The sequence below is a fragment of the Streptomyces sp. CBMA123 genome (genome assembly GCF_014596465.1).
Classification (GTDB): domain Bacteria; phylum Actinomycetota; class Actinomycetes; order Streptomycetales; family Streptomycetaceae; genus Kitasatospora.
This window is the reverse complement of the sequence record NZ_MECK01000223.1, coordinates 55,734-104,691: the sequence shown is the minus strand read 5'-3', so window position 1 is coordinate 104,691 and position 48,958 is coordinate 55,734. Positions and strand designations below refer to the sequence as shown.

Genomic DNA, 48,958 nt, shown 5'->3' with positions numbered 1-48,958 from the left:
GCGGCCGGCCGGGCGGGCCAGGCCGAGGTGGTCGCGCAGGGTGCGGCCGGGGTAGCCGGTGCGCAGCAGTCCGGTGCTGCGCAGGGCCGGGGCGATCCGTGCGGCGAGGGCGGCCAGGTCGCGCTCGGGGTCGGCGGGGACGAGGTGGAAGCCGTCCACGCCGGTGCCGGTGGCGGTGAGTTCGGCGAGCAGCCGCTGCTCGGCGGCCCGGTCGGGCAGGGCGGTGGCGAGCCGGGCCAGGATGCGCAGGTGTTCGCCGGAGCGCAGCCGCAGTTCGGTGGCGGCGGTCAGCCGGGTGGCCCGGTCGGGGGCGTCCAGCAGGACGACGTCGGCGTACCGGATCGCGGTGGCGACCCGGGCGCGCCCGCCGGGGGAGGCGTCCCGGGCCAGGTCGGCGGCGGCCACCGGCACCGCGACCACCGGGCGGCCCTGCGGCGGGCGCGGGGTGATGGACGGGCCGCGGACCGAGAAGTGCCGGCCCGCGAAGTCGATGTAGTGCAGCTTGTCGCGGTCGATGAACCGGCCGGTGGCGGTGTCCCGGATCTCCGCGTCGTCCTCCCAGCTGTCCCAGAGCCGGGCGGCCACCTCGGCGGCGTCGGCGGCCTCGGCCCACAGTTCGTCCTCGGGGGCGACCGGGCGGCGGCCGAACGCCCGGGCCTCGGCCTCGGTCCCGGAGACGCCGACCAGCCAGCCGGCCCGGCCCTCGCTCACCCAGTCCAGGGTGTTGAGCGAGATCGAGGTGTGGAACGGCTCGGTGTGGGTGGTGGTGACGGTGGGCACCAGCCCGATCCGCTCGGTCAGCGGGGCGATCCGGGCCAGGGTGGCGAGCGCGTCGGGGCGGCGCGGCTCGGCGGCGAAGGAGTCGTCGAGGGTGACGAAGTCCAGGCCGGCCCGCTCGGCGAGGCGGGCGAGGCCGGCGTAGTGGGCGGCGTCGAGGCGGCCGGGGCCGGCGGTGTCGGCGTCGGCGGCGGTGTCGATGGCGGCGGAGAGGTGCAACGGGCGGGGCATGGCGAGCCTGGCTTTCCTCGTGCGGACGTGCGCGGACGCGGCTCCGTACGGATGCGGGTACGGGGGTGCGGGCGCGCGCGGGTGCGCGGTGACGGCCCGTGGGCAGGCTTAGGCCCGCGACGGGCGGGGGAGGACGGCCGGCGCCGGGCGGGGACTCAGCCGGGCGGCGGCGGGGGGAGGGGTCGGCTCAGCCGCGACACGCCGCGGACCACACGCGACCGAAGTCGATGTGGCTGCGGGTCACCAGCGGGCACGAGGGGTACACGACTTCAGTTGACCAGGGCTTCCGGCGGTTCGTCAACCGCCTTCGTCGTCCGCCGTCGTCCGCCGTCGTCGTCCGCCGGACATGCCGAAGGCCCCGCCCGGCCGCCGGGTGAGCGGCGGTGGGCGGGGCCTTCGGGGCGGACGGGACCGGCGTCAGGCCTTGGTCACGTCCTCGATCTCGCTGTCGTCCTCGCGACCGGGGGTCTTGAGGTTGAACTTGGTGATCGCGAAGCGGAACGTGAAGTAGTAGATCGCCGCGAAGACCAGGCCGATCGGGATGATCAGCAGCGGGTTCTTGGCCAGGCTGAAGTTGATCGTGTAGTCGATCAGACCGGCCGAGAAACTGAAGCCGTGGTGCACGCCGAGGCCCCAGGTGACGGCCATCGAGACGGCGGTCAGCACCGCGTGGATCGCGTACAGGACCGGGGCGATGAAGAGGAAGGTGAACTCGATCGGCTCGGTCACACCGGTGACGAAGCTGGTCAGCGCGATCGAGATCATCATGCCCATGACGGCCTTGCGGCGCTCGGGGCGGGCGCAGTGGGCGATCGCGAGGGCGGCGGCCGGCAGCGCGAACATCATGATCGGGAAGAAGCCCGCCTGGAACTGACCGGCCGTCGGGTCGCCCGCGAGGAAGCGGTTGATGTCACCGTGCACGATGGTGCCGTCCGGCTTGGTGAAGTCACCGGTCTGGAACCAGGCGTAGGTGTTGACGAACTGGTGCATGCCGATCGGGATCAGCGCGCGGTTGACCAGGCCGAAGATGCCGGCGCCGAGCGCGCCCGCGCCCACCAGGCTGTTGTTGACGTGCGAGATCGCGTCGCCGACGGGCTGCCAGCCGAGGCCGAACAGGACGCCCAGGCCGGTGCCGACGAAGGCCATGATGATCGGCACCAGGCGGCGGCCGTTGAAGAAGCCCAGCCAGTCGACCAGCTTGGTGCGGTGGAACCGCTGCCACAGGATGGCCGCGAGCAGACCGACCACGATGCCGCCGAGGACGCCCGGGTCCTGCGGCTTTCCTGCGGGGAGGGCGGCGGTGACGGTGCCGTCCGCCGGGAAGGCGGTCAGCACGTTCTTGAACACGAGGTAACCGACCAGCGCGGCCAGCGCCGTGGAACCGTCCGCCTTCTTGGCGTAGCCGATCGCGATGCCGACGCAGAACAGCAGCGGCAGCGCGCCGGTGATGGCGGTACCCGCGGCGCCGAAGACCTCGACGAGCTTCGCGGGGAAGTGCCACTTCTCATGGACGTCGGGCTGGCCCAGACGCGCCAGCAGACCGGCCGCCGGGAGCACGGCGATCGGCAGCTGGAGGCTGCGGCCGACCTTCTGGAGACCAGGAAGGACGCTGTTGCCGAACTTCTTGATCGGCGTCGGAGCCTTGGCGGGCGCCGGTGCCTGCGCAGACTGACTCATGGGGGTGGGTTCCTAACGGCATGGCGGTCGGTCGGGGGGAGGCACAGGGGCCAACCGCGAACTGGTCTACACCACACGTGGTGTAGACCAGTTTTGTAGCACGGGTGGAGAAGTCGGGGAACCCCGGATAGCGCCGCCGCCGGGAAGCGCTATGAAATCGAAACCTGGATGCGGAGCGACGATCATGATTTCAGTCGGGATTGGGATTTTGGCTATTTGCGCAACAAAAAGCGCGGAGCCCTTGCGGCGCCCGGGTCGAGGCCGGTGCCGGGGGTCCGGCCGGGTCGGGCCCGGACGATCCGGCCGCTCCGGGGCGCGCACGGTGGCTGCTGAGAGTGACCGGAGGGTCGCGGACGTGCCCGAGGGGACGTCCCCCGCCCGTGGTCGGCACCCCTCCGGAGCGCCCGCTGTCCGGTCGGATCGCGACCGAATTGCCTTTTCGGCGAGTCCCGGTAGGGAATTCCGTCCTTTCCCGAAATGCCGAAGGCCCTCGGACCGGCGGGTCCGAGGGCCTTTGCGAGTGGTGTTCCGGGCGGCGGCCGAATCGGGGGTGAATCAGGCTTTGGTGACGTCCTCGACTTCGGCCTCGTCCTCCCGGCCCGGTGTTTTCAGGTCGAATTTGACGATGATGAACCGGAAGAGCGCGTAGTACACCGCGGCGAAGCACAGCCCGATGACGATGATCATCCACGGTTTGGTGGCGAGTCCCCAGTTGATCACGTAGTCGATCAGGCCGGCCGAGAAGCTGAAGCCGTCGTGCACCCCCAGCCCCCAGGTGACCGCCATCGAGGCGCCGGTCAGCAGCGCGTGCACGCCGTACAGGGCCGGGGCGATGTAGGCGAAGGAGTACTCGATCGGCTCGGTGACGCCGGTGACGAAGGAGGTCAGGCCGACCGAGAGCATCAGGCCGTAGATCTCCTTGCGGCGGTGCGGCTTGGCCGAGTGGGCGATCGCGAGTGCCGCGGCGGGCAGCGCGAACATCATGATCGGGAAGAATCCGGACTGGAACTGGCCGGCCGTCGGGTCGCCCGCCAGGAAACGCGGGATGTCGCCGTGCACGATGCTGCCGTCCGGCTTCGTGAACTCGCCGAACTGGAACCAGACGAAGGTGTTCAGCAACTGGTGCATGCCGATCAGCAGCAGTGCGCGGTTGCACAGGCCGAAGATGCCGGCGCCGCCCGCGCCCAGATCGGCCAGGGTCTGCGAGAAGTCGTTCAGGCCGCGGCCGACCGGCGGCCACACCCACAGCGCGACCACCGCGGTCAGCATGCCGACCAGGGCGGTGATCATCGGCACGAGGCGGCGGCCGTTGAAGAAGCCCAGCCAGTCGACCAGTCTGACGCGATGGAAGCGGACCCAGAGCCAGGCCGACATCAGACCGATCAGGATGCCGCCCAGCACCCCCGGGTTCTGGTACGTCGCATTGGCGGCCTTCGCCGAGGAGTAGTCCACGCACTGGTCGCTGATCAGCACCGTCGGCGGCTTGCACTTCTCCGGGAAGGCGTGCAGCACCTTGTAGAAGACGAGGAAGCCGACCACGGCCGCCAGCGCCGTCGAACCGTCCGCCTTCTTGGCCATGCCGATCGCCACTCCGACGCAGAACAGCATCGGCAGGCCGAGTGAGGAGTCGAGCAGTGCGCCGCCGGCCGCCGCGAAGACCCTGGCGACGTCGTTCCAGCCCAGGCCGTCCTTGCCGAACACGTCGGGCTGTCCGAGCCGGTTGAGGATGCCCGCCGCGGGGAGGACCGCGACCGGCAGCTGCAGCGAGCGGCCCATCTTCTGGAGGCCGCCGTAGAAGGTGTGCCACCACGTGGTCTGCGGGGCCGTGGCGCCTGCCGAGCTCATCCTTCGCCCTCCGGGAGCAGTTGCCGACCGGCGGGCCCCTGCGGGACCCTCGGGCGGGGGCCAGGAACACCCGGTGCCGTTCCCGCGTTCATCGGAGTACACATATATTGGTGTAGACCACTTTGGGACGCGGGCCGGACGCCGGGACGCGAGCCCCCGCTGATCGTCATCCTCGGGTGGCGGCCGGGAGCCTGCGCGCCGGAATGGGCCAAAAGTGGACTAACGTGGCAGACCGGCCCGGCTCGGGTCATGCTGGTCGCGCTGCCCGGCAGCGCGACCGCAGCTGAACCCGCGTCAGCCACCGGCACGGACCTCACCACCCGACGGTCGAGGACCCACCCAGCACAGCGCACGACGGCACCCGGCAGAGCCGCCGAAGAGCCGAGACAGAGGGAGAAAACCAGATGGCCAGCAAGGCTGAGAAGATCGTCGCCGGTCTGGGCGGCATCGACAACATCGAAGAGGTCGAGGGCTGCATCACCCGCCTGCGCACCGAGGTCAAGGACGCCTCCCTGGTCGACGAGGCCGCCCTCAAGGCCGCCGGCGCCCACGGCGTCGTCAAGATGGGCACCGCGATCCAGGTCGTCATCGGCACCGACGCCGACCCGATCGCCGCCGACATCGAGGACATGATGTGAGCTGAGCCACCCAGGCTCGACCACCCGCGGCCCGCCGACCCGCTCAGGGAGACGGCGGGCCGAGGCACATCCGGAACCACCCACCCGAGCGGCTACGCTCAGTGGCTATGTCACGCATCGACGGCCGCACCCCCGACCAGCTCCGCCCCATCACCATCGAACGGGGCTGGAGCAAGCACGCCGAAGGCTCCGTCCTCGTCTCCTACGGCGACACCAAGGTGCTGTGCACCGCCAGCGTCACCGAAGGCGTCCCGCGCTGGCGCAAGGGCAGCGGCGAAGGCTGGGTCACCGCCGAGTACTCCATGCTCCCGCGAGCCACCAACACCCGCGGCGACCGCGAGTCCGTCAAGGGCCGCATCGGCGGCCGCACCCACGAGATCAGCCGGCTCATCGGCCGCTCGCTGCGCGCCGTCATCGACCACCGCGCCCTCGCCGAGAACACCATCGTCCTCGACTGCGACGTCCTCCAGGCCGACGGCGGCACCCGCACCGCCGCCATCACCGGCGCCTACGTCGCCCTCGTCGACGCCGTCTCCTGGGCCCGCGAGCGCAAGCTGCTGCGCGCCAAGGGCCAGCCCATCACCGGCGGCGTCAGCGCCGTCAGCGTCGGCATCATCGACGGCGTCCCGATGCTCGACCTCCAGTACGAGGAGGACGTGCGCGCCGAGACCGACATGAACATCGTCTGCACCTCCGACGGCCGCTTCGTCGAGGTCCAGGGCACCGCCGAGGGCGCCCCGTTCGACCGCGACCTGCTCAACCGGCTGCTCGACCTCGGCACCCTCGGCTGCGCCGAGCTCGACGAGATCCAGCGCAAGGCGCTGGAAGGCTGAACCCCCGGCGGCTGAACGCCTGTACGGCCCGCTGTACACGCCCGGCCCCCAGCCCGTACGGTTCCCGCAGCACCCCCGCTGCGGGAACCGCGCCGCAGGCGGAGTGCGTCCCTCCCCATGGAACCCCCGCCCACCAGGAGGACCGGATGCCGTCGAGCATCGCCCGCCCCGCCGCCCTCGCCGTGGCCGGACTGATCGCCATCCTCCCACTCAGCATGGTGAGTTGCTCCGCCGCCCAGAAGGCCGTCGACTGCGGCAACACCGCCGTCAAGGTCACCGGCGACCTCGCCGACCTCACCAAGGCCTACGACGGCTCCAGCAACGACTCGGCGGCCGCCGGCAAGGCACTGCAGAAGCTCAAGGGCGACCTCGACCAGATCGGCAGGAACGCCAAGAACACCGACGTCGCCAAGGCCGTGACCGACCTCCAGAAGCAGGCCGACAAGGCCCAGCAGGCCGTCGACCGCAAGCAGGCCCCCGACCTCAAGCCACTCGGCGACGCGGCCGGCAACCTCACCTCCGTCTGCACCGGCTGATCGCTCCTCCCCGCTGGATAGCTGGATAGGGTGAGCGATATGTCCACCCGTCTGATCCTCGCCACCCGCAACCAGCACAAGGTCGCCGAGCTGCGCGCCATCCTCACCGAGGCCGGCCTCGACGTCGAACTCGTCGGCGCCGACGCCTACCCCGAGATCCCGGACGTCCCCGAGACCGGCGTCACCTTCGCCGAGAACGCCCTGCTCAAGGCCCACGCCCTGGCTCGCGCCACCGGCCTGCCCGCCGTCGCCGACGACTCCGGCCTCTGCGTGGACGTCCTCAACGGCGCGCCCGGCATCTTCTCCGCGCGCTGGTCCGGCAAGCACGGCGACGACCTCGCCAACCTGAACCTGCTGCTCGCCCAGCTCTCCGACATCGCCGAACCCCACCGCGGCGCCCACTTCTTCTGCGCCGCCGCCCTCGCCCTGCCCGACGGCACCGAGCGCGTCGTCGAGGGCCGGCTGCTGGGCACCCTGCGCACCGCCCCGGCCGGCGACGGCGGCTTCGGCTACGACCCGATCCTCCAGCCGCTGGGGGAGAGCCGCACCTGCGCGGAGATGACGGCGGACGAGAAGAACGCCATCAGCCACCGCGGCCAGGCCTTCCGGGCGCTGGCGCCGGTGGTCAAGGACCTCATCGGCTGACGGGCCACAGGAGCAAGGATGGCCCGCTCCCCTTCGAACCGAAGGGGAGCGGGCCATTTGACTCAGTACGCCCGGAGGGATTCGAACCCACGACAAAGCGGACCTAAACCGCTCCTCTCTACCGCTGGAGTACGGGCGCATGCCGCATCAAGCCTACCGGTAGATGGAATCGACCGAGGACAATTCCTCACCCGGCAGATGGCCGGGTGACGGTGCGGTTCTTGTTCCGCCCGCAGTAGGTGGGGGTGATGGAGTGGCAGTTGGGGCAGAGCAGTCGGAGGTTGTCCGGCCGGTTGTCCGACCAGTCCCCGTTGATGTGGTCGACCTCAAGTGTCATCGGCCGCCCGCGCCACTCCGGGCCGGTGCCGCAGTCCTGGCACTCCTCCGGGCGACCGAGCTCCGTGAGGGCTCGGCGGACGCGGAAGCCGGGCAGTCGATTGGCCTCCGCTGGGCGCTGGATGAGGACCTCCCCCGGGGGCAGGCGGCGAGGCGACGGCTTGCCGCGATTGTGCGCTTCTCCGGTGAAGTGGGAGGTGTCGATTCCAAAGTCCTTGATGCGGCGGCCGACAAGGGCCTGCGTGCCGCCGCTCTGGCGCCGATTGAGGTGGCGGAGCACTCCGGCCACGCTCTGCGAGGCCGCAACGGCCTCCTCCAGGAGCTCCTTCGTGTAGAAGGTCCCGGGCTCGGGGAAGTGCGAGGCGTCGATGCCGTACGCCTTGATCCGCTGGCGCAGGTACGAGCGGTTGTACGGGTTCGGCTCGCGGTCGAGCGCGATCAGCATCTCGTCCAGCGTGGTCGCGGCCGCCGCAGCGGCGGCGAGCAGGTCGCGCGTGCACTTGACCGGCATGGCGGTCTCCTTCGGGCAGTTGTCGTGCCCCTTCCCCGGTGTGCGAACGATCGGGAGCCCGTTTGGTCACGGGCCGGCCGGGGTTTGCCGAGTGATGACCAATTGGTACAGACCTATTGACCTGTGTGGTTCAGACCACATAGCTTCGGCGCCAATTGTGAATCCCCCACGTGCGTGCTGCCCCACAGGCACGCGCCGACACTCTCTCCTGGAGGACCGAGTGTTGATCCGAAGCACGGCGCAGCGGCGTCCCACCGCCGCTCGGCGCGGTAAGAGTCCGGCGGCCCGGGCGGGTGTCCTGTCGTTGGCGGCGGCCTCGCTGGCCGGGCTGTTGATGGCGACGCTGGGTGCGGCGCCCTCGCAGGCGTCGGCGGCCGTCGACAACGCGGCCTGTCGCCCGGACGGGCTGTACCAGACGCCCGGGGTGGACGTCCCGTACTGCTCGGTCTACGACACCGGCGGGCGCGAGAGGATGGGCGCCGACCACCAGCGCCGTATCATCGGGTACTTCACCGGATGGCGCACCGGCAAGAACGGCGACCAGCCCTATCTGGTGAGCGACATCCCCTGGGACAAGGTCACCCACCTCAACTACGCCTTCGGGCACGTCGGCGGCGACAACAAGCTGTCGGTCGGCGCGGACGGTCCGACCAATGCGGCGACCGGGACGGACTTCCCGGGGGTGCCGGGTGCGGAGCTGGATCCGACGCTGCCGTACAAGGGCCACTTCAATCTGCTGACGAAGTTCAAGAAGCAGTACCCGAACGTCAAGACCCTGATCTCGGTGGGTGGTTGGACCGAAACGGGTGGCTACTTCGACGACGGTGGCAGCCGGGTGGACTCCGGCGGGTTCTACTCGATGACGGTCAACCCGGACGGCAGCGTCAACCAGGCCGGCATCGACACCTTCGCCGCCTCGTCCGTCGACTTCGTCCGCAAGTACGGCTTCAACGGCGTCGACGTCGACTACGAGTACCCGACCTCGATGAAGGACGCCGGCAACCCGCTGGACTGGCAGCTCGCCAACGCCAAGCGCGGCTCGCTGGCCAAGGGGTACGCGGCGTTGATGAAGACCCTGCGGGAGAGCCTGGACAGGGCGGGTGCCGCCGACGGCCGGCACTACCTGCTGTCGGTCGCGGCACCGTCCTCCGGCTACCTGCTGCGCGGCATGGAGACCTTCCAGGTGGCGCAGTACCTGGACTACGTCAACATCATGTCGTACGACCTGCACGGCGCCTGGAACAAGTACGTCGGTCCGAACGCCTCGCTCTACGACGACGGCAAGGACGGCGAGTTGGCGGCGGCCAACGTGTACGGCACCGGGCAGTACGGCGGCATCGGCTACCTGAACGCCGACTGGTCGTACCACTACTTCCGCGGTGCGATGCCGGCCGGCCGGATCAACGTCGGCCTGCCGTACTACACCCGTGGTTTCAAGAACGTCCAGGGCGGCACCAACGGCCTCTGGGGCACCGCCTCGGCGACCGGCTGTCCGGCCGGTTCCGGGCTGACCTCCTGCGGTGACGGCGCGGTCGGCATCGACAACATCTGGAACGACAAGGACACCGCGGGCAAGGAGTCCCCGGCCGGGTCGAACCCGATGTGGCACGCCAAGAACCTGGAGAAGGCCATCCTGCCCGACTACCTGGCCAGGTACGGCGTGACCGACACCGCCCTGCAGGGCAGCTACACCCGCAACTACAGCTCCAGCCTGGTGGCGCCGTGGCTGTGGAACGACGCCAAGAAGGTGTTCCTGTCCACCGAGGACGAGCAGTCGGTGGGCGCCAAGGCGGACTACATCGTCAACCAGGGCGCCGGCGGTGCGATGATCTGGGAGCTCGCGGGCGACTACCGGTGGGACGCCACCGCCAACGGCGGCAAGGGCGAGTACGTCCCCGGCTCGACGCTCACCTCGCTGATGTACGACAAGTTCAAGGCGGCGAGCCCGTACGGGGCGGTCCGCTCGACGGTGGCGCTGCCGCAGCAGACCCTGCCGATCGACGTGTCGTTCACCAACTTCGCGCTGGGCGACTCCAATTACCCGATCAACCCGAAGCTGCACATCGTCAACAACTCGACGCTGACCCTGCCGGGCGGCACCGAGTTCCAGTTCGACTACTCCAACTCGGCGCCGGGCAACGCCAAGGACCAGTCCGGCTTCGGGCTGCAGGTGATCCGGCAGGACAACCCGGGGCCGGGCAACGTGGGCGGGCTGAAGGGCACCTACAACCGGGTGTCGGTCAAGCTGCCGGGCTGGCAGTCGCTGGCGCCGGGCGCCTCGGTCGACATGGACTTCGTCTACTACCTGCCGGTGTCCACGCCGTCGAACTGGACGGTCAACGTGGGCGGGACGCTGTACGGGGTCAAGGGCGACCTGACCCGGGGCGCGGTGGACGGCGGCACGCCGACTCCGACCGCGACCGCGACTCTGACTCCGACCCAGACGGCCACGCCGACCCCGACCCCGACGCCGACCGCGACTCCGACGGCCACGGCCACGGCGACGCCGACCGGCACGCCCACCCCGACCGCGACCCCGACCTCCGGCGCCTGCACGGCCGCCCCGGCATGGGACGCGGGCACCACCTACGCGTCGCCGACCAAGGTGTCCTGGAAGGGCCACTACTACCAGAACAAGTGGTGGACCAAGGGCGACGACCCCACGGCCGGCGGCGCCTGGGGCGTCTGGAACGACCTCGGGGCCTGCTGAGCCCGACGGCGGTCACCCGAGGTGGGGAACGGCGGTGGCGGCACACCCGGTCGGGGGGTGTGCCGCCACCGCTCCGTCGGTCCCGGGCCTCGTTCCTAGGCGTCGATCTTGAGGTCGCGCAGCAGCTTGGCGACGTGGCCGGTGGCCTTGACGTTGTACAGCGCGCGCTCGACCTTGCCCTGCTCGTCCACGATGATCGTGGAGCGGATCACGCCGAGGTAGGTGCGGCCGTAGTTCTGCTTCTCGCCGTAGGCGGCGTACGCCTCCAGGACCGCGTGGTCCGGGTCGGAGAGCAGGGTGACCTTGAGGTCCTCCTTCTCGCGGAACGTGCCGAGCTTCTCCGGCTGGTCCGGCGAGATGCCGATGACGTCGTAGCCGGCGCCCGCGAAGACCTCCAGGTTGTCGGTGAAGTCGCAGGCCTGCTTGGTGCAGCCGGGGGTGAGCGCGGCCGGGTAGAAGTAGACGACGACCTTGCGGCCCAGGTGGTCGGCGAGGGAGACCTGGTTGCCGTCGGCGTCGGACAGGCTGAAGGCGGGCGCGGTGTCGCCGGGCTGGAGGCGCTCAGTCACGGTCGTACTCTCCTGGGAGCTGGGACGGGCGGTCGTACCACGGCAAACTTACCTCCGTTGGTGGGTGGGGCCGCGCGTCCGTGCTCGGCAGCTGACAAACTGGGTTGGTCGCACAGGACGACAGGACGACATCGGCAAGTGAATGGGGTGGCCCGAGTGGGCGAGGCGAGCACGCAGGACAAGCCGGCGCGGACGGCTGCGCAGATCGAGGCGGACATCGAGCGCACCCGCGACCGGCTGGCGGCGAACCTGGACGAGCTGGCCGTACGGATCCACCCGAGCACCATCTCCGCGCAGGTCAAGGCCAAGGCGATGGCCACCGTCGAGGAGAAGACGGCTCGGGCCTACGTGGCCGCGAACGGCCTGGTGGAGCAGGTGAAGGCGCAGTTCGTGGACGAGAAGGGGCAGCCGCGCAAGGAGCGGATCGTCCCGGCCGCGCTGGTCGGCCTCGGCCTGGTGGCGCTGCTCGCCTCGTCCCGCAAGCGCCGCAAGGACTGAGCCGTGGTGCCGGAGGGGCCGGAGCGCCGTCGGGCGGTCCGGCCCTTCCGCATGCCGGGCCAGCGTCACGCTCCGCGCCCGGGGGCGGTACCTTCGGGACCGTGAGTACGAACGACGACCCGACCCAGTCCGACCACGGGCACGACGCGGTGCGGCACGACCGGCTGGGCGAGAAGCTGCCGATCCGGATGCTGCACGACCGGGTGCTGGTGCGCATCGAAGGCGGCGAGGGCGAGCGCCGCTCGACCGGCGGCATCCTGATCCCGGCGACGGCTGAGCTGTCCAAGCGCTGTACCTGGGCGGAGGCCGTGGCGGTGGGCCAGAGCGTGCGCTCGGTGGAGCCCGGTGACCGCGTGCTGTACGACCCGGAGGACAAGCTGGAGGTCGAGGTGCGCGGCGCCACCTATGTGCTGCTGCGCGAGCGCGACCTGCACGCGGTGGCGGCGTCCCGCTTCGGCGACACCGAGGGGTCGACCGGCCTCTATCTGTGACCCCGGCGGTCGGCTGTTCGCGGTCGGCTGTTCGCGCTCGGCTGGGTTGCTCGGCTGCGCTGCTCGGTGAGTTCGCCGGGCGGGTGGTGGAGCAGTCGGCCGGGCCTGTCGGTGTCGGCCGCTAAGGTCCGGGCATGAGTGTCCCGGTGATCGGTGGGGTGGAGCGGCGGGCCCGGTTGGGGCGCCGGCAGTTGTTGGCGCCCTCGGTGCGGGCGGCGCGGGTGGAGGACGTGGCCGACGCGGTGGTCGGGCTGCACGCGACGGACGCCGCGACGGTGTACCTGTCGGCCTGTGCGCGGCTGGCGGAGCCGGCGACGGCGGAGGTGGACCGGGCGCTGTACGAGGACGTCTCGCTGGTGAAGCTGCTGTCGATGCGGCGGACGATCTTCGCGGTGACGGAGGGCCTTGCCCCGTACGTGAGTTCGGCGGCGGCGCGGGCGATCGCGGCGAAGGAGCGGGCGACGCTGCTGAAGCACCTGCGCGACCACGCCGAGGGCTGGGACGAGGCCCGGCTGGCGGCGGCGGAGCGCGAGGTGCTGGCCGCGCTGGCCGTGCGCGGCGAGGCGACGACCAAGGAACTCGGCGATGACGTCCCGCAGTTGCGCGAGACGATGCTGATGTCGGCGGGCAAGGCGTACGAGGCGAAGCAGAGTGTGGGCAGTCGGCTGCTGCGGCTGCTGGCCTCGGACGGGCACGTGCGCCGGTGCCGGCCGCGCGGGTCGTGGCTGAGCAGCAGCTATCCGTGGGCGCTGGTGCCGCAGTGGCCTGAGGTGCCGGTGCGGGAGGCGAAGGCGGAGGTGGTGCGGCGCTGGCTGGCGGCGTACGGCCCGGCCACGGTCGAGGACGTGAAGTGGTGGACGGGCTGGACGCTGGGGGACGTCCGCCGGGCGCTGGCGGACGTGGCCGCGCGGGACGTGGCGCTGGCGGACGGTGCGGCCGCCCTGGTGCTGCCGGGGGACGAGGGGCCGGTGGCGGCGCCGGAGCCGTGGGCGGCGCTGCTGCCGGCGCTGGACCCGGCGGTGATGGGCTGGCGCGGGCGGGACTGGTACCTGCGGCCGGAGGACGTGCCGGCGCTGTTCGACCGGGCGGGCAATGCCGGGCCGACGGTGTGGTGGTGCGGCGAGGTGGTCGGCGGCTGGGCGCAGCGGGCGGACGGCGAGGTGGTGTGGCGGCTGTTCCGGGACGTCGGGGCGGAGGCGGAGCGGGCGGTCGCGGTGGAGGCCGGGCGGCTGGCGGGGTGGTTGGGGGAGGTGCGGGTGACGCCGCGGTTCCGGACGCCGCTGGAGCGGGAGCTGGCGTCCGGTTAGGCCACCGGGCCGGCCGTCGTCACCGGGCCGGCGTCGTCACCGCGTCGTCACCGGGCCGGCGCCGGCGCCGGCACCGTCGCCGGGGCGGTGGGTCCGGTGGTGGGGGTGGGCGGGTTGCTGGGCCGGGCGGGCCGGGTCTGGGTGGGCCGGGTGCTCGGGGTGGGCTGTTCCTGGCTGGGGCTGGGCTGGGGGTTCTGCGGGCTGGGGGCGTCGGGGCCGGGCTGGTCGGTGGCGGGGGGCGCGCTGGGGGCGTGGCTGGGGGTGGTGGCCGCGGGGGCGCCGGTGGTGGCGGTGCTGGGGGTGGTGCTCGCGCTCGGGCTGGTGGTGCCGGTCGTGGTGGGCCAGGTGTCGGCGCCGGGGTTGCCGTGGCCGGTTTGCAGGTCGAACTGCTGGGTGGGGGTGCCGTTCAGGGCGGCGGTCATGTAGTCGGTCCAGATCTTGGTGGGGAAGGTGCCGCCGTTGATCCGGGTGAGGCCGGCGGTGCCGGACAGCGGCTCCTTGGCGTGGCTCTTCGGGTTCTCCCGGAACAGGCCGACGGTGGTGGTGAGTTCGGGGGTGTAGCCGGCGAACCAGGCGGAGAGGTTGGCGTCGGTGGTGCCGGTCTTGCCGGCGGCGGGGCGGCCGAGGTCGAGGGCGGCGGCGCCGGTGCCGCGGGGGCTGATGACGTCGCGCAGGACGTCGGTGACGGAGTCGGCGATGGTGCGGCCGATGGCGTCGGTGGGCTTGTGGTCGGGCATCTTGGGGACGTCGACGGCACCGCCGGTGTTGACCCGTTCGAGCTTCTCGACGGACCACGGGGTGTGGGCCTGGCCGTGGTTGGCGAGGGTGGCGTAGGCACCGGCGAGGTCGAGGGCGCTGGGGGTGGCGGTGCCGAGGGTCATCGAGGTGTTGGCCGGGTCCATGCCGCGGACGCTGTCGGGGATGCCGAGCTTGATGGCGGTGTCCCGGACGCGGGCGAGTCCGGCGTCGACGCCTTCCTGGGCGTAGACGGAGTTGACGGACTTCACCATGGCGTGGCGCAGGGTGATGTTGCCGTAGTCGACGTCGTCCTCGTTGGGCGGCGCGTACGGGGTGGGGCCGCCGGTGACGGGGCGTTCGCTGGTGCCGTCGTAGCGGGTCTCGGTGGTGATCGGGCGGCCGTCGACGGTGTGCTGGGCGATCAGGCCGGCGGCGAGGTCGACCGGTTTGAAGGTGGAGCCGATCTGGTTGTCCTGGCGCAGGGCGTCGTTGTAGGGCTGTTTGGCGTAGTCGGGGCCGCCGTAGACGGCGACGACGCGGCCGGTGGCGGGCTCGACGGAGGCGCCGGCGACCCGGACGTCGGTGTCGGTGGCGGGGCGGGCCTTGGGGTCGAGTTCGCCGGTGAGTTCGTCCTGGACGGCCTTGACGAAGGCGTCCTGCCTGGGCTTGTCGAAGGTGGTGGTGATCCGCCAGCCGCCGGCCTTGAGGGTGGCGGCGTCGATGGTGCCGGAGGAGATGAGGTAGTCGTCGGCGACGCCGACGAGGTAGCCGGCCTGGCCGGAGAGGCCGGTGGCGGGCTGGGGGTCGATGGGTTCGGGGAAGGTGGTGGCGGTGCGGTCGGCGGTGGTGAGGAAGCCGAGCTGGACCATGCCGTCGAGGGCGTAGTTCCAGCGGGCGACGGCCTTCTCGCGGTTGGCGGGGGTGGCGGTCTTGACGTCGTAGAGGCTGGGGGCCTGGAGCAGGGAGGCGAGGTAGGCGCCCTGGCCGAGGGTGAGTTGGGAGACGTCGACGCCGTAGTAGGCGTGGGCGGCGCTTTGGATGCCGTAGGCGCCGCGGCCGAAGTAGCTGCTGTTGAGGTAGCCGGCGAGGATGTCCTTCTTGTCGCGCTGCTGGTCGACCTTGAGGGCGATGAAGAGTTCGCGGCCCTTGCGTTCGAAGGTCTGGTCCTGGGTCAGGTAGTAGTTCTTGACGTACTGCTGGGTGATGGTGGAGCCGCCCTGCATGCCCTTGCCGAGCAGGGTGTTCCAGCCGGCCCGGACCATGCCCTTCAGGTCGATGCCGCGGTTCTGGTAGAAGGTGCGGTCCTCGGCGGAGACGACGGCCTGCTGGGTCTGCAGCGGGATCTGGTCGATGGTGACGTCGGTGCGGTTGACGGCTCCGGTGCGGGCGATCTCGGTGGTGCCGTCGGCGTAGAGGTAGATGTTGTTCTGGGCGACGGCGCGGGCGTTGGGGTCGGGCACCGGGACGATGACGTAGAGCACGGCGAAGGCGCCGACGGCGAGCAGGAGCAGCGCGGTGAGGGTGCCGAGGGTGATCCGCCAGGTGGGCAGGAGCCGGCGCCAGAGGGGGAGGGCGCGGCGGGCTTCGCGGCGGGCGGCCCGTTTGGCCTGGCGGCGGGTGCTCAACGTCATGGCGGGATTATCTGCTATTTGACGCGGGTTCAGCGGCGGCGGGGGCTCTGAGGTGCGTGGTTGTGCGGACCGTGTCGCGTGCCCCGTGGTGCGTCGGAAAACCGGGTGCGGGCTGTGGGGGCCGGCGGTACGGTGAAAGGTGCACATCGCATAGCGCACCGATTTCTGAACATCGCACCGACTTTCGGCAGCTCCGCCCGTCCGGCCCGGCACCCCCGGGTGTGGCCGGTCGGAGCCGTTGGGGTGTGGGCGGGTGCCTGCGGGTATCCGCCTGCCCGTATTTGTCGACAAGGAGACAATATGCAGAACGCTGCACCGGCTGGGGCGAGGCCTCCTGATACCGGGGCCGAGGGCGCGGCTTCCGAGGGCATCGCCTCCGGGGCCGTGGCCCCCGGCGCCGTAGCCTCCGGGACCGTCCTCGGGCTGTACGCCGCCGTCGCCCGCGGCGCCTTCCGCCGCTACTCCACCTACCGGGCCGCCACCCTGGCCGGCACCTTCACCAACACCGTCTTCGGCATCATCCTGGCCTCCTCCTTCCTCGCCCTCTGGCAGGCCCGCCCCAACCTCGGCGGCTACGACCAGGGCCAGGCCGTCACCTACATCTGGGTCAGCCAGGCCATGCTGGTCACCGTCTCGGTCTGGGGCGGCGGCTTCCAGGACGAGCTCCAGGACCGCTTCCGCAGCGGGGACATCGCCGTCGACCTCTACCGCCCGGTCGACTTCCAGGCCTGGTGGCTGGCCACCGACCTCGGCCGGGCCGGCTTCCAGGTACTGGTCCGCGGCACCGTACCGCTGCTGGTCGGCGCGCTGGTGTTCCGCACCCGGATGCCCGAGCACGCGCTGACCTGGGTGTTCTTCCTGTTCTCGGTGCTGCTCGCGCTGCTGGTCAGCTTCGGGATGCGGTTCCTGGTCTCGATCACCGGCTTCTGGCTGCACGACTCGGAGGGGGTGCGCGCGGTGATGCTGGTGGTCTCGATGTTCTTCTCCGGGATGCTGCTGCCGATCGCGCTCTTCCCCGGCCCGCTCGGCGACCTCGCCGGGGTGCTGCCCTGGGCGGCGCTGATCAAGGTGCCGACGGACGTCTTCCTGGAGCGGGCGGACGGCGCCGGGCTGCTCGCGGCGCTGGGCTCCCAGCTCGGCTGGGCGGCCGTGCTGCTCGCCGCCGGGCGGGGCGCGCAGTGGCTGGCGACCCGGCGGGTGGTGGTGCAGGGTGGCTGAGTCCTCCGTCACCCGGTCCTCCGTCGCCCGGTCCTCTGCCGTCGAGCAGTTCACCGCCGAGCGCTTCACCGCCGAGCCGCTCGCCGCCGAGCCGTTCCTCGCCCGGACGTCCTGGGCGGTCCGCTCCTGGTGGCTGTGCGCCCGGATGTGGATGCGCTCGATGATGGCCTACCGGGCCTCCTTCCTGCTCAACCTGCTGGCCAGCCTGGTCACCCACTCGCTCGACTTCGTGGTGCTGGTGATCATGTTCCGGCACACCGACCAACTCGGCGGCTGGCGACTGCCGGAGATCGCCTTCCTGTACGCCACCGCGACCTTCTCGCTCGGCATGGCCAACCTGCTGGTCGGCTCGGCCGACGGCCTGGGCGCGCGGATCATGAACGGGACGCTGGACACCATGCTGATCCGCCCCGCCCCCGCGCTCTCCCAGCTGTGCGCCGAACGCTTCTCCCTGCGCCGGCTCGGCCGCCCGATCCAGGCCGTGCTCGTGCTCGCCTGGTCGCTGGCCACCCTGGACGTGCACTGGACCTGGGACCGGGTGCTGCTGGTGCCCGTCCTGCTGCTGTGCGGCAGCGTCATCTTCGGCGCGATCTACGTCGGCGGCGCCACCGTCCAGTTCTGGTGGGGCGAGTCCAAGGAGATCCAGAACTCCTTCACCTACGGCGGCGCGACCCTGCTGCACTACCCGCCGACCGTCTTCGCCAAGGAACTGGTCGCCGGGGTGGTCTTCGGCGTGCCGCTGGCCTTCGTCAACTGGCTGCCCTCCCTGCGCATCCTCGGCCGCCCCGACCCGCTCGGGCTGCCCACCGCCTTCCAGTACGCCTCCCCGGTCGCCGCTGCGCTGTGCGTCGCCGCCGCCGGGCTCGCCTGGCGGGCCGGGCTGCGCGCCTACCGCGGCACCGGCAGCTGAACTCCCCCTGCTCCGTGAGGAATCCGAATGGCACTGATCGAACTCCAGGACGTCCGGCGCACCTTCACCGTGCGGGCCCGCACCGGCCGGTTCAACCGGGTCAAGCGCGAGGTGCGCGCGGTGGACGGGCTCAGCTTCACCGTCGAGGCCGGCGAGTGCGTCGGCTACATCGGGCCCAACGGCGCCGGCAAGTCGACCACCATCAAGATGCTCACCGGCATCCTCGTCCCCAGCTCCGGCCGGCTGCGCGTCGCCGGGGTCGACCCGGCCCGCCAACGGGTCGCGCTGGCCCGCCGGATCGGCGTCGTCTTCGGCCAGCGCACCACCCTGTGGTGGGACCTCCCGCTGCGCGACTCCTTCGAACTCGCCCGCCGGATCTACCGGATCCCCGACCGGCGGTACCGCGAGAACCTCGGCCGCTGCGTCGAACTGCTCGATCTGGAAGGCCTGTTGGACACCCCCGTGCGCCAGCTCTCGCTCGGCCAGCGGATGCGCGGCGACCTCGCGGCGGCCCTGCTGCACGACCCCCAGGTGCTCTACCTGGACGAGCCGACCATCGGCCTGGACGTGGTCAGCAAGGGCAAGGTGCGCGAGTTCCTGCGCGAGGTCAACCGGGACCGCGGCACCACCGTGCTGCTCACCACCCACGACCTCACCGACATCGAGCAGCTCTGCGACCGGGTGATGGTCATCGACCACGGCCGGGTCGTCCACGACGGCGGACTGGACGGGCTGCACGCCGCCGGGCGCAGCGAGCGGACGCTGGTGGTCGACCTGGCCGAGGCCCGGCCGGCGATCGAGGTGGCCGGGGCGCGGGTGGTGAAGGTCGAGGGGCCGCGCCAGTGGCTGGCCTTCCCGGCGCAGGAGAGCGCGGCGCCGATCGTGGCGGCGGTCGCGGAGCGGTACCCGCTGGTGGACCTCTCGGTGCGCGAGCCGGCCATCGAGGACGTGATCGCGCGGATGTACGCGGAGGTCGCGATCGGCTGACGGCGTCCGGGGCCGAGGCCTCGGGCGGGGCCGAACCCGGCCGGCTCGCCCATCGGGCGGGGGCCGAACCCGGCCGGCTGACGCATCGGGCGGGGGCCGAACGCGGCCGGCCCGTCAAGCTGGTGTTCGGTTCCGGTCACCCGTCCGGGGAGGGCACGTGACTCCCCGGCGGGCGGCCGAGTTGGACGGTGCATCGCCGCCGGTCAGCCCACGCGCCGGCGCACCGTCAGCCCCGGAGGCCCGCCGCCCGATGACCGTACCCGACGTGACCGTGGTGGTCGCGGTCTACAACACCATGCCGTACCTCACCGCCTGCCTGGACTCGCTGGTCGGGCAGTCCCTGGCGCCGGGGCGGCTGGAGGTGGTGGTCGTCGACGACGGCTCCACGGACGGTGGCGAGGCGCTGCTGGACGAGTACGCGGCCCGGCACCCGGGGCTGTTCCGGGTGGTCCACCAGCCCAACTCTGGCGGCCCGGCGGCCCCGACCAACCGCGGCCTGGACCTGGCCCGCGGCCGCTACGTGCTGTTCCTCGGTGCCGACGACTGGCTGGGCGCGGAGGCGCTGGAGCGGCTGGTCGCGGCCGCCGACGCCTGGGGTTCGGACGTGGTGGTGCCCAAGCACGTCGGGGTGAACGGGCGGCTGGTGCCGCAGGGCATCTTCCATGCGGACGCCGAGTCGGTCGGTTTCGCGGACTCGGCGCTGGCCTGGGCGCTGGCGGACACCAAGCTCTTCCGGCTGGACCTCGTCCGGCGCCACGGCCTGCGCCGCAACGAGGGGTTGAAGGTCTTCTCGGACCAGCCGTTCACCCTGGAGGCCTGCCTGCGGGCGGACCGGGTGTCCGTCCTCGCCGACTACGACTGCTACTTCCTGGTGCTGCGCGAGGACCGCGGCAACGTCACCGAGCGGGCCTCGGTGCTGGACCGGCTGCGCGGGATCGCCGCCCTGCAGCAGGTGGCCGCCGAACTGGCCGATCCGGGCGAGGAGTTGGACGCCATCCGGGTTCGCAGCTTCGCCTGGGACGTACCCCGGCTGCTCCAGGACGGCTTCCTGCTGCTGGACGACGGGCTGCAGCGGCGGGTGTGCGCCGAGGTCGGCCGGATGATCGAGCGGTTCGGCGCCCGCGAGGTGTACCACCGGCTGCCGGTCGCCGAGCGGCTGCGGCTCGAACTCGCCGCCGCCGTACGGCCGGAGGCGCTGCGCGACCAGATCCGCTACGAGGCCGCGCACGGCGAGCCGCCGGTGGTGGCGGACGGGTGGCGGCACTACGCGGGCTACCCCGCGTTCCGGGACGCCCGGCTCGGCCTGCCCGACGAGCTGTTCCTGCTGCGGGAGGAGCCGCCGGCCGTCGCCGTACCGCCGCTCAACCTCGCCCAGCAGCTGTGGCGCGGCGTCGTCCCGGAGCAGTTGCGGCGCGGACTGCGGCGCCACCCGGTGTGGCGCCGGCTCGCCAACTCGGTGAACGGAGGACGGGGATGACCGCCCTGGACGTCTGCGTGGTCGGGCTCGGCAAGCTCGGCCTGCCGCTGGCGGTGCAGTTCGCGCGGAAGGGCCACCGGGTGGTCGGGGCGGACATCGCGCCCCGGGTGGTGGAGAGCGTCAACCGGGGCGTGCCGCCGTTCCCCCGGGAGGAGGGGCTGGACGAGGCGCTCAAGCGGGTGGTCGCCGAGGGCCGGCTGCGGGCCACCACCGACACCACGGCCGCGGTGGCCGGCTCGGCGGCCGTCGTCCTGGTCGTCCCGCTGGTCACCGCCGCCGACGGCACCCCGGACTTCGCGCTGCTCGACGCGGCCACCGACGCCGTCGCGGCCGGGCTGCGCCGGGGCGCGCTGGTCAGCTACGAGACCACCCTGCCGGTCGGCACCACCCGGGAGCGCTGGGCGCCCCGGCTGGCGGCCGGCTCCGGGCTGGCGCCCGGGGCGGAGTTCGCGCTGGTGTTCAGCCCGGAGCGGGTGCGCACCGGGCGGGTCTTCGCGGACCTGCGGCGCTACCCCAAGCTGGTCGGCGGCCTGGACGCCTCCTCGCTGCGGCGCGGCGCCGAGTTCTACCGGGCGGTGCTGGACTTCGACCCGCGCCCCGACCTGCCCCGGCCCAACGGGGTGTGGGAGCTGGCCTCGGTGGAGGCGGCCGAGTTCGCCAAGCTCGCCGAGACCACGTACCGGGACGTCAACATCGCGCTGGCCAACCAGTTCGCCCGGTACGCGGACCGGGTCGGGGTGGACTTCGCGGAGGTCGCCGACGCCTGCAACTCGCAGCCGTACAGCCACCTGCACCGGCCGGGCATCGCCGTCGGCGGGCACTGCATCCCGGTGTACCCGCGGCTGTACCTGTGGAACGACCCGGCTGCCACGGTGGTCCGGGCAGCCCGGGAGGCCAACCTGGAGGTGCCCGGGTACGCGGTCGGGGTGCTGGCCGGGGCCCTCGCCGGGGTGCTGCCGGGCGGGATCGCCGGGCAGGGGGTGCTGGTGCTGGGGGCCGCGTACCGGGGCGGCGTCAAGGAGACGGCGTACTCGGGGGTGTTCCCGCTGGTGGCGGCGCTGGAGGCGGCCGGGGCCAGGGCGTACGTCGCCGATCCGCTGTACCGGGCGGAGGAGCTGACGGCGCTCGGGCTGCCGGCGTACGGCGGGGAGCCGGTGGTGGCGGCGGTGCTGCAGGCGGACCACCCGGAGTACCGGGAGCTGGGGCCGGCGGACCTGCCGGGGGTGGTGGTGCTGCTGGACGGGCGGCGGTGCACGGATCCGGCGCGGTGGGCGGGGGCGGGGGTGCGGAGGATCGTGCTGGGCGGGGCGTGAGCCGGGTTCGGGCGTGAGCCGGGTTCAGGGCGTACGGCTGGTTCAGGTCGGACCGTGCTGGGCGGCTGGTTCCGGGCGGGGCGGCCGGGTTCGGGCGGGGGCAGGGGGCGCGGAGTAGGGGCGCGGCCGAGGGTTCGGGGCGGGTGATCGTGGGGCACGCCTCCGTCCGCGCCGGGCACCGGGCAGACTGGCGGGGTGAGTGACGAAGCCTTCAGCGGGACCGGCCCCGGGGTCCGGTTCACCGCGGCCGACGAGCAGAAGAGACACGGCGTCCGCCGGATGAAGACCATCGCGACCGGCCTGCTGGCCTTCGCGACCCTGGTCTTCGCCCTCGCGACCTGGGCCAAGGCGGCCGGCGCCGGCGCCTGGGCCGGGTACGTGGCGGCCGCCGCCGAGGCGGGCATGGTCGGCGCGCTGGCGGACTGGTTCGCCGTGACGGCCCTGTTCCGCCGTCCGTTCGGCCTGCCGATCCCGCACACCGCGATCATCCCGACCAAGAAGGACGCGTTCGGGCGCTCGCTCGGCGAGTTCGTCGGCGACAACTTCCTGGCCGGCCACGTGGTGCGCGGCCGGCTCGCCGCGCTCGGCGTCGGCCGTCGGCTGGGGGAGTGGCTGGCCACTCCGGGCAGCGCCGAGCGGGTCACCAAGGAGGCCTCGGCGGCGCTGCGCGGGCTGCTCGCGGTGCTGCGCGACGACGACGTGCGGGCGGTGGTCGCCGAGGCGGTGACCAGGCGGGCCGCCGCCACCTCGGTGGCCGAGCCGATGGGCCGGATGCTGGGCAAGGTGGTCGCGGACGGCGGGCACCACGGGGTGGTGGACCTGGTCACCGTCCGGGCGCACGGCTGGCTGACCGCCAACCACGAGGACGTGGTCCGCAAGGTCACCCAGAAGACCCCGGGCTGGACCCCGCGGTTCCTCGACCAGCAGGTCGGCGAGCGGGTCTACAAGGAGCTGTTGCGCTTCGTCACCGACATCCGGGACGACCCCGAGCACCCGGCCCGCGGCGCGATCGACAACTTCCTCGCCGACTTCGCCACCGAGCTGCAGACCGACCCGGAGACCATCGCCCGGGTCGAGCGGGCCAAGGGCGAGCTGCTGGCCCGCCCCGAGGTGCAGGACCTGATCAACTCCACCTGGGCGGCCGTGCGCACCCTGGTGATGGGCGCGGCCGAGGACGAGGACAGCGAACTGCGCCGGCGCATCCGCGACGGCGTGCACGGCTTCGGCGAGCGCCTGGCCACCGACACCAAGCTGCAGGCCAAGGTGGACGGCTGGCTGCAGGACGCCGCCCAGTACCTGGTCGACACCTACCGGGCCGAGATCACCTCGCTGATCTCGGAGACGGTGGCGGGCTGGGACGCCGACGACGCCTCGCGCAAGATCGAGGCCAACGTCGGCCGGGACCTCCAGTTCATCCGGATCAACGGCACCGTGGTCGGGGCGCTGGCCGGGCTGCTGATCCACACCGTGGCGGTCGCGCTCGGGGGCTGATCACCCACCGGCCGCCCGGCTTTGCGCCTATCCTGGGCCGACGTTCGCGATACGCGCGTAGAAGGCGCAGCGTCGAAGGCGCGGCCCGGAAGGTGCGGCGCAGAAGCAGAAGGAGAAGGGAACCACCGTGGTCCAGCCGGACGGAAGTCGGATCGGAAACCCCACTGGCAGCACCCCCGGCGGCACCGCCGACCGGAGCATCGAGGCGTTCATCGCCGGGATGCCCAAGGCGGAGCTGCACGTCCACCACGTCGGCTCGGCCTCGCCGCGCGTCGTCGCCGACCTGGCCGGGCGGTACGCCGGCAAGTCCGCGGTGCCGACGGACCCGACGGCGCTCGCCGAGTACTTCACCTTCACCGACTTCGCGCACTTCATCGAGGTCTACCTGAGCGTGGTGGACCTGATCCGCGACGCCGAGGACGTCCGCGCGCTCACCTACGGCGTGGCCGAGGACATGGCCCGGCAGAACATCCGCTACGCCGAGCTGACCCTCACGCCGTACTCCTCGGTCAAGCGCGGCATCCCCGACGTGGCCTTCATGGAGGCGATCGAGGACGCCCGGCTGCGCGCCGAGAAGGACCTCGGCGTGGTGCTGCGCTGGTGCTTCGACATCCCCGGCGAGGCGGGCCTGGAGGCGGCCGAGATCACCGCCCGGCTGGCCACCGACCTCGCCCCCGAGGGCCTGGTCAGCTTCGGCCTGGGCGGCCCCGAGATCGGCGTGCCGCGGCCGCAGTTCAAGCCGTACTTCGACCGGGCCCGGGCGGCCGGCCTGCGCTCCGTCCCGCACGCCGGCGAGACCACCGGGCCGGAGACGGTCTGGGACGCCATCCGCGAGCTCGGCGCCGAGCGCATCGGGCACGGCACCCAGGCGGTGAAGGACCCGGCGCTGCTCGACCACCTGGGCGAGCACCGCATCCCGCTGGAGGTCTGCCCGACCTCCAACATCGCCACCCGGGCGGTGGGCCGGATCGAGGACCACCCGATCAAGCGGATGGTCGAGGCCGGGCTGCTGGTGACGGTCAACAGCGACGACCCGCCGATGTTCGGCACCGACCTCAACACCGAGTACGCGGTGGCGGCGCGGCTGCTGGGGCTGGACGAGACCGGGGTGGCGGCGCTGGCGCGCAACGCGGTCGAGGCCTCGTTCCTGGAGCGGCCGGGCAAGGCCCGGCTGGTCGGCGAGATCGACTCCTACCTGGCGGGCTGGCAGCAGCTGCGCTGACGTTCCCGCCGGTGTCCCGCTGACGGCGTTCCCGCTGGTGAACCGCCCCGTCGACCTCCGGTCGGCGGGGCGGTTCCGTTGTGGCGCCTGACCCCTTCGGGTGATGGTGCCACAGTGGTGCCACAAATGGCTCGACATGGCACCACTGCTGTGCCATGCTCTAGCCATGGACCTCACGCCGTACGTCGACAACCTCCGGAACGAGCTCGCGGTGGCCGCCGCCACCGGTGGGGACGAAGCGCGGGCGCTGGCCGATCGGCTGACGCTCCCGCTGGAGTCGGCCGTGCGACTCACTCTGCTCAACGCCCTTTCGGCCGCCATGGGCGAAGTCACCCGTGACCTCGCGCCGGGCTCGGTGGACGTACGCCTGCGCGGCCTCGATCCCGAGTTCGTGGTGACGGCGCCGCCCGGCTCCGGCGCCTTCCACGGCGACGCGCCGGCGGTGGTGCCGTCCGTGGTGCCGGGCGTGATGCCATCGGTGGTGCCGCCGATAGTGCCACCGGTGACGCCGGGGGTGGCGCCGGAGTCGGACGAGACGGGCACCGCCCGGATCAACCTGCGCCTGCCCGCGCACCTCAAGGCCAGGGCGGAGGAGGCCGCCGGACAGGAGGGCCTCTCCCTCAACGCCTGGCTGGTCCGGGCCGTCGCCGGCGCGCTGGACGGCGGACAGCCCGCCGCCCGCCCGGCGGCCGACCTCGGCGTCCGTACCACGCGCGGCGTCGGCGGCCAGGGCTTCACCGGCTGGGTCCACTGACGCCTCCGCACCATCCGACCTTCTGCCCCTGCAACGTCACCCCCGCTCCGACCAGCGGGAACACCCACACGAGTCAAGAGGACGGGACAGCCATGCCTACGTACGAGACTGACGGACAGATCTCCGTCTCGATCGAGTTCGAGATCGGCTCGGTCTGGATCCGGGCGAGCAAGCGCACCGACACCGTGGTCGAGGTCCGGCCCACCAGCGCCAGCAGGGACGCGGACGTCAAGGCGGCCGAGCTCACCCAGGTCGACTTGTCCGGCGGCCGGCTCACCCTCAAGGGCCCCAAGCAGCGCACCGTGTTCTCCAGCAAGAAGGGCTCGATCGACGTCACGGTCGAGCTGCCCGCCGGCTCCGAGGTGCACGCCGACTCCCCGATGGCGGACTTCGTCACCGAGGGCCCGCTCGGCGACTGCCGGATCAAGACCTCCATGGGCCGGATCCAGCTCGACCGGGCCGCGAGCGCCCGGCTCAAGACCGACATGGGCGACATCCGGGTCGGCACCGTCACCGGCGGCGCCGAGGTCACCGGCTCCGGCCGGATCGAGGTCGGCTCCGTCGGCGGCCGGCTGACGGTCAAGAACAGCAACGGCGACACCGAGATCGACGAGGTCCGCGGCGAGCTGACGGCCAACTCCTCCAACGGCCGGATCCACATCGGCCTCGCCGAGGGGGACGTCGACGTCAGGACGGCGAACGGCCACATCCGGCTCGGCCAGGTCGTCCGGGGCAAGGTCGGCCTGCAGGCCGGCGTGGGGGACATCGAGATCGGCATCGCCGAGGGCACAGCGGCCTGGCTCGACGTGCACAGCAAGTTCGGCGCCGTCCGCAACGCCCTCGGCCCGGCGGACGGTCCGGGCGACGCCCGGGAGACGGTCGAGGTCCGCGGCACCACCCAGGTCGGCAGCATCCTCGTCCGGAGGGCCTGATGGCGGCGACCACGGCAGCGGCCGCGACGACGGCTGCGGCGACCTCGGCGGCGATCTCGACGGTCGGGCTGACCAAGAGCTACGGGGACAAGGCGGTGCTCCGGGGCATCGACCTGTCCATCCCGGCCGGCAGCGTGTTCGCCCTGCTCGGGCCGAACGGCGCCGGCAAGACCACCACGGTGGAGATCCTCTCCACCCTGATCCCCGCCGACGGCGGCTTGGCCCGGGTGGCGGGCCACGACGTGGCCCGCCAGGCCGAGGGGGTGCGCAAGGCGATCGGGGTGACCGGCCAGTTCTCGGCGGTGGACAACCTCCTCACCGCCGAGGAGAACCTGCTGCTGATGGCCGACCTCAACCACCTCCGCCGTCGGGAGGGGCGGAGGCGGGCCGAGGGCCTGCTGCGGCGCTTCGACCTCACCGAGGCCGCGCGCAAGCCCGTCGTCACCTTCTCCGGCGGCATGCGGCGCAAGCTCGACCTGGCGATGACCCTGGTCGGCGACCCCGAGGTGATCTTCCTGGACGAGCCCACCACCGGGCTGGACCCGCGCAGTCGGCGCACCATGTGGGAGATCATCCGGGGGCTGGTCGCCGACCACGGGGTGACGATCTTCCTCACCACCCAGTACCTGGAGGAGGCCGACCAACTCGCCGACCGGATAGCCGTCCTGGACGGCGGCCGGATCGTCGCCGAGGGCACCGCCGAGGAGCTGAAGCGGATCGTCCCCGGCGGGCGGATCCGGCTCCAGTTCGCGGACGCCGGCCAACTGGGCACCGCGGCTGCGCTGTTCGAGTACGCCACCGCCGACACCGAGGCCCTGCGGCTGGACATCCCGGCGGACAACTCCGTGCTCACCGTGAAGGCCGTGCTGGACGTCCTCGACAACGCCTCCGTACGGGCCGAGTCACTGGTCGTCGAGACGGCCGACCTGGACGACGTCTTCCTGCAACTCACCGGAGAGGGTGCACGATGAGCACGGCCACCGGAACGGCCGGCTACGCACTCAGCGACGCGCTGACGATGCTCCGCCGGAACCTCAAGCACGCACTGCGGTACCCCTCCCTGACCTTCGCGGTCGTGGTGATGCCGGTGATGATGCTGCTGCTGTTCAACTACGCCTACGGCAGCGCGCTCGGAGCCGGCATCGGCGGCGGCAGCTACATCGACTACGTGGCGCCCGGCATCGTGCTGATGGCGGCCACCTCCGGATCGCTGGTCACCGCGATCGGCATCTGCACCGACATGACCGAAGGCATCGTCAACCGCTTCCGCACGATGGCGATATCGCGCTCCGCCTTCCTGGCCGGACACGTGCTCGGCAGCGTCATCCAGACCATGATCGGACTGGTCCTGGTGGTCGGTGCGGCCCTGGCGATGGGCTTCCGGCCCACCGCCGGCCCGGTCGAATGGCTGGCGGCGAGCGGCCTGCTGCTCTTCGTCACCGTCGCCCTGACCTGGATCTCGGCCGGCATCGGCCTGGTCGCCAAGACCGTCGAGAGCGCCAGCAACATGCCGATGCCGCTGCAGTTCCTGCCCTTCATCGGCAGCGCCATCGTCCCGACCGACTCCATGCCGACCGGGCTCCGCTGGTTCGCCGAGTACCAGCCCTTCACCCCGATCATCGAGACCCTGCGCGGCCTGCTGATGGGCACCGGCATCAGCGCCACGTCCGCCTGGAGCGCCCTCGCCTGGTGCGCCGGCCTGACGCTGATCGGCTACTTCTGGTCGCGGAGCATCTTCTACCGGCGGTGACGGGGGTACGGCCGGTAGGAGCCGGTGCGGCGCGGATGGCGGGGAGACCTGCCACCCGGGCCGCACCGGCGTCGCCGTCGTAAAGTCCGCGCCAAGAGTGGGCAAAGAGCAATTGGGGGGCGGACGGTGACGACGCGTGACAACTGGATCGCGTGGGGGCTCGGGCCCACAGCACTGGCTGCGCTCCTGGCATACGCGGCGGGCTGGTACGCCTCCCGCTCGGGCGGGCCGGTGGTGGTCGAGCACCGGCTCAACCGCCCGGTGCTCCTGCTCGGTCCGGTGGTGGTGCTGCTCGTGGTCTCGGCGGTGACCGGGACGGGCTCCCGCGGACGGTTCGCGCAACTCGGCCTCGCGCTCGTCCTGGTGCCCGTCGTCGTCGCCCCGGCGATCGGCGCGATCCGGTCCTGGCTGCTCGACGACGAGACCCACTCGGGGCAGCGCAAGCTCCACTGTGACCACGGCACCACGAGGTCAGGGCCATCACCATGGCCCCGGACGGCCGCCGGGGCAGCCCCACGGTCACACCCCGCTAGCCACCGCCCCCGGCCCGGCGGGCCCCTGTAGTAAAGTCCGCGCAAAGGTCGGCAAAAGACGGCCCGGGGGGACGGATGACGGCGAGACGCCGCTGGCAGATCGCGTGGGGGCTCAGGGGTGCGGCGCTCGCGGCACTGCTGGTGTACCTGCCGGGCTGGCACGCCTCCCGCTCGGGCGGGCTGGTGGTGGTCGAGCACTGGCTCAACCGTCCGGTCCTGCTGATCGGTTCCGCGGTGGTGCTGACCGTGGTCTCGCTGGTGACCGGGCTGGAGTTCCGCACCCGGTTCTCGCAGATCGGCTACGCGGCCCTGCTGGCACCGCTGGTCTTCGCCGGGGTGCCGATCCTGGCCCTGTCCTTCCTGTTCAGCGGCCACGGAGGCCGGGAGGATCGTTTCGTCAGCCCGAACCGCCCGGACCGGGTGCTGACCGTCACCAACGTCGCCTTCTCGATCGACCCGGTCTACCAGGTGGAGTTGGAGGCCGGCAGTGGCTGGTCCGCCCGCCACTGGAGCATGGGCACCTGGAACACCAGGGGCGGCGACTTCGTCCGCATCGACTGGACCGGGCCCGACGAGATCACCGTGACCGGCCGCGAGAAGCGCACCGTCTTCGACGTCCTCCCCGACGGCAGCCTGAGCGCGCCCCGGGTGCTCCCCGCACAGGAGATCGTCGAAGACCGGCCCTAGGGTCCGGTGGTGATCAACAGCCCCTCTAGGCTGGCCCGGTGACACAGGGGATCCGTGGGGGGTGGGGAGCGCGGCCGCGCTGGGTGTGGTGGGTGGCGGCGGTGTGGGTGATCGGGTTCGTCGAGGGCGCGGGGGTGCATGCCTTCGATCTGCTGACCGGGGGGCTGCACGCGTACGGGGCTTGGCCGTTGCCGAGCCAGGTGCTGTTCCACGCCCTGCTGGTGCTCGATCCGCTGGCCGCCGTGCTGGTGACCCGAGGCCGTCCGGCGGGGCCGTCGCTCGGTGCGGCCGTCATGGTGGCCGACCTGACCGCGAACTGGTGGGAGAACTGGGACGGGTTCGTGCGCCATCCGCTGGACTACCTCCAGGGGGTGGTCGGGCTGCCGGCGATGACCCTGTTCGGGCTGTTCGTGTTCACCACCGCGGCGCCGCTCCGCCGGGCGTTCCACCAGGCGTTCAACCGTGCGGGCCGGGGCATGGACCCGCGCGAGGGTGAGGGCGCGGACCGCTCCGCCGACGGGGATCCGCGCGCCCAGGAGGTCTGAGCGCGCGGGGTCCGGGGAGTCGCGGGTCCGGGGATCGCGGGCCCCGGAAGTCGTGGGGGTCAGCCCGAGGCGGCCGGGGAGCCGCAGAGGGCTTTCTCCTCGAAGGCCCGGTAGAGCCCGGCAGACTTGTCCGGGTCGCTCTTGTCGTACTCGGTGTAGGACAGCGCGTACTGGCGGCTGCCGTCGCGCGTCCCGAACAGGCCGGTGGAGTAGCCGGGGATCTCGCCGGTGTTGCCCCAGACCTGGCCGCAGGAGAGTTCGTAGCGGACGACGCCGAGCCCGTACTGAGCGTGGTCGGGCGCCTGGGGGACGGGGACGGTGGTGGTCATCTCGTCGAGTTGGGCGGGGGCGAGCAGGTGGCCGCCGAAGAGGGCCGCGTGGAAGCGGGTGAGGTCGTCGGTGGTGGAGATGGCGGCGCCGGCCGCGTCGCCGATGGTGGGGGAGAGCCGGGTGACGTCCCCCGGCCCCTCGGGGAACGCGAAGTAGCCGTGCGCGTGCGGGCCGGGGATGGTGGTGGAGGTGGTGGGCAGGGTGGTGTGGCGCAGTCCGAGGGGTCGGAGGATGCGGTTCTGCACTTCCTCGCGCCAGCTGTGCCCGGTGGTCTGCTTGATGAGCATGCCGATGACGACGTAGTTGGTGTTGGAGTAGTGCCAGCCCTGGCCGGGGGCGAAGTACGGGGGTACGGCGGCGCCGATGGCGAGGAGCTGTTCCGGCGTGTATTCGATCCAGCGGCCGGTGGCGAGGAACTGCCGGTTGCCGGCTTCGGTGTTGTCGCGCACCTGCGGGTCGTCGAGGTAGTTCCCCAGTCCGCTGGTGTGGTTGAGGAGTTGGCGCACGGTGATGTTGCCGCCGTTGGGTACGGCGCCGGGCAGGTAGTGCTCGATCGGGTCGTCGAGCCGGATCCGACCTTCTCCGACGAGTTGGAGGGTGACGGTCGCGACGAAGGTCTTGGTGACGCTGGCGATCCGGAACCGCCCGTCGGCGGGGGCGGGCCGGCCGGTGGCCAGGTCGGCGGTACCAGCCGCGCCGCGCCAGACGGCCTGCCCGTGGTCGCGGACTTCGGCGAGGGCGGCGGTGCTGGTGCCCTGGGCGACGAGGGCGTTCAGTTCGGGCTGTAAGTCGGTGGCTGCCCGGGGCTGGTCGGCGGAGGGGGCGGCGACCGCGCTGGGTGCGAGGGTGGAGAGCGAGACGGCGGCCAGGACGGTCGCGGTGCGGAGGGTGGCGCCGATTCGGCGGCGGGCGGGGCGGGTTGTGGTCATGGCGTCACGCTCGCACCGGGTGCCGGGGGCGGTCCTCCTCCCGGCGAAGGGCCCGGCCCTCCGTCTTCCGGAGGAGAGCCGGGCCTCCGTGTGGAGGATGTGCGGGACGGGTCAGGCCGGACGGGTCGGGCCGGACGGGTCAGGCCGGAGGGGTCACCAGGTGTCGATGCCCATGGTCTTGGCCGCGCTGTGAATGGCGTTGTAGTGCGCGATCGACATGTCGGACTTCTTGTCCTTCGCCGGAAGGTTCTTGTCGGCGGCGCGGAACTCGTCGCGGGCGGCGGCGAGCAGGCTGGTGCCGTACGAGACGGGGACGTCACTGGTGCCGTGGGCCGGGTGGGACTTGGCGGCGGTCTGGCTGCCGGCCTGGGCGAGGATGCTGCGGGCCTGGTTGTAGGCGGCGGCCTTGACCGTCTTCGGGTTGCGGACCTGGGCCTGCACCCCGGCCACCGGCTGGGTCTGTTCGGCGGCCATGGCGACGGGCGCGACGGCGGCGGTGAGGGCGCCGGCGGTCACGACGGTGGCGAGGGCGTTGCGGATGATCCGGTTCATCGCGAAATCCTTCGGTAGGTGTCTCAAGGATTCGCCTCCGCATCGGACTTGGAGGTCGTGGGAGTGCGAACATCTCCGCCCTACCCGGGCTCCCGAGAGCGGAAAACCCGCTTCCGGGTGCTTCATGCGAAAGCGGTGCGATCAGGCCGTTTTCTGGATGTAACGAAGTCCTGTCGTCAGACTGGAAATATGGCTCTCGATCTCTCTCCGGACCCGGTCGCCGCAGGCGACCCCTCCATCCCGCCCGGCCTCGACGAGATCGAGTGGTGGTTCACCGCTGTGGCCGAGGGCCGGGTGGAGCGGGACGCGGCCGACCGCTGGGCGGGTCGCTGGCTGCTCGACGACGGACTGGAGTGGGACGAAGTCTCCCGCTGGGCCCTGGGCTTGCTCTACGGGATCGACCTCGCCACCGGTCCCGGAGGCCCGTACCTGCACGACGACGAGCAGGTACGGGAGTGGCTCGGGGAACTGCGGCGGCGCCGGGCGGGGTGAGGAGCGGGCCCGTCAGCCGTCCTCGCCGTCCCCGCCCGCCCCGCCCCGCCCCGCCCCGCCCCGTCCTCGGCGGTGTCGTCGTATGGCGGTGTCGTCGTACGGCGGTGTCGTCGTACGGCGGGGTGGCCGGTCAGGCCTGGGTGCCGAGGGCGTGGACGCCGTTGCGGGTGCTGCGGTAGACGGTCGGGCCGGCGGCGGCCAGCGAGACATCGGTGTACGCGGTGTCGGAGTGGAGCTCCTCCGGTGCGTCCTGCCAGCGCGGGCGGCCGGTGGCGAGGTCGAAGGCGAACAGCCGCTCGTCGTTGGTGCCGACGTACGCGACGCCGTCCGCGACGGTCATCGAGTTCTCCCCGCGGCCGAGCCCCGCGGTCACGGTGGCCGTCCAGCGCGGCTCACCGGTCCCGGTGTCCATCGCGGTCAGCCGCGTTCCGCTGAGGAAGCAGACCGTCCCGGCCGCGGCCGACAGCGGGCAGTTGGTCGAGCCCTGCTGCAGGCGCTGCCAGCGCACCCGGCCGGTGGCCGCGTCCAGGGAGCAGACCTGGGTGGTGCGGGCGCCCTCGGCGGCGTACATCAGCAGGACGGCGCCCTGCTGGACGACGGGGGCGCCGTAGGCGCCGAGGACGGAGTCCTGGGCCCAGCGCTGCTCGCCGGTGCGCGCGTCGAACGCGCGGGCGCCGAACTCCTTGCCGACGGCGTACACGGTGTCGCCGTCCAGGGCCAGGAAGCCCGAGGACCCCAACGGCTTGCTCCAGCGGGGCTCGCCGGTGGCCGTGTCGTAGGCGTGCAGCGAGCCGTCGTGGGCCGCGAACACGCTGCCGCCCCCGATGACCGGGCCCTGTCCCCAGGGCAGGCCGGGCCACTCCGACACCGGTACCTGCCAGCGGACTTCCCCGGTCGCCGCGTCGAGGGTCTGCAGGGAAGTCGAGGCGGCCACGCTCACCACGCCGTCCCCGACCGCGGACGGCCGGCCGCCGTAGCTCGCGGTCACGGGATCGGGCGCGTCGACGGCCCGGCTCCAGCGGACGGCGCCGGTGCGCGGGTCGAGCGCGTGCACGCTGCCGTCGTAGCCCGAGACGTAGAGGCCCTGCTGGGCGCCGTCGGCGAGGACGACCCGCCCGCTCGCGGCCGTCGTGCTCCAGAGCCGGGGGCCGCGGGCGTTCTCCCGGTCGGCCCACCACCGGGCCCCGCCCGCGAGGGCGAGTGCGCCCACGCCTCCGGCGGCGCTCAACAGCAGCCGCCTGCGGTTGATCCGGGGCGGGGCGGGCGGGTTCTGTGCTGCTGCTGCGTCGGAGTTCACGTCGTACATGACTTCGTACCCTGACCTCATGGTTCCCGGTGTCGGTGGCGGTGTCGGCCCGTCGCTGCTACGAGTCGGACCAGGCGCGGGTGGAGAGTACGAGCAGGTAGCCGTCCGGGTCCTGGACGGTCACGCCCCAGGTGTCCCAGTACGGGTTGTGGGCGGGCACCCGCCTGCCGCCGTGCAGTTCCAGCCGCTGGACCAGGGCGTCGTCGACGGGTTCGCCGAGGTAGACGACCAGCAGGTCCTCGGCGGTGGGGCGCGGTTCGACGGGCGCGGCGGGGTCGTTGACGAGTTCCAGGTGCCAGGCGGCGTCGGGCCAGCCGACCATGAGGAGTGAGTGTTCGCCGGGGGTGCCGTCCGTGGTGTGCCGGTAGAGGACGTCGAGGCCGAGGCCGGAGACCCAGAAGTGCTCGGCTGCTTCGAGGTTGCGGGAGGGACGGGCGAGGCGGATGTGCGCGGTGGCGTCGGCCGGCATGGTTCGGGCTCCTGGGGCGGCGGGGTGTGGGTGTGAGCCTAGGGAGCCGGTGATCGGGTGCCATCGGGCGCTGGTCCTAGTCCGCCGGTCGGGGGCGTGGGACCGGGGACGGGGGCGGAAACGCGGACGGGCCCGGCACCTGTGAAAGGTGCCGGGCCCGTCCGACTCTGGAGCGCCAGGCCCGGGTTGCACGGACTCTTCCTACTGAAAGTAGGACGTACTCTGGTAGTACCACTGACGCCTGACGAGGAATCTTCTCCCTCGCGACGAGAAGAACATTAGCAGCTCAGCGCCCGTGATCCAAAATGCGGAGCAACCGGGCCGGGTGGTACGGGACTCGGCGCGGATCTCCCAGCCGCGACGGCGGCCAGGTGCCGGGACGGCGGGCCGGGAGCTAGGAGTTGGTGACGAGGGCGTGGGGAAGACGGCTGTTGTCCGGGGAGGGCAGCCACTGGTGGGCGCGGTAGGCGAGGGCGGAGAGCGCGAGGGGGAGGAGCGGGAGAGGGTCGACGGTGTGGTGGAGGAGGGCGGCGAGGGCGGCGTCGAAGGCGGGGCGGTCGCCGGCGTCGAGGGCGTGGAGGGCTTGGAGGCCGGGGCTGGCGGCGGTGTCGGCGGGGAGTTCGATCTCGTCGTCGTCGGCGACCTGGGAGAGGAGGCCGGTGGCCAGGTCGTCGGGCTCGGGCATGCCCTCCCAGGTGAAGTAGAAGGCCTCGCCGTGGCGGTCGAAGGTGTCGGTGAGGATCGCGAGGCAGAGGGCGTCGATCCAGCGACGGGCGCTGATGGGGGCGGGGTCGGCCTCGGCTGCGAGGTCGTAGCTCATCCCGAAGTTCACGTGGTCGAGGAAGACGTGGAAGCGCTCGTGGGGGTAGTAGGCCGTGAAGGAGACCGCGGCGGCTGCGGCTTCGGCGGCGTCGGCGAGGACGGCCTCGGCTTCGGGGGTGGAGAGGGGGATGGTGCCGAGGTGGTCGAGGTAGGCGCGGGAGATGAGGGTCCACTCGTCGGCGGTCATGAGGCCGGCACGGGAGTAGGAGTGGATCTGGCGTCCGATGCTGTTGGCGAAGTCGTCGATCTCGGTAGACATTGACGTATTGAAGCACCGGCCGACAGAGCCGGCCGGTGCAGCTGGGGGTTGGGGGTTAGGCGTCGAACTCCCCGTTGCGGATGGCGGAGACGAGGTCGCGCCATTCGGTGGGGGTGAGTTGGGCGATGGCGTCGGGGAGCAGACTGCTGCGGATGTAGACGGCATCGGGAGCGATGGCTACCTCAGGGCAGTTACCTGCGTTGGAGCATGCACTGGGCCGAATCCACGTGTGGTTCTCCATCGGCTATATCTCCTTCTTGATCTTCGCGATCAGATCGCGGGAGTCCTCGACCGAGAGAGACCTGTCAGTCATCTGCTCGACGACTGAGCGGTACTCCTCCAGGTGCTCAGTCAGGTGGAGGAAGATCGGCCCTTCCATCGAGTCGTAGCTGACGGTGTCGAGCCGGGGCACGGGCCCATGCGCGTAATAGATGGCCTGGCCAGGTCCCTTGAAGCCTCCAGCGGCGAAGCTGATCACTCGAAGCGTGACATGTGGCAGCTGGGACAACTCCAGCATCCAGTCCAGCTGTTCCCGTGCCACATCACGGCCGCCGAACTGCATCCGGAGAGCAGCCTCGTGGACGATCGCTGTGTATGGGTGGGTGCCCTTTGCCATCAACATCTCAGAGCGCCGCATTCGTTGCTCGACGCGCGTTTCCACATCGCGCGGCGTGAGTCGGACCTGATTGTCCTGGAAGATCGCGCGGCTGTAGCTCTCCGACTGCATGGGCCCCGGCGGATGGCAGATCTGGTAGGAGTACATGCCCTTTGCATGGTGCTCGAACTCGCAGATGTCGAGGAAGCCTTGCGGCACGAAGCCCCGATACTCATCCCACCAGCCCTTGCGTCGATCCTCAGCCATGACTGAAAGGGCTTCTACGTACTCGGTATCGGTCTCGCCGAAGGCTTCAGCGAGCGTCCGGACCCGCTCCGCCGTGATGGGGTAGTGCCCCTTTTCGACCTGGGTGATCTTCGTTCGATCCAGGCCGAAGACGGCGGCGGCTTGCGCGGTCGTCCGGCCGGCGTTGTCTCGCATCTTCCGCAGCTCGATGCCCAACCGTTCCTGCCGGGCTGTCGGGATGGTACGTGGTGGCATGGCCCAAGCATCTACGCCGACTCGTCAACAGTCCAGCGGATACAGGTGGACCATGTTTCCGGATCTGGTGGCACATGTGAGTCATCATGCCCTACAGTCTGTGATGCACCGATCACCGAACGGATCGTCAGTAACGCCGCTCGGGCACCGAAGAACACCCAAGTCCAGTGGGCTTGTTCACGGCGACGCATCCGCCGGTCTCACTCATCCCCCTCTGGGAGACCCTGTGCGCAACCTCAACTCCCCCTCTCTCACCCTCTCCCGCGACACCCTCCGGGACGCCCTCACCCTCGCGGCCTGGCCCCCGTCCCTCATCGCCGACGCCCAGCTCGCCATGGTCGAGCTCATCGCCAACGCCTGGTGCCACGGCGACACCCCCTCCCCGGGCGTCGTCATCCTCATCCGCGACAGCACCCTCCGCGTCGGTGTCTCGGACCGTTCCTCCGCCCTCCCCTCGCGGTGCTCGCTGGACCCCCTCTCCGAGTCCGGCCGGGGCCTCCACCTGGTCGAAGGCCTCACCCACCGTTGGGGCGTCGAACCCCACGAGCTCGGCAAGACCGTCTGGTTCGAGCTGGACGGCGATGCCGAGTGAGCGCCCACCACCCCATCCGCCCCGCCGACCCGGCCCTGCTCCACCTCACTGGTCGCCAGCTCACCGAGCTGATCATCGAACTCCGCACCGAGGGTCGCGAGTTCGGCCTCCTCTGGCCGTCCGCCCACCCCGGCGAGAGCAACCTCGCCGGCCGCCGCCTCGTCAGCCTCGGCAACGTTCCCGCGAGCACCCTCATCAACCTCCTCGCGCTCCTGCGCGAGTACAAGCGCGACCGTGACCGATGCTCGGACTCCTGATCATCAACCTCCTCGCCGCGCTCGTCGGCGCGCTCTGCGAAACCCGGTCCTCCTGCTTCTGGCGGAAACCGCACGCGCCCCGACTCCTTTCCCGGGACGGCCACTTCCCGCAGTGAAGCCCTCGTCGCTCCCCGCCTGTACGTAGGAAGTCGACCGGTCCGACTTCCTGCGTACACCCCCGCTCATCGCCACCTCGCCGCCGAGATCCGTCAACGCCTCCGCAGTCAAAGTGGCGCAACACAATCTGTGTGACACGCGGGACTTGACGTTCCATCATGCCGTTGGAAGAGTCGGCGGCCATGCGAACTCCGGTGCGAACGGCACGAGTTCCAAGCGGTTCATCGACAACGGGGAGGCTCCACATGTTCGCCAAGAAGATCGCCGTAGCCGCAGTGGCGGTGGCCGCCGCAGGCGTCCTGGGCACCGCCACCACCGCGTCCGCGGCCAGCACCGTCTACAACACCGGTACCGCGACCATCAGTTCGACCATGGCGCAGACGTGCACGGCGCGGACCCTCACCCTGGCCGCCGGTTCCTACGGCTGGGGCTGGCACGACCTGGCCCCCTCGGTGAGCAGTACGGTCAAGCTCGCCGCCGGCAGCTACACCTGGACCGACTGCGTGACGGTGGGCTTCGACTACGACTACCTGGACTCCAAGCTCCAGCTCAACGGCAGCTCCGCGTCCCCGGCGACGCTGCATGCGTCGCGCTGGCTGGCGGACGGCCCCTACACCTACGGCAGCTTCCTCAAGCCGAACTTCTAGAGCCGCCACGCTCCTTGGCCCGGCGAGGCCTCGACCGCCAGCCGGTCGGGGCCTCGCCGGAGCCGTCCGCCCCACAGTAGTTGACCTAGAGGTCAAATAATCACTACGGTAGGGGCATGGGCAGGCCGAAGAGCTTCGAACCGGACGTGGTCATCGCACAGGCGATGGAGACCTTCTGGACCAAGGGCTACACCGACACCTCCCCGGCCGACCTCGCCGAGGCGACCGGGGTGGCCAAGGGCAGCCTGTACCACTCCTTCGGTTCCAAGCGGCAGTTGTTTGCCCGGGCGTTGGACCTCTACGACCGCATGGGTTCGGAGATCACCGAGGAGTTCCTCTCCCGGCCGGGCACCGCCAAGGACGGCATCCGCGCGTACTTCCTGCTGCTCGTGGACATGGACCTGGACGGACCGGTCCGGCGCGGGTGCCTGGCCCAGAACACCGTCACCGAACTCGGCGGGCGGGACGAGGAGGCCACCCGCGCGGTGCACCGCATGGAGGAGCGGATGGTCGAGCTGCTCGCCGCCCGTATCGAGCGGGGGCGATGGGACGGTGACGTCGACCGGGGCGTCGACGCGAGGGAGCAGGCCCTGTACCTCCAGACCGTCCTCGCGGGCCTGCGGGTCATGAGCAAGACCTTCGACCGGCCGGTCCTCGTCCGGATCATCGACACGGCCCTGGCGGGCCTCTGAACAACGCGGCCCCGTGCCGTGGTTCTTTGTGCCCCGATTCTGGACCTGTAGTTCAAGAAAGCGTAGTTCAAGAAAACGTCATCCGACACGTTCGGCAAGAGTTCGAACACGAGGGGGGAACCCATGGACCTGGGCATCAACGGAAGGACCGCGCTGGTCACCGGCGCGAGTCGCGGTATCGGCCTGGCGATCGCGAAGGCCCTGGCCGCGGAGGGAGTCCGGGTGGTGGGCGCCGCCCGGACCGTCACTCCCGAGCTGAAGGAGGTCGCGGCCGCCGCCGTGTCCGTCGACCTGAGCACCCGCGACGGGGCACGGTCGATCGTCGATCAGGCGCTGGCCGCCGTCGGCGGGATCGACTTCCTCGTCAACAACGTCGGCGCGGGCGACCCGGACGGACTGTCCCTCGGCGGGTTCCTGGACACCGACGACGAACAGTGGCAGCGGCTCTTCGACCTCAACCTGTTCAGCGCGGTGTGGACCACCAGGGCTGCGCTGCCGAGCATCCTGGAACGCGGGGGCGCGATCGTCAACATCTCCTCGGTCAACGCCCGTACGCCCACCGGCGCGCCGGTGGGCTACGCGGAGGCCAAGGCCGCGCTGACCCTGTTCGGCAAGCGGCTCAGTGAGGAGTTGGCGCCGCGCGGAGTCCGGGTGAACACCGTCTCCCCGGGCGTCGTCGCCAGCCCGCTCTGGACCGACCCGGACGGCTTCGGCGGCAGGGTGGCCTCGGCGTCCGGCGTGGGCCACGGCGATCTGCTCGCCGGGCTGCCCGGCCAGATGGGCATCGCCTCGGGGCGCCTCACGGAGCCTGCGGAGGTGGCGGACCTGGTCGCCTTCCTGCTGTCCGACCGCGCCGCCAACATCCACGGCGCCGACCACGTCATCGACGGCGGCACCCTCAAGACCGCCTGATCCTCGTCCCCGTCATCCCGCCGCCGGCCGATGGGGGCGGGCAGCTGGTCGTGATCGTGTGAGACGGCGGCCTGCCCGGCGGTGAGACATCGCCGGGCAGGCCGCCGTCGGCATGAGGTGGCAGGTCAGAGACAGCCCATGGCGGTGCCCCCGCAGGCCTCGGGCGCCGCCGCGCCCGTCGCTGCCACCGGGGCGGGCGGGGCCGCGGCCGCGTGGGCCGAGGCGCCTGCGGCGCCGAGCAGCAGGGCCGCCGCAACGCCGATCACTGTGCGGACTGCTCTCCTGAGCATGATGGTCCTCCCGGTTCGTCAACGGATCTCTGACCCTCAGTAGGCCAGTCGCCGGTAGACGATCGGTCAACGGCGGTGCGCGGGCCTCGAAATGGGGTTGCGCGCAGGGTTCGAACTGCTGACGATCATGTGATGAGCGCCAACATCAGACGCGTACGGACCGACGAGTGGGAGCGGGTCAAGGAGATCCGCCTGGCCGCACTGCGGGACCCGGTCGCGAACATCGCCTTCCTGGACACCCACGAGAACGCCGCCGCCAGGCCCGACGAGTTCTGGCAGGAGCGCACCGCCGGAGCCGCCGAGGGCGACTCCGTGCACCAACTCGTCGCGGAGGCCGCCGACGGCCACTGGCTCGGCACCATGACGGTGCTGGTCGAGCGGCCCGGCGGGGCGGGCGCCCTCGGCGGGGACGTCATCACCGTCCCGCAGACCCACATCGTCGGCGTCTACGTCCGCCCCGAGGCGCGCGGCACCGGCCTGGCCAACGAGCTGATCCGGGCCGCCCAGGAGTGCTCCTGGTCGATCACCGAGCCCCGGATCCAGCGGGTCCGGCTGTTCGTCCACGAGTCCAACGCCCGCGCCGAGGCGATGTACGTGCGGGCCGGCTTCAAGCACTCCGGCGTGTCCGTGCCAGTGCCGGGCGACGAGACCCGCCGGGAGATCGAGTTGGCCGTCGAACGGGACTGACACCGCCGGTCAGCGGAAGGCCTCCGCGTGCTCCCGCACCCACGAGCGGAAGCTGCGGGCCGGGCGGCCGAGCACCCGCTCGACCGTGTCGGTCACCCGCTCCGGCTCGCGGGTGAACGACTCCCAGGCCCGCAGTCGGGACTCCACGAAGGCCGCGTTGCCCCAGGCCGCCGTCAGCTGCTCCCGGGCCGTCCCGGGCTCCAGCTCCTCCCAGCGCACCTCGGTGCCGAGCTCCTCGCCGATGATCCGCACCAGCTCGGCGTGGGCGATCGACTCCGGCCCGGTGACCAGGTACTTGCCGCCGTCGTGCCCGTCCTCGGTGAGCGCCCGCACCGCCACGTCCGCGATGTCGCGCTCGTGGACCAGCGAACGGCGGGCCCGCCCGTACGGCCAGCGGACGACGCCGGTGCGGACCTGGTCGGCCCAGCCGAGCGCGTTGCCCGCGAAGTCGATCGCCCGCACGAAGGTCCACTCCAGGCCGGACCGGCGGATCAGCCGTTCGATCTCCTGGTGGAAGATCACGGCCGGCTCGTCGTCCGCGAGATCCGGCACATCCGTCGACAGGTAGACGACCCGCCCGGCGTGCTCGGCGATCAGCTCCACCACCCGCGGCTGCACCGGGATCCCGGGCCACATCAGGTAGACGGCCTCCACCCCGCCGCCGAGCGCGGCCACCAGGCTCTCCGGCACCGCCAGATCACCCTGGACGGCCTCCACGCCCACCGGCAGCGCGGCCTTGGCGCCGTCCCGCACCAGCGCCCGCACCTCGTGCCCGCCCTCAGCGAGCGAGGCCACCACGTGCCTGCCCACACTGCCGTTCGCGCCGATCACCAGAATCTCGGTCATGCCGGGCCCAACGCGGCCCCGGCCCGGCCTATGCCCGCAGCGCTCGCCGCAGCCTCCGCAGCCTCCGCCGCAGCCGCCGTAGCCGCCGCGCCGGAAGGTCGAATCCGCCTTCGCCGTCACCGAGTTGTCCGACGGGCACCGGGCCGTGGCCGGCTCGCTCACGCCGACCGGCCGGGCCGTGGCGCCCGGCGTCCGTCATGTGACACCCGTCAACCGGCGACCCGCACCACGTACTTGCCGGTGGCCCGCCCTTCCTGCATCGCGTCGTGCGCGGCCGGTACGGCCTCCAGGCCGGGCAGTTCGGTGAGCGGAATGGTGAGGCCGTGCTCGGCCTGCAGGTCGAGGGTGGTGCGGATGGCGCGGGCGAGGCGTTCGGGGGCGGTGGCGGCGAAGCCGCGGTGGCTGAAGCCGGTGACGGAGAGGTTGCCGCCCATCAGCCGGCCGAGCGTGGGCAGGTCGCTGACCTCGCCGCCGCCCGCGTTGCCGAACAGGACGATCCGGCCGCCGGGTGCGGCGACCGCGAGGTCGAGGTCCAGGGCGGTGGTGCCGAGCGGGTCGAGGACGAGGTCGACGCCCCGGCCGTCGGTGGCGGTGCGGATGGCGTCGGCGAGCTTCTCGTCGCGGGCGAAGGCGTGGTGGTAGCCGAGGCCGACGGCGGCGGTGGCCTTCTCGGGGCGGCCGACGGTGCCGATCAGGGTGCCTCCGCCGCCGAGCAGCGGGACGAGCTGGGCGATCGCGCTGCCGATGCCGCCGCCGGCCGAGTGGACCAGGACGTTGTCCCCGGCGGTCAGCCGGCCCGCGTCGGTCAGCAGCAGGACGGCGGTGGCGAGGCCGAGCGGGGCGGCGGCAGCGGTGCTGAGCGCCAGCCCGTCCGGGACGGGGACGGTCAGTGCGGCGTCGGCGAGCACGACCTCGGCCAGCCCGCCGCCGACCGGTGCGGCCGCGACCCGGTCGCCCACGGCGAGCCCGGTGACGCCCTCGCCGAGCGCGCGGACCGTGCCGGAGACCTCCTTGCCCGGCAGGTACGGCCACTCGGCGGTGTACCCGCCGTCGCCCCGGCGGGCCATCACGTCCACGAAGTTCAGTCCGGCCCAGGCGACGTCGATCGCCACCTGGCCGGGGCCGGGGTGCGGTGCGTCGATCTGCTGGATCTCGGAATTCTCGGCTCCACCGGGTGCGGTCATCACCAGTGCGCGCATGTCGGGCCCCCTCGACTACGATGTTCGACGAACGACGAAACTGTTTGCGCCACAGTGGTACCACTTCGTTTCGGCGTTTGTCGAACATCGCAGATCAGAGGAGGTCTGAACGTGCCCCGCAGCACCCGCCGCCGACCGGCCCTCGCCCACCCCGCGGCCGAGGAGATCGACCTGTACGACGTCCTCCACGCGCTCTCCGACCCCACCCGGATGACGATCGCCCGAATCCTGCGCGCCGAGCCCGAACGGGCCTGCGGCACCTTCCCGGTGGAGGTCGCGCCCTCCACCCTCAGCCACCACTTCAAGGTGCTGCGCGAGGCCGGGGTGATCAGCCAGCGCGAGGAGGCCAACCGCCGGTTCTCCGCCCTGCGGACGGTCGACCTCGAACGGCGCTTCCCCGGCCTGCTCGACACCGTCCTCGCCGCGCTCGCCCGCAACGAGCCCGGCTCCGCGCCCGACTCCGGGCGAGGCTCGGCGTCCGGCTCCACGTCAGATTCCGCGCCCGACTCCGCGTCCGGCTCCGAACCGGCCTGGCACGGTTAACGGCCGACGGCCAGGGGGTGCGCGGCGACCGCGCGGTGCCGCCGGTGGTACGAGACGGTGACCGCCGCCAGCAGCGGGCCCCAGGCGACCGCGGGCAGGTAGAGGAAGCCGACCAGCAGGTGCCCGAGCGGGGTCATGTCCGGGTGCGGCACCGCCCACCAGGCGAGGAACGGCGTCCAGAGTACCGTCAGCCCGGCCGCGCCCAGCGAGGCCGCCAGCACGACCCGGCGCGGGTCCACCGGCCGCCCGCCGAGGAACGGGATCCAGCGCGGCGGCACCGTGCCCCACGGCCGGACCAGGCCCAGGGTGAGCAGCGCCAGCGCCTCGGTGAGCACGCTCAGGGTGAGCGGCCACACCGCGTCCCAGCCGGTGAAGCCCACCGCGTGGTAGCCCGCGTCGGTGTAGCCGCCGTGCCGCCCGAGGACCAGTCCGAGTCGCCACAGCCCGGTCGGCAGGGCGGTGACCGCGGCCAGGTGGGCGGCGCGGACGGCCCAGCGGGGCGGGGCGGGCACGGCGGAAGCGGCAGAAGCGGCAGAAGCGGCGGGAACGGCGGCGGAGGCAGCGGCGTCGGTGGACGGTGGCGTCGTCATGGCTCCACCCTCCCGGGCGGTCCGGTGCCCCCGCGTCCGCCCGGCAACGGGCTTGCGCCGGACCCCTCCCCCCGGCGGGGGAGGGGCGGCTCCGCCCTGCGGCTCGGTGCGGCTCCGCCCCGCGACTCGGTGCGGCCCGGGCCCCGCGGCTCGGTGCGGCCCGGGCCCCGCGGCTCAGCGCAGCCGCGAGGAGGACAGGATCGACGCCAGGTGCGCCACCACCATCCCCCAGGTGATCACCGTGATCCCGGCGAGCGTCCAGCGGGTCGCGTCCAGGTTGTGCAGCCCGGCGTCCACCACGGCCGCCGCCAGCAGTACCAGCGACGCCTCGATGCCGTTCGTCACCCGGTGGATCTTGAAGATCGAGGCGAACCGGCGGGCCGTCGCGATGCCCTGGGAGCGCGGCTGGGTCGACTCCTCGCCCGCCGGCGGCTGCCCGCTGCGGGCGCGGGCCACGTCCACCAGGTCCGTCGAGGCCTTGAGCAGCACCACGCCCAGCGCGGCCGCCAGGCCCGCCGACACCCACAGCTCCGAGCCCCCGCGCGCCGCCCGCACGCCCGCGCCGATCATCAGCGCGGCGTCCGCGAGGTAGGCGCCGAGCCGGTCCACGTACACCCCGGCCATGCTGAACTGGCGCTTCCAGCGCGCCACTTCGCCGTCCACGCAGTCGAACAGCAGGAACAGCTGGAAGAGCACCGCCGCCAGCACCGCGCCGGTCAGGCCCGGGATCAGCAGGGCCGCGCCGCCGCCGACCCCGCACACCACCATCACCCAGGTCAGGGTGTTCGGCGAGACCGAGGTGCGCACCAGCTGCCGGGTGGTCCGCAGCGAGATCGCCCGCATGTAGAGCCGGCCCGCCCAGTGCTCACCGTTGCGGCTCTGCAGCTTGGCCTGCGGCTGGCACACCTCGCGCAGCTCGGCGAGCGCCGGAGCAGCCACCATGACGACATCCCTCCACCTGTCCCGAGACGGGACCCGAAACGATCACCACAGGCTACGGCCTCCGGGCGGGGCGTCCGACCGGCCGGGCACGACGGCACCCCCCGCTGCCCGACCGGATCGAGGCCGCCGACGCCGCCCCCTCGGGCACGGCTCCGCCGCCTACCGCCGCCTGCCGCCGACTACCGGCGGCTCACCGCCGCGCAGGCCGGCCCGGCGGGCGGGGGCCCGGAACCCCGCTAGACCGCCAGCGCCGTCGCCGGGACCTGGCCCGTACCCCGGTACAGCCAGGCCCGTTCGGACGCCGACCACACGCTGGTCGTCACCAGGTAGAGCGCGGCGGCCACCGGCACCAGCAGCGCGAACAGCACCGAGGCGAACGACAGGTACGGCATCAGCGCCGCCCCCGGCTGCGGGGTGGCCTGCGTCGCCGCAGCGGCCGCCGCCGCCCGCCGGGCCCGGCGGTAGTTGACGTACCCGACGGCCGCCAGCCCGGCCTCCAGCACCGCGAACACCGCGAACTGCCCGGCGCCGTGCGCGTTCCCGATGTGCAGGCCCAGCGGCACCCCGAACAGGGTGTGGTCCAGCAGGTCGTTCGGGGTGGTGAACAGCCGGTACATCACCGAGAAGAACGGGATCTGCACCAGCATCGGCAGGCAGCCCGCGAACGGCGAGACCTGCTCCTTCCGGTACAGCTCGGCGAGCGCCTCGCGCGCCTTCTCCGGGTTGTTCTTGTGCTTGGTGTTCAGCTCGGCGACCTTCGGCGCGAGCTTGGAACGGGCCTTCTCCCCGCGCGCCGCCGCCCGCGCCAGCGGGTGCAGGCAGAGCCGGACGGCGAGGACGAACAGGACGATCGCCAGCGCGGTCGGCAGGACCTGGGCGATCGAGGAGACCACGGCGTGGGCGACGGTGACGGCCGGGTCGAGAACAGACAGAACGGACATGGTGAAGCGAGCCCTCCGGGGTCTCAGAACATGAGTGGTCGGCGGAGGACGGCCGCGAAAGGACGTACGGGGGAACCCGGGGGAAAGCACGGGGAAGCCGTGCCCGCACGGGAACCGTACGGAGGAACTGCGGGACTACGCGGCCGCCGGGGCCGCCCCCGGCGCCCTGGGGCGTCGCCTGCCCCGGGCGTCCGGATCACGCTGCGGAAGGAACGCCGTACGGAACGCCCGGCGCCGCAGCACCCCGCTGCGCACCGCCGCCGGGGCTCGCGCCCCCAGCAGCCGCCGCCCGGTGAAGGCCCCCGCGACCGCACCGGCCACCAGGACCACGGCCGCCATCGCGGCGACGGACGCCAGCGCGCCGCCGTCGGTCACCAGTTGTCCGGTCAGCACCCGGAGCAGGCCGAGCAGCATCGCCACGACACTCACGGCGGCCCCCTCTCGGTGTGTTCCCGGTTCCGGACGTTCGGGCGTTCGGGCGTTCGGTCATTCGGAAGTTCGGAAGTTCGGAAGTTCGGACGTGCGCACGCGGTCTGCCGTGTTCGGACGTCCAGCAGGACGATCGTACGGCCCGCCGGGTTCCCGCCGCACCGCCCGAGGTGTAGCCACCCGTGCTACACGGGGCTACCGTGGAAGCCATGAAGACGATTACCCAGCGGGAGTTCCGGAACAACTCCGCCGCGGTGATGGACGCGGTCGAGGCCGGGGAGATCTTCCACATCACCAGGAACGGGGTCGAGGTCGCGGAGCTGCGGCCGGTGTCCGCGCGACGGCGGCTCACGGCGGAGGAACTGGTGGCCCGGCACGTCAAACTGCCGAGGGTCGACTACCAGGAGATGCGCAAGGAGGCCGAGGAGTACTTCGGCCCCGACGAACTCGTGGGCGACGAGGGCGACGACCCGTTCGAGCGCCGGCGTGGCTGAGCGCCGGAGAGCACCCCGGCGGCGGCCCGCCGGAGTGCTGGACACCTGCGTCTACATCGACCTGGCCCTGCTCAACCCCACCGACCTGCCCGCGGTGCCCGAGCTGACCGCGATCACCTTCGCCGAACTCCAGCAGGGCGTCTCGATGGCGCGCGACCCGATCAGCCGGGCCGCCCGGCTGGAGGTGCTGGGCGCGGCGATGGCCGACTTCGACCCGCTGCCCTTCGACGCGGCCGCCGCCGCCCGCTACGGCACCCTCGTCACCCTGACCATCGCCGCCGGACGGCAGCCGCGGCCGCGCCGGATCGACCTGATGATCGCCGCCGTCGCCTCCGCCCACGGACTGCCGCTGTACACCCGCAACGTGGCCGACTTCCGGGGCCTGGGCTCGGCGGTGGAGGTCATCGGGATCTGAGCCGCAGGTGTCAGTCCCGTTGCAGTCGCCAGGTCGGCCGCAGCCGTCGGACCCGGCCGCAGCCGCCAGCTCGGCCGCCGCCGTCAGGCCGGTCGGACCGTCGTCCCGGTGGCCGCCGAGGCGCGGGCGGCCTCCAGGACGGCGAGGGTGGCCACCGCGTCGCGCGGGTCGACCGGCGGCGGGGTGCCGGGGGCGGCCAGGGCGGCGGCGATGCCCGCGTAGTAGGCGGGGTAGTCGCCCGGGTCGGTGGGCAGGGAGACCGCGGACTCGTCGGTGCCCAGGGTGCCGTACCGCTCGGGCAGGTCGGTGCCCCACGGGTGGGCGCCGTCCGGGCGGTGGCCCGAGCGCAGCTCGGCCTCCTGCGGGTCCATGCCGTGCTTGACGTAGCCGGCGGCGTCGCCGAGCACCCGCAGCCGGGGGCCGATCAGCGGGGTGATCGCACTGGTCCACAGGTGCGAGCGGGTGCCGGAGGCGTGGGTCAGCGCGAGGAAGGCGTCGTCGTCCACCACCGCGCCGTCGCGCCGTACGTCGATCTCCGCGTACACCGTCTCGACCGGCCCGAACAGCGTGAGCGCCTGGTCGACCAGGTGGCTGCCCAGGTCGTACAGGGTGCCGCCGACCTCGGCCGGGTCGGCCAGCTCGCGCCAGCCCGGCTTGGGCTTGGGGCGGAAGCGCTCGAAGCGGGACTCGAAGCGGTGCACCCGGCCGAGCGCGCCGCCGCGCACCAGCCGGCTCGCGGTGAGGAAGTCGCCGTCCCAGCGCCGGTTCTGGAACACGGACAGCAGCACGCCCCGCTCCTCGGCGAGCCGGCACAGCTCCAGCGCCTCGGCGGCGGTCGCGGCCAGCGGCTTGTCCACGACGGTGGCCAGGCCCGCCCGCAGGGCGGCGCGGGCGAGCGGGGCGTGGGTGCGGTTCGGCGAGGCGATGACCACCAGGTCCAGCGCGTCCGGGTCGGCGAGCAGCTGCTCCGGGGTGTCGACGACGCGGGCGCCCGGGTGCTCGCGCCGCAGCTGCTCGCGGCGCTCGGGGTTGGCGGTGACCACGGCGTCCAGCCGCAGCCCCCGGGTGGTCGCGATGAGCGGGGCGTGGAAGGCGGAACCGGCCAGGCCGTAGCCGATCAGTCCGACGCGCAGCGGGCGGTCGTGCGGGGAGCGGGGCGTCTGCGGGTTCATGCCGCCCACTCAATCACGGGGCGCCCGGTTGCTCCCGGTTTCCGCAGGTCGCCCGCCGCATCCCGCCCAGCGGGACGTCCTGTCCCCGGCCACCGGCGCCGATTAGGCTTGGCCGCGTCAGGGCCCTCCGCACGACGTTGCAACACTTCAGGAGACACGCACGTGGCAGACCGCAAGCCCATCGAGTCCTGGCTGACCGACATGGACGGTGTCCTCATCCACGAGGGCACGCCGATCCCCGGCGCGGAGGAGTTCCTGCGCAGGCTGCGGGAGTCCGGCAAGCCCTTCCTCGTCCTCACCAACAACTCCATCTACACCCCGCGCGACCTCAGCGCCCGCCTGGCCGGGATGGGCCTGGAGGTGCCGGAGGAGTGCATCTGGACCTCCGCCCTGGCCACCGCCAAGTTCCTCAAGGGCCAGCGCCCGAACGGCACCGCGTACGTGATCGGCGAGGCCGGCCTCACCACCGCGCTCTACCAGGCCGGTTACGTGCTGACCGACAACAACCCCGACTACGTCGTCCTCGGCGAGACCCGCACGAGTAAAACGTATTTGGCCCTGACCTGCGGTTCGTTGCCATCCGTCACAAGTCGACTACAGCTAGCTCGACGCCGCGAAGGCCCTCCCACGATAGCGGGAGGGCCTTCGTCGTTCTATGGGGTTCCCGAACTTCGGGCTTGGGAGCGTGTCAGGCTGCCCCGGGTTGGCACGGCGAGGTCCACATCTCGCGGGTGACCTGGGTCCAACCCCGGGCCGTCTTGCTGTCGGATCGGGCGGCCTCGGCGATCACGAAGCCGGCCGCTCCGGCTGCCTGGGCCGCTTCGTCCAGCGGAGGCACGGGAACGGTCTCGCCGCTGACGTCGATCAGCCATCGGCCTGGATCGTCCGCCTGTGCAGTGACGTGGCGATCGGCAGAGCCGAGGTCGATATTCGCCGCGGTTACGACCTGGCGGTCAGGGCCGATGATGCGCAACCCCCAGCGGTCTCGCCAAACCGAGAGTTCCGCCATGAACAGTGCAGGCAGCCCTTGGTGGGCGGAATCTGGAACTGTCACTGCACTACTCCTTGGGCGTAACCGTTGGTGCGGAGGGAACGGTTCCAGACCCTAGCCGCCAGGAGTGACAAAGTCGGCGGTGGCTGAGCGTT

53 protein-coding genes, 1 tRNA gene and 2 pseudogenes are annotated in these 48,958 nt (G+C 72.1%); 33 read left to right on the top strand and 23 right to left on the bottom strand.

Going from position 1 to position 48,958, the window contains the following annotated elements; genetic code table 11:
- The 3 genes from BG452_RS23955 to BG452_RS23945 form a co-directional block, all read right to left on the bottom strand.
- Nucleotides 1–1,008 (bottom strand): LLM class flavin-dependent oxidoreductase (locus BG452_RS23955; RefSeq protein WP_188306409.1); only part of this gene is annotated, 1,008 nt, incomplete at its 3' end.
- Nucleotides 1,009–1,425: 417 nt separating this feature from the next.
- Nucleotides 1,426–2,685, bottom strand: coding sequence for a PTS transporter subunit EIIC (locus BG452_RS23950; protein WP_188306408.1), 1,260 nt, complete (start codon nt 2,683–2,685; stop codon nt 1,426–1,428).
- A 555-nt stretch (nt 2,686–3,240) separates the two neighbouring features.
- A complete protein-coding gene (locus BG452_RS23945; RefSeq protein ID WP_188306407.1) occupies nt 3,241–4,530 on the bottom strand; it encodes a PTS transporter subunit EIIC in 1,290 nt (429 codons plus the stop codon).
- 374 nt (nt 4,531–4,904) lie between these two features.
- Here BG452_RS23945 and BG452_RS23940 point away from each other — a divergent pair.
- The 4 genes and pseudogenes from BG452_RS23940 to rdgB all read left to right on the top strand — a co-directional run.
- Nucleotides 4,905–5,168: pseudogene (locus BG452_RS23940) on the top strand (glucose PTS transporter subunit EIIB); the annotation flags it as partial.
- A 107-nt stretch (nt 5,169–5,275) separates the two neighbouring features.
- On the top strand, nt 5,276–6,001 hold the full coding sequence (gene rph, locus BG452_RS23935) for a ribonuclease PH (RefSeq protein WP_188306406.1): 726 nt from the start codon (nt 5,276–5,278) through the stop codon (nt 5,999–6,001).
- Nucleotides 6,002–6,147: 146 nt separating this feature from the next.
- Nucleotides 6,148–6,537, top strand: coding sequence for a hypothetical protein (locus BG452_RS23930; protein WP_188306405.1), 390 nt, complete (start codon nt 6,148–6,150; stop codon nt 6,535–6,537).
- Nucleotides 6,538–6,576: 39 nt separating this feature from the next.
- Complete coding sequence (gene rdgB, locus BG452_RS23925) at nt 6,577–7,182, top strand: RdgB/HAM1 family non-canonical purine NTP pyrophosphatase (protein ID WP_188306404.1); 606 nt, start codon at nt 6,577–6,579, stop codon at nt 7,180–7,182.
- Nucleotides 7,183–7,248: 66 nt separating this feature from the next.
- Here rdgB and BG452_RS23920 read toward each other — a convergent pair.
- Both BG452_RS23920 and BG452_RS23915 read right to left on the bottom strand, forming a co-directional pair.
- Nucleotides 7,249–7,321, bottom strand: a tRNA-Leu gene (locus BG452_RS23920).
- A gap of 48 nt (nt 7,322–7,369) precedes the next feature.
- Nucleotides 7,370–8,029, bottom strand: a complete 660-nt coding sequence (locus BG452_RS23915; RefSeq protein ID WP_188306403.1) for an HNH endonuclease signature motif containing protein — start codon at nt 8,027–8,029, stop codon at nt 7,370–7,372.
- Nucleotides 8,030–8,255: 226 nt separating this feature from the next.
- On the opposite strand from BG452_RS23915, the gene BG452_RS23910 reads away from it, so the two are divergent.
- On the top strand, nt 8,256–10,739 hold the full coding sequence (locus BG452_RS23910) for a chitinase C-terminal domain-containing protein (RefSeq protein ID WP_411293000.1): 2,484 nt from the start codon (nt 8,256–8,258) through the stop codon (nt 10,737–10,739).
- Between the two features lie 95 nt (nt 10,740–10,834).
- On the opposite strand, the gene bcp is transcribed toward BG452_RS23910, so the two are convergent.
- Nucleotides 10,835–11,308 carry a thioredoxin-dependent thiol peroxidase gene (bcp, locus tag BG452_RS23905; RefSeq protein WP_188306401.1) on the bottom strand — a complete coding sequence of 158 codons (474 nt, stop codon included), beginning with the start codon at nt 11,306–11,308 and terminating at the stop codon, nt 10,835–10,837.
- 156 nt (nt 11,309–11,464) lie between these two features.
- On the opposite strand from bcp, the gene BG452_RS23900 reads away from it, so the two are divergent.
- The 3 genes from BG452_RS23900 to BG452_RS23890 all read left to right on the top strand — a co-directional run bounded on the left by BG452_RS23900 (nt 11,465) and on the right by BG452_RS23890 (nt 13,604).
- Nucleotides 11,465–11,806 (top strand): DUF3618 domain-containing protein, encoded by a 342-nt coding sequence (locus tag BG452_RS23900; protein ID WP_188306400.1) that lies wholly within the window; start codon nt 11,465–11,467, stop codon nt 11,804–11,806.
- Nucleotides 11,807–11,994: 188 nt separating this feature from the next.
- Nucleotides 11,995–12,297, top strand: coding sequence for a GroES family chaperonin (locus BG452_RS23895; RefSeq protein WP_188306426.1), 303 nt, complete (start codon nt 11,995–11,997; stop codon nt 12,295–12,297).
- 134 nt (nt 12,298–12,431) lie between these two features.
- The gene (locus BG452_RS23890) at nt 12,432–13,604 is read left to right on the top strand and encodes a winged helix DNA-binding domain-containing protein (RefSeq protein ID WP_188306399.1); all 1,173 of its coding nucleotides are present in this window, start codon (nt 12,432–12,434) and stop codon (nt 13,602–13,604) included.
- 47 nt (nt 13,605–13,651) lie between these two features.
- Here the strand turns inward: BG452_RS23890 and BG452_RS47220 are convergent, their stop codons facing one another.
- Nucleotides 13,652–15,973 (bottom strand): transglycosylase domain-containing protein, encoded by a 2,322-nt coding sequence (locus BG452_RS47220; protein ID WP_188306398.1) that lies wholly within the window; start codon nt 15,971–15,973, stop codon nt 13,652–13,654.
- 300 nt (nt 15,974–16,273) lie between these two features.
- Here BG452_RS47220 and BG452_RS23880 point away from each other — a divergent pair, with 300 nt between their 5' ends.
- From BG452_RS23880 to BG452_RS23815, 14 genes are all read left to right on the top strand, one after another.
- Nucleotides 16,274–17,191, top strand: a complete 918-nt coding sequence (locus tag BG452_RS23880; protein WP_188306397.1) for an ABC transporter permease — start codon at nt 16,274–16,276, stop codon at nt 17,189–17,191.
- A complete protein-coding gene (locus BG452_RS23875; protein WP_317621195.1) occupies nt 17,184–18,101 on the top strand; it encodes an ABC transporter permease in 918 nt (305 codons plus the stop codon). Before BG452_RS23880 ends, BG452_RS23875 begins: the two co-directional genes overlap by 8 nt.
- A gap of 27 nt (nt 18,102–18,128) precedes the next feature.
- Nucleotides 18,129–19,088, top strand: a complete 960-nt coding sequence (locus BG452_RS23870; protein WP_188306396.1) for an ATP-binding cassette domain-containing protein — start codon at nt 18,129–18,131, stop codon at nt 19,086–19,088.
- 250 nt (nt 19,089–19,338) lie between these two features.
- A complete protein-coding gene (locus BG452_RS23865) occupies nt 19,339–20,565 on the top strand; it encodes a glycosyltransferase family 2 protein (protein ID WP_188306395.1) in 1,227 nt (408 codons plus the stop codon).
- 5 nt (nt 20,566–20,570) lie between these two features.
- Entirely contained in the window at nt 20,571–21,878 is a 1,308-nt protein-coding gene (locus BG452_RS23860) for a nucleotide sugar dehydrogenase (RefSeq protein WP_188306424.1), read from the top strand.
- A gap of 195 nt (nt 21,879–22,073) precedes the next feature.
- A complete protein-coding gene (locus BG452_RS23855) occupies nt 22,074–23,369 on the top strand; it encodes a DUF445 domain-containing protein (protein ID WP_317621194.1) in 1,296 nt (431 codons plus the stop codon).
- Between the two features lie 199 nt (nt 23,370–23,568).
- A complete protein-coding gene (locus tag BG452_RS23850) occupies nt 23,569–24,591 on the top strand; it encodes an adenosine deaminase (protein ID WP_411292999.1) in 1,023 nt (340 codons plus the stop codon).
- A gap of 166 nt (nt 24,592–24,757) precedes the next feature.
- A complete protein-coding gene (locus tag BG452_RS23845; RefSeq protein ID WP_188306394.1) occupies nt 24,758–25,345 on the top strand; it encodes a toxin-antitoxin system HicB family antitoxin in 588 nt (195 codons plus the stop codon).
- A 92-nt stretch (nt 25,346–25,437) separates the two neighbouring features.
- Nucleotides 25,438–26,277, top strand: coding sequence for a DUF4097 family beta strand repeat-containing protein (locus tag BG452_RS23840; RefSeq protein ID WP_188306393.1), 840 nt, complete (start codon nt 25,438–25,440; stop codon nt 26,275–26,277).
- A complete protein-coding gene (locus BG452_RS23835; RefSeq protein ID WP_188306392.1) occupies nt 26,277–27,248 on the top strand; it encodes an ATP-binding cassette domain-containing protein in 972 nt (323 codons plus the stop codon). The genes BG452_RS23840 and BG452_RS23835 overlap by 1 nt, the downstream gene beginning before the upstream one ends.
- Entirely contained in the window at nt 27,245–28,027 is a 783-nt protein-coding gene (locus BG452_RS23830) for an ABC transporter permease (protein ID WP_188306391.1), read from the top strand. Before BG452_RS23835 ends, BG452_RS23830 begins: the two co-directional genes overlap by 4 nt.
- Nucleotides 28,028–28,153: 126 nt before the next feature.
- Entirely contained in the window at nt 28,154–28,591 is a 438-nt protein-coding gene (locus BG452_RS23825; protein WP_188306390.1) for a hypothetical protein, read from the top strand.
- Between the two features lie 44 nt (nt 28,592–28,635).
- Nucleotides 28,636–29,247 (top strand): hypothetical protein, encoded by a 612-nt coding sequence (locus BG452_RS23820; RefSeq protein WP_188306389.1) that lies wholly within the window; start codon nt 28,636–28,638, stop codon nt 29,245–29,247.
- A 38-nt stretch (nt 29,248–29,285) separates the two neighbouring features.
- A complete protein-coding gene (locus BG452_RS23815) occupies nt 29,286–29,792 on the top strand; it encodes a hypothetical protein (RefSeq protein ID WP_188306388.1) in 507 nt (168 codons plus the stop codon).
- Between the two features lie 59 nt (nt 29,793–29,851).
- Here BG452_RS23815 and BG452_RS23810 read toward each other — a convergent pair whose 3' ends face one another.
- Both BG452_RS23810 and BG452_RS47215 read right to left on the bottom strand, forming a co-directional pair.
- Nucleotides 29,852–31,051 carry a serine hydrolase domain-containing protein gene (locus BG452_RS23810; RefSeq protein ID WP_188306387.1) on the bottom strand — a complete coding sequence of 400 codons (1,200 nt, stop codon included), beginning with the start codon at nt 31,049–31,051 and terminating at the stop codon, nt 29,852–29,854.
- Nucleotides 31,052–31,204: 153 nt separating this feature from the next.
- Nucleotides 31,205–31,603, bottom strand: a complete 399-nt coding sequence (locus BG452_RS47215) for a hypothetical protein (protein ID WP_262986038.1) — start codon at nt 31,601–31,603, stop codon at nt 31,205–31,207.
- A 189-nt stretch (nt 31,604–31,792) separates the two neighbouring features.
- Here BG452_RS47215 and BG452_RS23800 point away from each other — a divergent pair, with 189 nt between their 5' ends.
- Nucleotides 31,793–32,095: a hypothetical protein gene (locus tag BG452_RS23800; protein WP_188306386.1), complete on the top strand. Its 303-nt coding sequence runs from the start codon at nt 31,793–31,795 to the stop codon at nt 32,093–32,095.
- 130 nt (nt 32,096–32,225) lie between these two features.
- Here BG452_RS23800 and BG452_RS23795 read toward each other — a convergent pair whose 3' ends face one another.
- From BG452_RS23795 to BG452_RS23775, 5 genes are all read right to left on the bottom strand, one after another.
- Complete coding sequence (locus BG452_RS23795) at nt 32,226–33,401, bottom strand: PQQ-binding-like beta-propeller repeat protein (protein ID WP_188306385.1); 1,176 nt, start codon at nt 33,399–33,401, stop codon at nt 32,226–32,228.
- Between the two features lie 58 nt (nt 33,402–33,459).
- Nucleotides 33,460–33,870, bottom strand: a complete 411-nt coding sequence (locus BG452_RS23790; RefSeq protein WP_188306384.1) for a VOC family protein — start codon at nt 33,868–33,870, stop codon at nt 33,460–33,462.
- Between the two features lie 394 nt (nt 33,871–34,264).
- Nucleotides 34,265–34,951 (bottom strand): hypothetical protein, encoded by a 687-nt coding sequence (locus BG452_RS23785; RefSeq protein ID WP_188306383.1) that lies wholly within the window; start codon nt 34,949–34,951, stop codon nt 34,265–34,267.
- Between the two features lie 55 nt (nt 34,952–35,006).
- A complete protein-coding gene (locus BG452_RS23780) occupies nt 35,007–35,192 on the bottom strand; it encodes a DUF397 domain-containing protein (RefSeq protein ID WP_188306382.1) in 186 nt (61 codons plus the stop codon).
- A 3-nt stretch (nt 35,193–35,195) separates the two neighbouring features.
- On the bottom strand, nt 35,196–36,008 hold the full coding sequence (locus BG452_RS23775; protein WP_188306381.1) for a helix-turn-helix domain-containing protein: 813 nt from the start codon (nt 36,006–36,008) through the stop codon (nt 35,196–35,198).
- Between the two features lie 265 nt (nt 36,009–36,273).
- On the opposite strand from BG452_RS23775, the gene BG452_RS23770 reads away from it, so the two are divergent.
- From BG452_RS23770 to BG452_RS23750, 5 genes are all read left to right on the top strand, one after another.
- Nucleotides 36,274–36,639, top strand: coding sequence for an ATP-binding protein (locus BG452_RS23770; RefSeq protein ID WP_188306380.1), 366 nt, complete (start codon nt 36,274–36,276; stop codon nt 36,637–36,639).
- Nucleotides 36,636–36,896, top strand: a complete 261-nt coding sequence (locus BG452_RS23765) for a hypothetical protein (RefSeq protein WP_188306379.1) — start codon at nt 36,636–36,638, stop codon at nt 36,894–36,896. Before BG452_RS23770 ends, BG452_RS23765 begins: the two co-directional genes overlap by 4 nt.
- 362 nt (nt 36,897–37,258) lie before the next feature.
- Complete coding sequence (locus BG452_RS23760; RefSeq protein ID WP_188306378.1) at nt 37,259–37,660, top strand: hypothetical protein; 402 nt, start codon at nt 37,259–37,261, stop codon at nt 37,658–37,660.
- 116 nt (nt 37,661–37,776) lie between these two features.
- Complete coding sequence (locus BG452_RS23755; protein WP_188306377.1) at nt 37,777–38,352, top strand: TetR/AcrR family transcriptional regulator; 576 nt, start codon at nt 37,777–37,779, stop codon at nt 38,350–38,352.
- A gap of 123 nt (nt 38,353–38,475) precedes the next feature.
- Nucleotides 38,476–39,264, top strand: a complete 789-nt coding sequence (locus BG452_RS23750; RefSeq protein WP_188306376.1) for an SDR family oxidoreductase — start codon at nt 38,476–38,478, stop codon at nt 39,262–39,264.
- Between the two features lie 125 nt (nt 39,265–39,389).
- On the opposite strand, the gene BG452_RS23745 is transcribed toward BG452_RS23750, so the two are convergent.
- The gene (locus tag BG452_RS23745; RefSeq protein WP_188306375.1) at nt 39,390–39,554 is read right to left on the bottom strand and encodes a hypothetical protein; all 165 of its coding nucleotides are present in this window, start codon (nt 39,552–39,554) and stop codon (nt 39,390–39,392) included.
- 132 nt (nt 39,555–39,686) lie between these two features.
- Here BG452_RS23745 and BG452_RS23740 point away from each other — a divergent pair, with 132 nt between their 5' ends.
- Nucleotides 39,687–40,241, top strand: a complete 555-nt coding sequence (locus BG452_RS23740) for a GNAT family N-acetyltransferase (RefSeq protein ID WP_188306374.1) — start codon at nt 39,687–39,689, stop codon at nt 40,239–40,241.
- Nucleotides 40,242–40,250: 9 nt separating this feature from the next.
- On the opposite strand, the gene BG452_RS23735 is transcribed toward BG452_RS23740, so the two are convergent.
- Complete coding sequence (locus BG452_RS23735) at nt 40,251–41,087, bottom strand: SDR family oxidoreductase (protein ID WP_188306373.1); 837 nt, start codon at nt 41,085–41,087, stop codon at nt 40,251–40,253.
- Nucleotides 41,088–41,296: 209 nt separating this feature from the next.
- The gene (locus BG452_RS23730) at nt 41,297–42,286 is read right to left on the bottom strand and encodes a zinc-binding alcohol dehydrogenase family protein (RefSeq protein ID WP_188306372.1); all 990 of its coding nucleotides are present in this window, start codon (nt 42,284–42,286) and stop codon (nt 41,297–41,299) included.
- 111 nt (nt 42,287–42,397) lie between these two features.
- Between BG452_RS23730 and BG452_RS23725 the strand changes: the two genes are divergently transcribed.
- Nucleotides 42,398–42,829, top strand: coding sequence for an ArsR/SmtB family transcription factor (locus BG452_RS23725; protein ID WP_188306371.1), 432 nt, complete (start codon nt 42,398–42,400; stop codon nt 42,827–42,829).
- On the opposite strand, the gene BG452_RS23720 is transcribed toward BG452_RS23725, so the two are convergent.
- The 4 genes from BG452_RS23720 to BG452_RS23705 all read right to left on the bottom strand — a co-directional run bounded on the left by BG452_RS23720 (nt 42,826) and on the right by BG452_RS23705 (nt 45,731).
- Complete coding sequence (locus BG452_RS23720; protein ID WP_223242638.1) at nt 42,826–43,419, bottom strand: hypothetical protein; 594 nt, start codon at nt 43,417–43,419, stop codon at nt 42,826–42,828. The genes BG452_RS23725 and BG452_RS23720 overlap by 4 nt on opposite strands.
- 174 nt (nt 43,420–43,593) lie before the next feature.
- Complete coding sequence (locus tag BG452_RS23715; protein WP_188306370.1) at nt 43,594–44,361, bottom strand: CDP-alcohol phosphatidyltransferase family protein; 768 nt, start codon at nt 44,359–44,361, stop codon at nt 43,594–43,596.
- A gap of 236 nt (nt 44,362–44,597) precedes the next feature.
- Nucleotides 44,598–45,302, bottom strand: a complete 705-nt coding sequence (locus tag BG452_RS23710) for a YidC/Oxa1 family membrane protein insertase (RefSeq protein WP_188306369.1) — start codon at nt 45,300–45,302, stop codon at nt 44,598–44,600.
- Between the two features lie 135 nt (nt 45,303–45,437).
- The gene (locus BG452_RS23705) at nt 45,438–45,731 is read right to left on the bottom strand and encodes a DUF6412 domain-containing protein (RefSeq protein ID WP_317621193.1); all 294 of its coding nucleotides are present in this window, start codon (nt 45,729–45,731) and stop codon (nt 45,438–45,440) included.
- A gap of 209 nt (nt 45,732–45,940) precedes the next feature.
- Between BG452_RS23705 and BG452_RS23700 the strand changes: the two genes are divergently transcribed.
- On the top strand, nt 45,941–46,225 hold the full coding sequence (locus BG452_RS23700) for a type II toxin-antitoxin system Phd/YefM family antitoxin (protein WP_188306368.1): 285 nt from the start codon (nt 45,941–45,943) through the stop codon (nt 46,223–46,225).
- A complete protein-coding gene (locus BG452_RS23695; protein WP_317621192.1) occupies nt 46,218–46,640 on the top strand; it encodes a type II toxin-antitoxin system VapC family toxin in 423 nt (140 codons plus the stop codon). The genes BG452_RS23700 and BG452_RS23695 overlap by 8 nt, the downstream gene beginning before the upstream one ends.
- Before the next feature lie 83 nt (nt 46,641–46,723).
- Here BG452_RS23695 and BG452_RS23690 read toward each other — a convergent pair whose 3' ends face one another.
- Complete coding sequence (locus tag BG452_RS23690; RefSeq protein ID WP_188306367.1) at nt 46,724–47,812, bottom strand: Gfo/Idh/MocA family oxidoreductase; 1,089 nt, start codon at nt 47,810–47,812, stop codon at nt 46,724–46,726.
- A gap of 162 nt (nt 47,813–47,974) precedes the next feature.
- Here BG452_RS23690 and BG452_RS23685 point away from each other — a divergent pair.
- Nucleotides 47,975–48,352 (top strand): annotated as a pseudogene (locus BG452_RS23685) (TIGR01457 family HAD-type hydrolase); the annotation flags it as partial.
- Nucleotides 48,353–48,500: 148 nt separating this feature from the next.
- Here BG452_RS23685 and BG452_RS23680 read toward each other — a convergent pair.
- Complete coding sequence (locus BG452_RS23680) at nt 48,501–48,866, bottom strand: hypothetical protein (protein ID WP_188306366.1); 366 nt, start codon at nt 48,864–48,866, stop codon at nt 48,501–48,503.
- Nucleotides 48,867–48,958: the final 92 nt, after the last annotated feature.

Excerpts from the sequence above, each read along its gene's own strand:
- BG452_RS23785 (WP_188306383.1), bottom strand. The coding sequence starts at position 34,951 with ATGTCTACCGAGATCGACGACTTCGCCAACAGCATCGGACGCCAGATC.
- BG452_RS23830 (WP_188306391.1), top strand. The coding sequence starts at position 27,245 with ATGAGCACGGCCACCGGAACGGCCGGCTACGCACTCAGCGACGCGCTG.
- BG452_RS23730 (WP_188306372.1), bottom strand. The coding sequence starts at position 42,286 with ATGCGCGCACTGGTGATGACCGCACCCGGTGGAGCCGAGAATTCCGAG.
- BG452_RS23845 (WP_188306394.1), top strand. The coding sequence starts at position 24,758 with ATGGACCTCACGCCGTACGTCGACAACCTCCGGAACGAGCTCGCGGTG.
- BG452_RS23870 (WP_188306396.1), top strand. The coding sequence starts at position 18,129 with ATGGCACTGATCGAACTCCAGGACGTCCGGCGCACCTTCACCGTGCGG.
- BG452_RS23930 (WP_188306405.1), top strand. The coding sequence starts at position 6,148 with ATGCCGTCGAGCATCGCCCGCCCCGCCGCCCTCGCCGTGGCCGGACTG.
- rdgB (WP_188306404.1), top strand. The coding sequence starts at position 6,577 with ATGTCCACCCGTCTGATCCTCGCCACCCGCAACCAGCACAAGGTCGCC.
- BG452_RS23740 (WP_188306374.1), top strand. The coding sequence starts at position 39,687 with ATGAGCGCCAACATCAGACGCGTACGGACCGACGAGTGGGAGCGGGTC.
- BG452_RS23745 (WP_188306375.1), bottom strand. The coding sequence starts at position 39,554 with ATGCTCAGGAGAGCAGTCCGCACAGTGATCGGCGTTGCGGCGGCCCTG.
- BG452_RS23755 (WP_188306377.1), top strand. The coding sequence starts at position 37,777 with ATGGGCAGGCCGAAGAGCTTCGAACCGGACGTGGTCATCGCACAGGCG.
- BG452_RS47220 (WP_188306398.1), bottom strand. The coding sequence starts at position 15,973 with ATGACGTTGAGCACCCGCCGCCAGGCCAAACGGGCCGCCCGCCGCGAA.
- BG452_RS23895 (WP_188306426.1), top strand. The coding sequence starts at position 11,995 with ATGCTGCACGACCGGGTGCTGGTGCGCATCGAAGGCGGCGAGGGCGAG.
- BG452_RS23790 (WP_188306384.1), bottom strand. The coding sequence starts at position 33,870 with ATGCCGGCCGACGCCACCGCGCACATCCGCCTCGCCCGTCCCTCCCGC.
- BG452_RS23715 (WP_188306370.1), bottom strand. The coding sequence starts at position 44,361 with ATGGTGGCTGCTCCGGCGCTCGCCGAGCTGCGCGAGGTGTGCCAGCCG.
- BG452_RS23780 (WP_188306382.1), bottom strand. The coding sequence starts at position 35,192 with ATGGAGAACCACACGTGGATTCGGCCCAGTGCATGCTCCAACGCAGGT.
- BG452_RS23720 (WP_223242638.1), bottom strand. The coding sequence starts at position 43,419 with ATGACGACGCCACCGTCCACCGACGCCGCTGCCTCCGCCGCCGTTCCC.
- BG452_RS23950 (WP_188306408.1), bottom strand. The coding sequence starts at position 2,685 with ATGAGTCAGTCTGCGCAGGCACCGGCGCCCGCCAAGGCTCCGACGCCG.
- BG452_RS23735 (WP_188306373.1), bottom strand. The coding sequence starts at position 41,087 with ATGACCGAGATTCTGGTGATCGGCGCGAACGGCAGTGTGGGCAGGCAC.
- BG452_RS23750 (WP_188306376.1), top strand. The coding sequence starts at position 38,476 with ATGGACCTGGGCATCAACGGAAGGACCGCGCTGGTCACCGGCGCGAGT.
- BG452_RS23865 (WP_188306395.1), top strand. The coding sequence starts at position 19,339 with ATGACCGTACCCGACGTGACCGTGGTGGTCGCGGTCTACAACACCATG.
- BG452_RS23690 (WP_188306367.1), bottom strand. The coding sequence starts at position 47,812 with ATGAACCCGCAGACGCCCCGCTCCCCGCACGACCGCCCGCTGCGCGTC.
- BG452_RS23890 (WP_188306399.1), top strand. The coding sequence starts at position 12,432 with ATGAGTGTCCCGGTGATCGGTGGGGTGGAGCGGCGGGCCCGGTTGGGG.
- BG452_RS23820 (WP_188306389.1), top strand. The coding sequence starts at position 28,636 with ATGACGGCGAGACGCCGCTGGCAGATCGCGTGGGGGCTCAGGGGTGCG.
- BG452_RS23710 (WP_188306369.1), bottom strand. The coding sequence starts at position 45,302 with ATGTCCGTTCTGTCTGTTCTCGACCCGGCCGTCACCGTCGCCCACGCC.
- BG452_RS23810 (WP_188306387.1), bottom strand. The coding sequence starts at position 31,051 with ATGACCACAACCCGCCCCGCCCGCCGCCGAATCGGCGCCACCCTCCGC.
- rph (WP_188306406.1), top strand. The coding sequence starts at position 5,276 with ATGTCACGCATCGACGGCCGCACCCCCGACCAGCTCCGCCCCATCACC.
- BG452_RS23835 (WP_188306392.1), top strand. The coding sequence starts at position 26,277 with ATGGCGGCGACCACGGCAGCGGCCGCGACGACGGCTGCGGCGACCTCG.
- BG452_RS23760 (WP_188306378.1), top strand. The coding sequence starts at position 37,259 with ATGTTCGCCAAGAAGATCGCCGTAGCCGCAGTGGCGGTGGCCGCCGCA.
- BG452_RS23795 (WP_188306385.1), bottom strand. The coding sequence starts at position 33,401 with ATGTACGACGTGAACTCCGACGCAGCAGCAGCACAGAACCCGCCCGCC.
- BG452_RS23800 (WP_188306386.1), top strand. The coding sequence starts at position 31,793 with ATGGCTCTCGATCTCTCTCCGGACCCGGTCGCCGCAGGCGACCCCTCC.
- BG452_RS23880 (WP_188306397.1), top strand. The coding sequence starts at position 16,274 with ATGCAGAACGCTGCACCGGCTGGGGCGAGGCCTCCTGATACCGGGGCC.
- BG452_RS23915 (WP_188306403.1), bottom strand. The coding sequence starts at position 8,029 with ATGCCGGTCAAGTGCACGCGCGACCTGCTCGCCGCCGCTGCGGCGGCC.
- BG452_RS47215 (WP_262986038.1), bottom strand. The coding sequence starts at position 31,603 with ATGAACCGGATCATCCGCAACGCCCTCGCCACCGTCGTGACCGCCGGC.
- BG452_RS23945 (WP_188306407.1), bottom strand. The coding sequence starts at position 4,530 with ATGAGCTCGGCAGGCGCCACGGCCCCGCAGACCACGTGGTGGCACACC.
- BG452_RS23700 (WP_188306368.1), top strand. The coding sequence starts at position 45,941 with ATGAAGACGATTACCCAGCGGGAGTTCCGGAACAACTCCGCCGCGGTG.
- BG452_RS23840 (WP_188306393.1), top strand. The coding sequence starts at position 25,438 with ATGCCTACGTACGAGACTGACGGACAGATCTCCGTCTCGATCGAGTTC.